This window comes from Amycolatopsis dongchuanensis (assembly GCF_039542405.1).
GTDB classification, from domain to species: domain Bacteria; phylum Actinomycetota; class Actinomycetes; order Mycobacteriales; family Pseudonocardiaceae; genus Amycolatopsis_E; species Amycolatopsis_E sacchari.
Genome location: NZ_BAABIB010000040.1, coordinates 1 through 52,404, shown reverse-complemented (window position 1 = coordinate 52,404; position 52,404 = coordinate 1). Strand labels below are relative to the sequence as shown.

The window sequence follows — 52,404 nt, the reverse complement described above, 5'->3', positions numbered from 1 at the left end:
CAACATGATCAACTACCGGACCGGCCAGCCGCCCACCGGGTTACGAGACATCCCTTAGGGACCCACACCGCCACCCCGCACCCGGCAACGCAACGGAAGCGGCCACACCGCCCCCACCCACCCCCGCCCCGATCCCCAGCCGCCGTGAACACTCAAGGATCGGGGCGGGGGTGGGGCCGCTTCAGCAGGGCGGTCACGCCCGGTAAACCCCGGTGCCTGGGCATTTAAGCGAGAAGATCAAAAGAATGCCTCGCCGGCGGGCAATACCGCTAAGTTAGTACGTTTTACCTGGTCAGGGCGTTACCGGAGGCTCTGTTCAGTCGTTCCCGCCGGTTAGGCGGTTCTCCACTTAAGACAGTCGCCGTTGCGGTTGAGGGGAATCTTCAATTGAGGCAACTGTTCTGTCGGGGTGTGACCGCTCTGTGGGCGACGCCTCCAAACGCCTCTGAGCTGCGGAAACTCGCCTAAACTTAGCGGTATTGGCCGGCGGGCAGGCTCCAGGATGATGGGGCCCAAAGGGATCTCACCTGGGGTGGGTGGTCGAGTTGAGTGATCATCCCGTCGCCTGCGGTTTGTGCATATCACTTTGCTCCAGGGCCGCAAGCTTTGGTCTTTCGGCCGCCGGTTCCGGCGCATGTTGCGGCCCTGGCTCAAAGTGATCGCCCGGTGTCAGGCGACGGGATGATCACCCAACTCTCGGGGGCTTTGTGCGGCTATCGCCGCGCCTTGGGAATCACCAGTGGGGTGCCCGTTTCCGGATCCGGCATCACGCGGCACGGGAGGTCGAAGATCTCCTCCACCCGTTCCGCCGTGACGACCTCCTCCGGGCTGCCCGTGGCGATGACCCTCCCACCGCGCATCGCGATGAGGTGGGTGCCGTACCGGGCGGCGTGGTTGAGATCGTGCAGCACCGCGACGAGCGTGCGGCCCTGTTCGGCGTGCAGTTGCGCGCACAGGTCCAGGATGTCCATCTGGTGCGAGATGTCCAGGAACGTCGTGGGCTCGTCCAGCAGCAGCAGTTCCGTTTCCTGCGCCAGCGCCATCGCCAGCCACACCCGCTGCCGCTGACCGCCGGACAGTTCGTCCACGAGGCGGTCGGCCAGTTCGGACACGCCCGTTGCGGACATAGAACGTTCTACGACTGCCGCATCCTCCTTCGACCACTGGCGCAGCAGCCGCTGATGCGGGTACCGGCCGCGGGCCACCAGATCCGCGACCGTGATGCCCTCGGGGGCGATCGAACTCTGCGGCAGCAACCCCAGGCGCCGCGCGACCTGCTTGGCGGGCATCGACGTGATGACCTCACCATCCAGGTACACCATCCCCTTGCGCGGCTTGAGCAACCGCGCCAGCGCCCGCAGCAGGGTGGTCTTCCCGCAAGCGTTCGGACCGACGATCACCGTGAAGGACTGGTCCGGGATGGTCACCCCGAGGTCTTCGGCGACCGTGCGCCCGTCGTAGGCGAGCGTCAGGCCCTCGCCGTGGAGCCGGGTGGCGGTCGTGGTTTCGGCGATCGCGGTCATGAAGTTAGGCTAACCTAGCCAGCCGATCCGGGGGTAGCGGCTGCAGGGGTGATCACTCCCGCGCTTCCTGTCCTACCACGACAACCGCGTCCCGCAACGCCGCGCGGAGACGTCCTACGTCCAGTGGTTCCAGTACCGCGGCCTCGCCGGGAGGTCCTACCAGCACGATGCGCCCGTTGCTGGTGAACACGGTCAGCGCCCGCTTCCGCCCTGCCAGATCGCGGCAGGTGACGGACCATTCGTCCTGAGCAGTCACGTCGTTCCCCTCGTTCGCTTCGCCCGGACCGCAGAAGGGACCGAAGCGGTGAGAGCTCGTGACGGTGGACGCGAAAAACTCACCCGGACGGTAGCGTGAGACAGGCCACCGGTGACAGGGAGAGAGCCATGGCGCAACCGCGACGCATCGTGATCCTCGGTGCGGGACTCGGTGGGGCGACAGCCGCGGCGACGCTGCGTGAACACGGGTACTCCGGCGAACTCGTTCTCCTGGGCGCCGAGGCCCACCGCCCGTACGAACTGCCCGCCCTGTCGAAAGGCGTGCTGCTGGGCGACGCCGAAGAACCGGACTGGGTGCGCGACGCCGGGTTCTACGAAGAGCACGACATCGACCTGCGCCGGCACACCATCGCGACGCGGATCGAACTCGGGGCGCGCCGGGTTGCCGACAACCAGGGCGGTGATCACCCCTACGACCGGCTGGTGCTCGCGACCGGTTCACAACCGCGCCTGCTGCCCGTCCCCGGCGCGGGGCTGCCCGGGGTGCGGACCCTGCGTACCCTCGACGACTCCCTCGCCCTGCGCGCGGCCTTCGCGGACGCCGAACGCGCCGTCGTGGTGGGCGCGGGCTGGATCGGCACTGAAGCGGCGGCCGCGGCCCGGCGGCACGGTGTCGACGTGACCGTCGTGGACCGCATCGCCGCGCCATTGCTACCCGTGCTGGGGCCGGAGGTAGCGGAGGTGTTCCGGAACATGCATGCCGAGCAGGGCGTGCACTGGCGTCTCGGCGCCGGGATCGCGGAGATCGCCGGGGACTCGGCCGGGGTGCGAGCCGTGCGGCTGGCCGACGGAACCGAACTGCCCGCGGACGTCGTCGTGGCGGCGGTCGGGGTGAGCCCGCGCGTGGAGTTGGCGCACGCCGCCGGCCTCGAACTCGCCGACGACGGCGGCGTCGCGGTGGACGCGAGCCTGCGCACGTCCGCGCCCGACGTGTTCGCGGTCGGGGACATCGCGTCGCACTTCCATCCGCGCTACGGCAGGCGCGTGCGTGTCGAGCACTGGGCCAACGCGAAGAACCAGGGCGCGCACGTGGCGGCGAACCTGCTCGGCGAGCACGAGCCCTACACCGCGGCCCCGTATTTCTTCACCGACCAGTACGACCTCGGCTGTGAGTACCGCGGCTTGGCGGATCCGGACACCGACCGGCTCGTGGTCCGCGGTGACCTCGGCACGCGGGAGTTCACCGCGTTCTGGCTCCGCGAGGGCCACGTAACCGCAGCGATGAACGTGAACGCCTGGGACGACGGCGACGCACTGCAGCGCCTGGTCGAAAACAGGCCCCCGGTGGACGAGAAAACCCTTACGGACGGCGATCTCTCGGCGATCGGCTGAGCCCCGGCTACGCCGTGCGCCGGGTCAGGGTCCGGAAGATCACCAGCGCCGCTACCGCGAAGCACGCCATCACCGTGCCCATCGGCACCGCGCTCGACGCGCCGCCGATGCTGACCAGCGGCGTCGCCAGTCCGCCGATCACGAACTGCAGCACGCCCAGCAACGCCGAGGCCGCGCCCGCCGAGTGCGGGTGCTCCGCCAGCGCCAGCGACGACGCGTTCGGCATCACCATGCCGATGCTCGACACCAGCAGCACCAACGGCACCAGCAAAGCCACCAGCGGCAACGAAAACACCGCCGCCGCGAGCACGCCCAGCCCGCCGACCGCCGACGCCGTCAGGCCCACCGCCAGCAGCGTGCGCTCCGCGAACCGCCCCACGAGCCGCCCGTTGAGCTGGCCCGCCAGCACGATCCCGATCCCGTTCCCGCCGAACACCAGGCTGAAGTCCTGCGGGCTCAGTCCGTACACCTCCTGCAGCACGAACGAGGACGCTGACACGTAGGCGAACAACCCCGCGAACATCAGCCCGCCCGCCAGCGCGTAGCCGAGGAACGACCGGTCCGCCAGCAACCTCCCGTACGTCCGCAGCGTCGCACCGAGCCGGTTCGGGCTGCGGCGTTCCGGCGGCAGCGGCTCCGGCAGCGCGAGCGCCGTCGCGAGCAGCAGCAGTGCGCCGAACACCGTCAGCACCACGAACACGCCGCGCCAGGACGTCAGACGTAGGACCTGTCCACCGAGCACCGGCGCCAGGATCGGCGCGAGGCCGCTCACCAGCATCAGCATCGAGAAGAACTTCGTCATCGCCGTGCCCGAGTACAGGTCGCGCACGATCGCCCTCGCGATCACGATCCCGGCCGCCGCGCCGAGCGCCTCCAGCATCCGCGCGGCGATGAGCAACTCCACCGAAGGGCTCACGGCGCACAGCACGGACGAAACCGCGTACACGGCCAGCCCGGCGAGCAACGGCTTGCGGCGCCCGACGGCGTCCGAGATGGGGCCCAGCACCAGCTGTCCCACGGCCAGTCCGACGATGAACGCCGTGAGTGTGAGCTGGAGGGTGGCGTCCGCGCTGTGCAGGTCGTCGGCCATCCTCGGCAGCGCGGGCAGGTACATGTCGATGGACAGTGGCGCGAAGGCCGAGAGGCCGCCGAGGATCAGCGCGTAACGCAGGGTTTTCGGTGCGGCGGGGGCAGTGGCAGTCGTCGAAGCAGTCGCGGTCAAAATCTCTCCCGTCTCCGAAAGACCGCGAACGACCGGGAACCCCCTGCTATTCCCCGACGTGGCGAGGACCACTCGGCGAACGGGCACGTAGGCTTCGCCCAGCGTCGACGAGGAGGTGCCTGTGGCCGAACGATTCGGTGGCTACCAGAACGAGATCTACCTGCAGGGCCTTGCCGGGAACAAGCCCCCGTTCACCACGGACCTCACCGCGCTGGAGGACGCCGCCGCGACCGTGCTCACCCCCGAGGCGCTGGGCTACGTCGCGGGCGGGGCGGGTTCGGGCGCCACCATGCGCGCGAACCGCGAGGCGTTCGACCGCTGGCGGATCGTGCCCCGCATGCTCACCGACGCGACCGACCGCGACCTGATGACGACGCTGTTCGGCACCGAGTTCCCCGCGCCGGTGCTGCTCGCACCCGTCGGCGTGCAGTCGATCGTGCACCCGGACGCCGAACTCGCCACCGCCCGCGCCGCCGCCGGGCTGGGGGTGCCGATGATCCTGTCCACCGCCGCGTCCCGGACGCTCGAGGAGGTCGCCGAGGCGAGCGGCGAGGGCCCGCGCTGGTTCCAGCTGTACTGGCCCAACCACCCCGACGTCTGCGCGAGCATCGTCGGGCGTGCCCGCGAGGCCGGCTACACCGCGCTCGTCGTCACGCTCGACACGTGGACGCTCGCGTGGCGCCCGCGGGACCTCGACCGCGCGTACCTGCCGTTCATCCGCAACGAGGGCACCGCCATCGCCATGTCTGACCCCGCTTTCCGCGCCCTGCTGGCGAAATCGCCCGAGGAGGACGAGCAGATGGCGCTCCTGCAGTGGGTGGGCATGTTCACCGGCACCGACAAGAGCTGGCAGCAGCTGGCGGTGCTGCGCGAGCTGTGGGACGGGCCGATCCTGCTCAAGGGCATCCAGCACGTCGACGACGCCCGCCGCGCCGCCGACGCCGGGATGGACGGCGTCGTCGTCTCCAACCACGGCGGCAGGCAGGTCGACGGCGCGCTCGGTGCGCTGGAGGCACTGCCGGGCATCGCCCAGGCGGTCGGCGACCGGCTGGAGGTGCTGTTCGACTCCGGGGTGCGCACCGGTGCGGACGTCCTCAAGGCCCTGGCGCTGGGCGCGAAGGCGGTGCTGCTCGGGCGGCCCTACGTGTACGGGCTGGGCCTCGGCGGCGAGGACGGCGTCCGGCACGTGCTCCGCAGTCTGCTCGCCGACCTGGACCTCACCCTCGGGCTGGCCGGTCACCGGTCTCCCGCGACGCTGAGCCCCGAGGTGCTCGTCCGCGCGTGATCGCGAGGAACACCGCGACGAGTGCCGCGCTGACCCAGGCCGGGCCGCGCCCGTCCACGCCCAGTGCCACCGCGGCCAGCGCGGGTCCCACGGCGGCGCCGACGTTCAGGGCCGCCGTGGCGTAGGAACCCGCCATCGTCGGCGCACCCGCGGCTTCGTGGAGCGCCGAGGCGATCAGCGTGCTGCCGACGCCGAACGAGAGCGCGCCCTGCGTGAACGCCAGCACGAACACCGCGCCGGGGAACGCGGCGAGCGCGAGCCAGCCGCCGAGCAGGAGCAGCCCGCCCACGCCGAGCACGACGCCCGGCCGGTCGTCGGACAGCCGCCCCGCGACGGTGACCCCCGCGAAAGACCCCAGCCCGAACAGCACCAGCACGACGGGAACGGCCGCTCCGGCCGCGAGTGCGGCGAGGAACGTGAAGCTGCCGAACGTGGCCGCGTTGACGAACGCGCCGAGCAGCAGCACCACGAGCAGGCGCGGCCGCCGCAGCTCGGCCAGTTCCCGGCGGAGGTCCACCCGCGCCGCCGCGCCCGCGGGCACGAGCAGGACCGCCACCAAGGCGGGCAGGCACAGCAGCGCGACCGCCCAGAACGTGGCCCGCCAGCCGAACGCCGCACCGAGCAGTGCGCCGCCCGGCACGCCGGCGACCGTCGCGAGCGTGGTCCCCGCGAGCAGGACGGCCACCGCGCGTCCCTTCCTGCCGGTGTCGGCCGCCGCCGCGAGCGCGACCGCGAGGAAACCGGCGTTGGCCAGTGCCGCGAGGACCCTGGTGGTGAACAACACGGCGAAGCTCCCGGTCACCGCGCCGGCCACGTGCGCGGCCAGGAACACGACGAGGAACCCGCCGAGGCTCGCCCGCCGCGGCCAGCGGCGGGCGAGTGCGGCCATGAGCGGTGCGCCGACGACCAGACCGATCGCGAACGCCGACGTGAGCAGCCCCGCCGTGCCCAGTGGCACGCCGAGATCCACGGCGAGGTCCGGCAGCAGGCCGGCGAGCATGAACTCCGACGTGCCCATGGCGAACACGGCGACAGCGAGCAGGTAGAGGGAAAACGGCATCGAGCGACTCCGGGGTGAGAGAGCGGTTGGTACGTCTCGTCACTCCCGGTCAGCCGGGGAATCTCAGGGGTTCAGGGGGCTGACGGGGTGACCGAAAGCCCCCGCCCAGTCCGCTTCCGGGCTCGACACGAGACCGGACTCTACTCGACGCCGCTCCCCGGGGTCTTCCCGAAACGGGCACGGGCTTCGTCACTGACCGGGGTGAAGAAGTTGACCAGGTTGCCGTCGGGATCGCGGAACAGCAGCGACCGGTTCCCCCACGGCATCGTGGTCGGCTTCTGCACGACCTCGGGCGCGGCGGCCAGGGCCGTCAGCCGTTCGTGCTCCCGGTCGACGTCCTCGACGAGGAACTCCAGGATCACGGTCCGGTTCGAGCGCGGCACGGCGGCGCCCGGGCTGAACAACGCCATGGTTTCGACGCTGCCGATGGCGAGGGTGCACGACGGGGTCACGAGTTCGGCGAACTGCTCGGCGAGCCAGCGCGCTTCGACGCCGGTGGCCTGTTCCCAGAACTCGACGAGGCGGCGGACGTCTTCGGTGATGACGCGGACGGAGGCGAACTGCACGGTGGTTCCTTCCTGGACTGGAGTGGACACCGGCCAAGCTAGGGGTGACTCCGGACAGAACCCGCCCGGATTGGCGAGGGATTTAACCGGCGGACACACCCCGCGACCGCCGGTTAAACTGGAATCCGTATGTCTACGCCATCCCCCCTTGCTGAGCTGCGGGCCAGGCTGCCCGAGTTGATGCTGCGCGACGAGCACCGGTTGCGGCGGCGGCTCGACGGTGCCCGCAAGGCGCGGGACCCGGAGCGCGTGGCGCGGCAGCTCGCGGCCGACGTCGACGCCGCGGAGCAGCGCGTGCGGCGGCGCCGGGCGAACCGGCCGAAGATCACCTACCCCGCCGAGCTGCCGGTCAGCAGGCGCAAGGACGACATCGCGGCCGCGATCAGGGACAACCAGGTCGTGATCGTCGCGGGGGAGACCGGGTCCGGCAAGACCACACAGCTGCCCAAGATCTGCCTGGAACTGGGGCTCGGCGTGCGCGGCCAGATCGGGCACACCCAGCCGCGGCGGCTCGCGGCCCGCACCGTCGCGGAGCGCATCGCGAGCGAGCTGGGCACGGAGCTCGGCGGCGCGGTCGGGTACCAGGTGCGGTTCACCGACACCAGCGGCGACGACACGATGGTCAAGCTGATGACCGACGGCATCCTGCTGGCCGAGATCCAGCACGACCGGATGCTGCGCCGCTACGACACGATCATCATCGACGAGGCGCACGAACGCAGCCTCAACATCGACTTCCTGCTCGGCTACCTCAAGCAGCTGCTGCCGCGCCGCCCCGACCTCAAGGTGATCATCACCTCGGCGACGATCGACCCCGAGCGCTTCGCCGAGCACTTCGGGGGCGCGCCGATCGTCGAGGTCTCCGGCCGGACTTACCCGGTCGAGGTCCGCTACCGGCCCATTGTGGACCCCGACCAGCCGGACGCCGAGGAGCGCGACCAGGTCCAGGCGATCTCCGACGCGGTCGACGAGCTGTGTGCCGAAGGGCCCGGCGACATCCTCGTGTTCCTGTCCGGGGAACGGGAGATCCGCGACACGGCGGACGCACTGTCCAAACAGGACCGTCCGAACACGGAGGTCCTGCCGCTGTACGCGCGGTTGTCGGCGGCGGACCAGCACCGCGTGTTCCAGCGGCACACCGGGCGGCGCATCGTGCTCGCGACGAACGTCGCCGAGACGTCGCTGACCGTGCCGGGCATCAAGTACGTGATCGACCCGGGCACCGCGCGCATCTCCCGCTACAGCCACCGCACGAAGGTGCAGCGGCTGCCGATCGAGCCGATTTCGCAGGCGTCCGCGAACCAGCGGAAGGGCCGCTGCGGCCGCACGTCGGACGGCATCTGCATCCGGCTGTACACCGAGGCGGACTTCGAGTCGCGCCCGGAGTTCACCGATCCGGAGATCCTGCGCACGAACCTCGCCTCGGTCATCCTGCAGATGACCGCGCTCGGGCTCGGCGACATCGCCGCGTTCCCGTTCGTCGAGGCGCCGGACCGCAGGCAGATCACCGACGGCAAGCAGCTGCTGCAGGAGCTCGGCGCGTTCGACGGGGACAAGCTCACCGAGGTCGGCAGGCAGCTCGCGCAGCTGCCGGTGGACCCGCGGCTGGGCCGGATGGTGCTGGAGGCCGCGAAGAACGGCTGCGTGCGCGAGGTGATGATCATCGCCGCGGCACTGTCCATCCAGGACCCGCGCGAGCGGCCGGCCGACAAGCAGGAGGCCGCGCAGCAGCAGCACGCCCGGTTCGCCGACAAGACCTCGGACTTCCTGGCGTACCTGAACCTGTGGGAGTACCTGCGGGAGCAGCAGAAAGCGCTTTCCAACAACCAGTTCCGCAGGCTGTGTCGCAACGAGTTCCTCAACTACCTGCGCGTGCGCGAGTGGCAGGACATCTACAGCCAGCTCCGCCAGCTCGCGAAACCGCTCGGCATCACGCTCAACAGCGAGCCCGCCGACCCGCAGAACGTGCACATCTCGCTGCTCGCCGGGCTGCTGTCGCACGTCGGGCTGAAGGACCCGGAGAAGGGCGACTACCTCGGTGCGCGGGGTGCGCGGTTCGCGGTGTTCCCCGGTTCGGCGTTGTTCAAGAAGCAGCCGCGCTGGCTGGTGTCGGCGGAACTGGTCGAGACCTCCCGGCTGTGGGCGCGGGTGAACGCCCGGATCGAACCCGAGTGGGTCGAGCCGCTCGCGGGGCACCTGGTGAAGCGCACGTACTCGGAGCCGCACTGGGAGCGCAAGCGCGCCGCGGTCGTGGCGAGTGAGCGCGTGACGCTCTACGGCGTACCGCTCGTGGTGGGGCGCAAGGTGAACTACGGGCGCATCGACCCGGAGCTGTCGCGCGAGCTGTTCATCCGGCACGCGCTGGTCGAGGGTGACTGGGACACGCGGCACGAGTTCTTCGCGGCCAACCGGGCGCTGCTCGACGAGGTCGAGGACCTGGAGAACCGCGCCCGCCGCCGTGACCTGCTGGTCGACGACCAGACGTTGTTCGAGTTCTACGACCAGCGCGTCGGCGAGGAAGTGGTGTCGGGGCGGCATTTCGATACCTGGTGGAAGAAGACACGGCGCACGCAGCCCGACCTGCTCAACTTCGAGAAGGCGATGCTGGTCACCGAGGCGGCGGACGCCGTGCGCGAGTCCGACTACCCGGACACGTGGACGCAGGGTTCGCAGCGGCTCGCGCTGACGTACCAGTTCGAGCCGGGCGCCGACGCCGACGGCGTGACCGTCCACATTCCACTCCCGGTGCTGAACCAGATCACGCCCGACGGGTTCGACTGGCAGGTGCCGGGGTTGCGCGAGGAGCTGGTGACGGCGCTGATCAAGTCGTTGCCCAAGCAGCTGAGGCGCAACTTCGTGCCCGCGCCGGACACGGCGAAGTACGTGCTGTCGCGGGTTTCCCCGGCGGACGGCCCGCTGCTCGACGTGCTGGCGGCGGAGCTGGAGGACCTGCGGGGCGTGCCGGTGCCGCCGGACGCCTGGCAGCTCGCGGCCGTGCCGGAGCACCTGCGGATGACGTTCCGCGTCGTCGACGAGCGGGGGCGCAAGCTCGCCGAGGGCAAGGACCTGCTCGCGCTGAAGCGGTCGTTGAGCGGCAAGGTCCGCGAGACGATTTCCAAGGCTGCCAACAGCATCGAGCGCGAGGGGCTGACGAAGCCGGCGTTCGGGGAGCTGCCCCGGGTGTTCGCGAGCACCCGCCGCGGGCACGAGGTGAAAGCGTTTCCCGCGCTCGTCGACGAGGGTTCGACGGTGGCCGTGCGGATGCTCGACACGCCGGTCGAGCAGCGGCAGCAGATGTGGCTGGGCACGCGGAAGCTGTTGCGGCTGAACCTGCCCTCGCCGATGAAGTTCATCAACCGCAACCTGTCGAACAACGCGAAACTGGTGCTGGGCCGCAACCCGCACGGCAGCGTCGCAGGGTTGCTGGAGGACTGCGTGAACTGCGCGGTCGACAAGCTGATGGCCGACAACGGCGGTCCGTCGTGGGACGAGGCCGGGTTCGCCGTGCTGCTGGAGAAGGTGCGTGGCAGCGTGAACCCGACCGTCCTGGTTGTACTGTCCGAAGTGGAGCAGATCCTGCGCGCCGCGAACGACGTGGAAACGCGCCTGGCGGACGCGCGCGGCCCTGCGGAGTCGCTCGCGGACATCCGCGCCCAGCTCGACGGGCTGGTGTTCCCGGGTTTCGTGACGGCGACGGGCTTCGACCGGCTGCCGAACCTGGTCCGCTACCTGCGGGCGATCGAGCGCCGGATCGACAAACTGGCGAACGCGGCGGCCAAGGATGTCGAGCTGCTGCGCGATGTGCAGTGGCTGCAGGAGGAGTACCAGCGGGCGGTGGCGGCGCTGCCCCCGGGCGTCCAGCCGGGCCCGGAGCTGGTCGAGGTGCGCTGGATGCTGGAGGAGCTGCGGGTGAGCTACTTCGCCCAGACGCTCGGCACGGCACACCCGGTATCCGCGAAGCGGATCCTGAAGGCCCTCGACGCCGCGGCGGCTTGAGGGTTGGGTGGTGGTGTCGCTGGACTGGCGCCGTGAAGGCGAGTTGACGGGCTAGTCGACTGAGTGCTGGCGGGAGGCTGGGGAGTGGTGGGGCGGGGCCTCGCGGTGGGGCGGTTGTCGCTGTTTCGTGGTGGTCTCTCTGGTCGGTGTTCACTCGGGGATCCGGCGAAGCGGATCCTGAAGGCCCTCGACGCCGCGGCGGCTTGAGGCCGGATCCCCCCGACCTCACTTCGCGTCGGCGTAGACGTCGACCACCGCGGTGTGCATGGGGAAGTGCACGGGGCACGACGGGCCGAACATGAGCGCCGACGCCTCGCTCATCGCGGCCTCGATCATCGCCGGGATGTCGCCCGCCACGTCGTCCGGGGCGTGGACTATCACCTCGTCGTGCTGGAAGAACACCAGGTGCGCCGGTGACGGCAGGCGCTGCCGCAGCGTCGCCAGCATCACCGCCGTGAAGTCCGCCGCGCTGGCCTGCACCACGAAGTTCCGCGTGAACCGGCCCCAGTTCCGCGACGCCTGCCGCGCCCTGCCGTCGTCCTCCGCCGCGCCCGTCAGCGCCCGCCACGCCTCCGACGGCGCCGGTGACGTCCGGCCCAGCCGCGACCGCACCCGCTCACCGCGCTCACCCGCCTGCGCCGCACGCTCCACATAGGACACCGCGTCCGGGAAACGCTGGCGCAGCAACGCGAGCAGCGACGCGGCCTCCCCGGCCGTGCCGCCGTACATCCCGGACAGCATGGCGATCTTCGCCCGGCCCCGCGACTTCTCGTCCAGCACCGGGAACATCGCCTCCGCCAGGCGGGCGTACAGATCCGTCGAAGCCGAGACCTCCGCCAGCCGCCGGTCACCCGACAACGCGGCGAGGATCCGCGGCTCCAGCTGCGCCGCGTCGGCCACCACGAGCTTCCAGCCCGGATCCGCCCGCACGCACACCCGCAGCGTCTTCGGGATCTGCAGCGCCCCACCGCCCTGGCTCGCCCAGCGCCCCGACACCACCCCGCCGACCACCCACGACGGCCGGAACCGCCCGTCGTGCACCCACTCCTCCAGCCACGCCCAGCCGTTCGCCGAGTACAACCGCGAAAGCTCGCGGTACTCCAGCAGCGGCGGCACCGCGGGGTGGTCGATCTTGCGGATCACGTGGGCCCGCGCCGACGGGATCGAGATGCCCTCCCGGCCGAACGCCCGCACGATCGTCGCCGGGCTGTCCGGGTTGACCGGTTTGCCGCCGAACGCCTCGCTGACCCGCACCGCCAGCTCGACCAGCTTCTTCGGCCGCTGCCCGGCGGGCACTCGCGGCCCCAGCAGCTCGGTCAGCAACGCGTCGTGCACGTCCGCGCGCCACGGCAGGCCGTCGGCGGACATCTCCGCCGCGGCCAGCGCGCTCGCCGACTCCGCCGCGACCAGCAACCGCATCCGCTCCGGCTGCTCGCACCTCCGGATCCGCCGCTCCTGCTCGGCCAGCACCACCTTCGCCGCGTCCACCACCGAGACCCCGTCCGGCAGCCCGGAACCCCGCGTCTCGAACAACGCGGGCTGCACGTCGGCGTGCGCCGGCTCGTCCGGCGGCGGTTCGAGCCCGTTCGCCCTGGCGAACGCCGCCGCCAGCCCCCGCGGCCCGCCCGTGCCCTCGTGCGCCAGCAGCAGCCCCTCGGCGAGCGACAGGTCGTGGCACCGGCTCACCCGCAGCCCACCCCGCACGAACTCCGGATAGCCCCGCTCCACCGACGGGAACACCCACCGCGGCCGGTGCTCACGCTCCAGTTCGGCGAGCCCGGCCAGGTCGAGCGTGCGCCGGCCGGACGGGGTGAGCACGTCGAAGCGCCCGCCCTCCTCCTGCCCGACGAAGATGTGCACCTGGAGATTCTGCGCCACACCACCGACAGTTTTCGTATCCGCGGGTTCAACCGGCGGGCCGCCGGATACGTGTGCACGGTGACCCATCGACGCACTACGAGGAGGACCCTTGGATCCAGCAGGCACGACGTTCGGCAGTGACACCAGCCACCACCAGGGCGATGTCGACTTCGCCGCCCTGTACCGCGACGGGCTCCGGTTCGCGATCCACAAGGCGGGCCAGGGCGACTGGGCCGACGACAAGTTCGCGGCCAACAGCGCCCGATCGCACGTGGCGGGCATGATCACGGCCGCGTACTGGTTCCTCGACAGCCGGTACCCCGTCGAGGCCCACCTCGACGCGGTCGAGCGCACGGTGCCGAAGACGATGGCGTTGCTCCCGGACGTGGAAAGCATCGAGGGCAGCAACGGCCAGGTCGTCTCCGCGCCCACGCTCGCGATGACCCGCCAGTTCGTGGACGGCGCGCGAGCTCGCGGCTACCGGGTGCCGCTGGTGTACCTGCCCCGCTGGTACTGGCAGAGCTGGGGTTCGCCGTCGCTGGCCGGGCTGCCGCCGCTGGCGCAGTCCTTGACGACCAGCGCGTTCTCCGGGTGCTCGCGGCCGCCGGGCACGAACCAGTACATGAAGTGCGGCCGGCCCGCCATCTCGATCGCGACCTCGATGTCGTTGCCTGCGGGGTATCTCATCGGGCGTCCTCCAAGACGACGAGCGGGGCCCTGTCCGCGGCCCCGAAGAGCGACGCGAGCTGCTGCGGTGTGCCGCGGAAGGCGTTGGCGTCGTAGGGGCTCAGCGACGGGGCGCTCGCGGAGCTGGTGAACTGCAGCAGGAGCACCGGTAACCCGCCGTAGCCGTCCCAGTACGAGGCCGGCACGTCCCGGTACTCGTCGAGGTAGCCGCCGGGGTCCAGGTCCGGGTAGCGGCTGGACCATACATCAGGCGCACCCCCGACGGCATCCCCGCCTCTGACTGGGAGAAGGGCCGCAGCTACGGCCCCGTGGGCACCGAGGGGTACCCGCTGCTCACCACGATCGACCCCGACCGGCCTGGCCCCATCGAGACCGCCGAGGACGTGGTCGTCGCCCGGTTCGTCGTGGACGCGCGGGTGCCGTTCCACGCCTTCGCGGTTTGAACACCGGTTCCGTCTCCTGCCTACCCTCCGGTAACGTCCGTACCGTCGGTACGGTCGGCCCCAACGGAGGTGCCATGCTCGGCGGCAAGGTGACGGAGACGGTCCGCAGCATCGAGGTCATGTGGAAGGCGGGCCTCATCCCGTTCCCGAGGATCGACGAAGGGCTGCAAGCCGTCGTCGCGATGCGCAGGATCGGCCCGTTCGCCGCCGCGGCCCAGATCGCCGCCCGGCGCAGCCCGCACGCCGTCGGCCTCGTGGACGAGCGGGGCCCGCTCACCTTCCGGCAGCTCGAACTGCGGTCGAACGCGCTCGCCCGCGCGTGGGCCGCGCGTGGGATCAAACCCGGGACCGTGATGGCCGCGCTCTGCCGCGACCACCGGGGGCTGGTGCTGACGATGTCCGCGGCGGGCAAGCTCGGCGCGCGGCTGCTGTTGATGAACACCGGTTTCGGGGGCAGGCAGCTCGCCGACGTGGTGCGGCGCGAGAAGGCGCGAGCCCTGGTGTACGACCAGGAGTTCACGGACCTGCTCGCCGGCATCCCCGCGGACGTCGACCGGTACCTGGCCTGGGTGGACTCCGACGACGCGCTCGACGGCATCCCGGTCCTCGACGAGCTGATCACCAGCACCGACGACCGGCCGATGCCCGCGCCCGCGCGGCGTGGTGGTTTCGTGCTGCTGACCAGCGGGACGACCGGCACACCGAAGGGAGCTCCGCGCGACCACACCTCCCTGTTCTCCACCGCGCAGTTCCTGGACCGGATTCCGTTGCGGGCAGGGGAGAGCACGTACCTCGGGGCGCCGATCTTCCACGGCACCGGGCTTTCGCAGTTCATCCTGTCGTACGCGCTGGGGTGCAAGGTCGTGATGCGCCGCCGGTTCGACCCCGAGGAGGCGCTGAAGGGCGTCGAGGAGCACCGGTGCACGGCACTGGTGCTGGTGCCGACGATGCTGCAGCGCATCGTCGACCTCGGCCCGGAGGCCCTCGCCCGGTACGACACGTCCTCGCTGCGGATCATCTTCGTCGCGGGCTCGGCGCTGTCGCCGGACCTGGGCAACCGGGCGACGAAGGCGTTCGGCGACGTGATCCACAACCTGTACGGCTCGACGGAGGTCGCGGTCGCGACGGTCGCGACGCCCGAGGACTGGCGCAAGGCGCCGGGCACGGTGGGGCGGTCGCCGGTCGGTTGCCGCGTCGCGCTGTACGACTCGGCGGGGCAGCGGATCACCGAGCCCGGCGTGACGGGCCGGGTGTTCGTCGGCAGCGGGCTGAGCTTCCACGGGTACACCGACGGCAGGCAGAAGGAGATGATCGACGGGCTGCTGTCCACCGGTGACGTCGGGCACTTCGACGAGAACGGGTTGCTGTTCATCGATGGTCGTGACGACGAGATGATCGTGTCCGGCGGGGAGAACGTGTTCCCGGTCGAGGTGGAGAACCTGCTGGTGGAGCGGCCGGACGTGCTCGAGGCCGCAGTGATCGGCGTGCCGGACGAGCAGTTCGGGCAGCGGCTGAAGGCGTTCGTCGTCCGTGCCCAGGGCAGCGACCTGGACGCGGACACCGTGCGGGAGTACGTGAAGTCGAACCTCGCCCGCTACAAGGTGCCCAGGGACGTGGAGTTCGTGGAGCAGTTGCCCCGCAACGCGACGGGCAAGGTGCTCCGGACGGAGCTGGCCTAGACCTCCTCGCCGGAAGCCAGGAACACCACGAGTGCGGCGATCTCCTCGGGTTCGGTGATGTGCCCGGTCGACAGGCCCAGTGTCGGGCTTTACGGGCTCGCGTCGCCGGAGGCTGGTGGGCTGGTGGCCAGTCTGAACGCGTTCGCGGGAAGGCGTGGGGGTTGAGAGGTCGGCGGCGGGATGGGCCGCTGCCGTCACCGATGGCCGAGTCTGGAAAGTCGGCGGCGGAATGGCCGATGTCGCCGAGTGGTGGCCGCATCTGAATGTGCTTGCGGCACCACCCGGGAGCCGAGCCAGTGGCGGCGGGATGCGCCATCGCCACCACCGGCTCCCGAGCTGTCAGCTGGTGCAGGCGGCCCCACCGAGGACCAGCATCGAATGCCCGCGGTCCTCGCGTCCGTTCGCCCCGATCACGTAGCTGTCGACGTCCACCCGCCAGCCCGCGGCCACCGGGCCGTCGGCGCCGACGAGTTCACCCGGGCCCGCGGTGCGCACGGAGATGTCGGCGAACTGCGGCAGGTTCTGGTCCGCCATGCTGACCTGGGGCAGCCGCAGCGGCACATCGCGGACCACGTAGGGCTCGTCCAAGGGCAGCGCGACCCGGGCCAGTACGCCGTCGGGCTGCCGAACCCACAACCCGCTCCCTCCCGTGCCACGCAGCCCCGGGCACTGCGCGATGCTCGTCGCGTCGTCCAGGTACAGCCACACGTGCTGGGGCCCGCCCTGCGCCTCCAGCATGTAGTCCGCCTGCACGTGGGCGTCCACGCTCCCGCTGTCGCTCAACGTCGCGGTGGACTCGTAGGACCTCGGCGCGGTCGCCCCCGCCGGCGGCACGGAGTCGTCGAACCAGCCGACCTTCCGGTTCACGTCGAGGAACCAGGAAGTGCCGGTGGACAGCGGGCCGACGGGCAGCGACTGCTCGTCGAACGTGCCCCCGGCGGTGCCCGGCGCCTCCGGCGACCGGAAGACGAGGGACGCGGTGTCGTTGTCGGTGCCCTCCAGCGCGGGCACGTCGTAGGCGGCGGTGACGGCGTAGGCCACCGGCGCGCCCGCGGCAGACGTCACCGGTGCGGACCCCACCCGCGCGGCGGATGCCGCCACCACCGGCGAGGCGGACGCCACTCCCGGCAGGCAGGCCACGACCAGTGCGGCGCAGGCGGCCGCGATGCTTCCCGATTTCACCCCAGGCTCCTTCGATTTCGGAAATGTCCACCTGCAGACGCGGCCTGCGCGGGCCGGGTTGCAGGGCAGGGCGAAACCGGCCTCCCGGTGCAGATTCCGGTGAGTCAGCGGGCGAATTCGAAGAGGTAGGACGTTCTACGTCCAGCCGATTCCGAACACGCCGGGCCCGAAGTCGAGCGCGACCGCGTGCACCCCGCCCGTCGTGTCGAGGTGGAGATCGCGCCGCTCCTCACCCTTCTCGGGATCGGTGCGGGTGTACTGCCAGCAGCGCTCGGGAGCCGTGTCGAAGCTGATCTCCAGCAGGTACTCGCGCACCGGGCGGCGGAATTCGCGGTAGTAGGTGTTCGAGCACGGGGGATAGGGCGGGCCACCGTTGGTCAGCGTGTACTCGATCAGCTGCGTCTCGCCCCGTTCGAGGGTGCGGTCGAACAGCAGCTCGGCGGCCGTCAGCCCGTGCTCCGTGTCGACCTCGACCCGGCCCGCGCGGCAGTTGCGGAGCGCGTGCAGCCGGGGCGGCCCGGTGTCGGTGCCGCCGTGGTCGTACACCAGCAGCCAGCGGTCCTGGCCGTCGGCCGTCGCCTGGAACACCGCGCGCGCCGTCGTGCTGCGCTGCCCGCCGTCCGCCGCGATCTCGCACCGGTCGTGCAGGCTCGCGAGCTTCAGCTTGTGCTGCTGCTCCAGCGCGTGCGGCGCGCCGACCCGCTCCAGCAGGGTCCGCAGCGCTTCGACGGGGAAGTTGACCGGCTCGGTGCGCGGCCGGTTCGTGCCGCGCGGACGCGGCGGCGGCAGCAGGCTCAGCAGCTCACCGGGGCGCAGCCCGAGCACGTCCTCGAGCACCCGCACGGCCGACAGCGAACTCTGCCGCTCCGGCTGCCGTTTGCCGGACTGCCAGTAGCTCAGCGCGGTGATGCTCACCGGGATACCGTTGGCGCGCAGCCGCGCCTGCAGCCGGTCGAGACTCAGCCCGCTACGGGCGATCGAAGTGCGCAGCGCCTTGGAGAACGCGGTGTCGGTATTGGCCACCTGATCCCGCCTCGCCGTCTTGCCTGCTTTCCCAACCTTAGCAGCGCTCACCCAAACGGGTTAGTAGTGGTAACTGTGAATTATTGCCGTGAGTGGCGATCACCGGTTTGCATGACCTTCTAATCACTAAATCGGGTGGGAGGAAGTCGCATGGTGAATGCTCGGAAGTTACTCGCGGCCGGGGTGGCTCTCGCGGTCGTCGCCGGCGGCACCGCGAGCGCGCAGGCCCAGGAGGGGCAGATCCGCGAGGCCGGCACCCCGGGCGCGGTGGCGGACAGCTACCTCGTCGTGCTCAAGAACGCCGACGCCGTCAGCAAGCTTTCGCAGACCCTCTCCGGTCGCTACGACACCAGCCTCGCCCGCACGTTCACCGCGGCGCTCCACGGCTTCTCGATCCACGCCACCGAACGCCAGGCCAAGCGGCTCGCCGCCGACAGCAACGTCGCGTACGTGGTGCAGAACCACGTCTTCCGCGTGTCCGACACGCAGCAGAACCCGCCTTCCTGGGGTCTCGACCGCATCGACCAGCGTGACCTCCCCCTCGACTCCTCGTACACGTACAGCACCACCGCGACCAACGTGACCGCGTACGTCATCGACACCGGCGTCCGCGCGACGCACGAGACCTTCGGCGGGCGCGTCTCCGGCGGCTACGACTTCATCGACAACGACGCCGACCCCACCGACGAGAACGGCCACGGCACGCACGTCGCGGGCACCATCGGCGGCAGCGAGTACGGCGTCGCGAAGGGCGTGAAGATCGTGCCGGTCCGGGTGCTCGACGCCGACGGCAGCGGCACCACCGAGCAGGTCGTCGCCGGGATCGACTGGGTCGCCGAGCACGCCTCCGGCCCGTCGGTGGCGAACATGAGCCTGGGCGGCACCTCCGACGACGCGCTCGACCAGGCAGTCGAGGGCGCGATCGCCAAGGGCGTCACGTTCGCCGTGGCCGCGGGCAACGACGGCGCGAACGCCAGCGGCTACTCCCCGGCGCACGTGGCGAGCGCGATCACCGTGGCCGCCAGCGACCGGACCGACAAGCAGGCGAGCTTCTCCAACTACGGGAGCATCGTCGACCTCTACGCCCCCGGCGTGGGCATCACGTCGTCGTGGGGCACGGGCGACACCGCGACCAACACGATCAGCGGCACGTCGATGGCGACCCCGCACGTCACCGGCGCTGCCGCCCTCTACCTCGCCACCCACCCGGCCGCGACGCCCGCGCAGGTGTCCGACGCGCTGACCGCCGCGGCGAGCACCGGCAAGATCAGCAACGCGACCGCGGGCACGCCGAACAGGCTGCTGAACACGGCCGGATAACCTGCGGCCGATGGGAGCGATCTACCTGATCCGGCACGGCCAGGCCTCCTTCGGTGCGGCGGACTACGACCGGCTGTCCGACCTCGGCGCCGAGCAGGGCGCCGTGGTCGGCGCGGAGTTGCTGCGCCGCGACATCCGCTTCACCGAAGCGCGGTCGGGGTCACTCGCCCGCCAGCGCGCCACCGCCGAGACGGTCCTCGACTGGCTCGGCGGCGGCGCGCCGGCCAAGGAGGACCCGAGGTGGAACGAGTACGACCACGTGGACATCGTGGCGCACCACGGGGGCGGCGTGCCGCAGAGCGCGACGGACTCGCGGGGTTACCAGGAAGTGCTGGACGGCGCGCTCGCCGAGTGGATCGGCGCCGGTGAGGACACGCCGTGCGCCGAGTCGTGGCCCGCGTTCCGCGAGCGGGTGCGGGGAGCGCTGGAGGACCTGGTCGCGGCGCTGGGCAAGGGCGAGAACGCGCTGGTCTTCACGTCCGGCGGGGTGATCGGGACGGTGGCGGGGATGCTGCTGGGCGAGCCCGCCACGGGGCTGCTGAAGCTCAACCGCGTCACGGTCAACTGCGGGATCACGAAGGTCGTCGCCGGGCGGAGCGGGCTCACGCTGTTGTCGTTCAACGAGCACTCGCACTTCGACGGACGGGGCGCGCGGCTGCTGACCTACCGGTGAGTTCCGCCGCGGATGAGGAATCCGGATCTTCCGGAACCGGAAGGCGGGGTCACGGCCTTTGCCCGGTTCGGGAGGGTTCTCACTCCGTCTTGAGCAGCGGGGGGAACACGTTTTCGAGCATCGTGACGAGCGTGTGGTAGAGCAGGGTGTGCACCTGGCCCCGGTCGAGTTCCTTGCGCAGCAGCCATTCGCGGCCCGCTGCCTTCACCATGCCGGCGAAGGAGCGCATCAGCGCGTTGAGCTGCGGCCGCGCCTCCGCGTCCGCGGGTACGCCGAACGCATCCAGGACCCGGTCGGCCGACCGGCGCTCCGCCTCGACGAGGATCTCCTCGACCTCCGCGTCCTGCCCGATCCCCTCCGACGTCGCGACGAGCCACATCTTCCCCTGGCTGAGCACCATGTCCAGGAACTTCTCGACCGTGACGTCGGCCCGGTCGGACAGCGGTCCGTCCAGCGGCGTGTGCCCGTCGAGCGCCGGCATCGTCACGGCGCGGCGGATGACCGCGAGGTACAGCTGGCGCTTGGTGCCGAAGTAGTGGTTGATCAGGCCCCGGGCCACGCCCGCCTCCGCCGCGATGTCCGAAGTGGACACCAGGGCGTACGGCCGCTCCCCGAACAGCCGGGCGGCACACGTGAAGATCTGCTCTCTGCGTTCGTCGGGCTCGAGTCTTCGCCATCGGGGTTCGGAAGTGGTTGTCATGGGGCTCATCGTGGCACGGCCCACCACATGATGAACTGCTTTGCTGCAACTTGCAGGCAGCATCAGTCGATCGGAGCGTGACCGGATACGGGAAGTGGGCTGCTCGGCCGAACGAGGGGTGGCCGCGCCGCCGCCGGCCAGCACGGGGCGGCGGCACGCTACCCACAGTAGATCACTCCACAGTGGACCTCAGCGGCGGCGACGGGTGCGGGCCGTGCTGTCGCGGAGCAACACCTCACCGGCCATTCGGCGGGTCCGGCTGCGCCCGCCGGGCGTGCCGCTCAACGCGAGTTCCATCGCCTGCTCGCCCAGGTCCTCCAGCGGCAGCGCGACGGTGGACAGCGCCGGGTTCAGATCGCGGGCCACCGGGATGTTCCCGAAACCCGCGACCGAGATGTCTCCTGGCACGTCACGCCCCGCCGCCCGGAACGCCGCCAGCGCACCGATCGCCATCTCGTCGCTCGCCGCGAACACGCACGTGGCGCGGTGCTTGCCGGACAGGAACTCCTCGGCGGCCGCGTACCCGCCGTCGCGGTCGAAGGAGGCCTCGAACACGTCTCGTTCGGACAGTTCGATCCCCGCTTCGGCGAGGCCCTCGCGGAAGCCGGTGAACCGGTCCACCACCGCCGTCATCGTCCGCGGCCCGCTGAGCACGGCGAAACGCCGGTGCCCCAGCCCGAGCAGGGCCCCCGCAAGCGCTTTCGCGCCCGACCGGTTCTCCGGCTGCACGCTGTCGACCTTGAGGTTGCGGTGCCTGCCGATGACCGCGACCTGCCCGCCGCCGCGCCGGTACGGCTCCAGTTCGGCGGCCAGCGCGCGTTCCCACGCCCTGTCCTCGAAGCCGGAGCCGGCGAGCACGATCGCCGACGCGCGCTGCCGGCGCAGCGTCGACACGTACGCGATCTCCTTCTCCGGGTCGCGAAAGGTGCTCGCGAGCATCACCAGCAGCCCGTTGCGGTCCGCCGCCCGCAGCACACCCCGTGCCACCGCGGCGAAGTACGGGTCGCTCACGTCGTGGCACACCACGCCGACGGTGGGGTGCGACGCCCCGGCGAGCGCCTGCGCGTGCACGTTGGGGGTGTACGCCAGGTCGGTCGCCGCGGCGAGGACCCTGTCCCTGAGGTCCTCGCGGACGTTGGTCGTGCCGTTGAGGACGCGGGAGGCTGTGGCCAACGACACGTTGGCCACCTCCGCGACGTCCTCGAGCGTCACGTGACTCCTGGCGATCATCCGTCCTCCCCTGGCGGCAAACGCTCTCAACGGCCGAATTCTAGGTGGGTTCCCGGATTTTGCCTGGTCAGATGCACTCGATCGGGTCGGATTACCCGAGGGGCCCCGGTTGTTGTCGGATTGAGGAGTGGTCTGAACCGACAACGAAAGGAACCCCCTGATGCTCTTCGGCGATGAGCACGTACGCCGCTACGAGGAGACCGACGGTGAGGTGGGTCACGACTGGCAGCCGGGAGTGCCGGCCCTGATCCTCACGACCAAGGGCCGCAAGACCGGTGAGGACCGCAAGTTCCCGCTCATCTACCAGGAGGTCGACGGGAACTACGTCATCGTGGCTTCCAAGGGTGGCGACCCGAAGCACCCGGGCTGGTACCTCAACCTGCAGGCGAACCCCGAGGTGAAGGTGCAGGTCAAGGGCGACAAGTTCACCGCACGCGCGCGCACCGCCGACGACGCGGAGCGCGAGAAGCTCTGGCCGGTGATGGCGAAGGTCTGGCCCGCGTACGACGAGTACCAGCAGAAGACCGACCGGAAGATCCCCGTCGTGATCCTCGAACGGGTCTGATTTCCGCGGGCCCGGCGCCGTACCACCGCGCGAACATCGGCCGCACTCCGGGCATAGGCTGGGTGCATGTCTGAACACTTCGACGTTGTGGTGCTGGGCGCCGGGCCTGGCGGGTATGTCGCGGCGATCCGGGCGGCACAGCTCGGACTGCGGACGGCCGTGGTGGAGGAGAAGTACTGGGGCGGCGTCTGCCTGAACGTGGGCTGCATCCCGTCGAAGGCGCTCCTGCGGAACGCGGAGCTGGCGCACCTGGTCACCAAGGAGGCGAAGACCTTCGGGATCTCCTCCGACGGCGACATCCGCTTCGACTACGGCGCGGCGTTCGACCGCAGCCGGTCGGTCGCGGACGGGCGCGTCAAGGGCGTCCACTTCCTGATGAAGAAGAACAAGATCACCGAGTACAACGGGCGCGGCAGGTTCACCGACGCGAACACGCTCGAGGTGAGCACCGCGAACGGCACCGAGACGGTGACCTTCGACAACTGCATCATCGCCGCCGGCGCGACGACCCGGCTGCTGCCCGGCACGAAGCTGAGCGAGCGCGTGGTGACGTACGAGGAGCAGATCCTCTCGCGTGAGCTGCCCGGCAGCATCATCATCGCGGGTGCCGGCGCGATCGGCGTCGAGTTCGCCTACGTGCTGCACAACTACGGCGTCGACGTGGCGATCGTCGAGTTCCTGGACCGGATGGTCCCGCTGGAGGACGCCGAGGTGTCCAAGGAGCTCGCGAAGCGGTACTCCAAGCTGGGCATCAAGGTCCTGACCTCGACGAAGGTCGAGTCGATCGACGACAGCGGCGCCAAGGTCAAGGTGACGGTGTCCTCGAACGGCTCGCAGCAGACGCTCGAGGCCGACAAGGTGCTGCAGGCCATCGGCTTCCAGCCGCGCGTCGAGGGCTACGGCCTGGAGAACACGGGTGTCGAGCTGACCGAGCGGCGGGCCATCGCGGTCGACGGGCACTGCCGCACGAACGTCCCGCACATCTACGCGATCGGGGACGTCACGGCGAAGCTGATGCTGGCGCACGCGGCCGAGTCGATGGGCATCGTGGCGGCGGAGGCCATCGCCGGCGCCGAGACGATGGAACTCGACTACGTGATGATCCCGCGGGCGACGTACTGCCAGCCGCAGGTGGCTTCGTTCGGCTACACCGAGGAGCAGGCCCGCGAGAAGGGCTTCGACGTCCAGGTCGCGAAGTTCCCGTTCACCGCGAACGGCAAGGCGCACGGCCTGGCCGACTCGGGCGGTTTCGTGAAGATCCTGTCGGACGCGAAGTACGGCGAGCTGCTGGGCGCGCACCTGATCGGGCCGGACGTCACGGAGCTGCTGCCGGAGCTGACGCTGGCGCAGCAGTGGGACCTGACCGTGCACGAGGTGGCGCGGAACGTGCACGCGCACCCCACGCTCGGTGAGGCGGTCAAGGAGGCCATCCACGGCCTCGCCGGCCACATGATCAACTTCTGACGCCATGCCGGTCGCGGTGGTGACGGGCGCCGGGTCCGGCCTCGGCCGGGTGATCGCGCGCGCCCTGCTCGACGCGGGGTACGAGGTGGCGCTGGCCGGGCGGCGCCCGGAGGCGCTGGCGGAGACGGCCGAGGGCCGCCCCGCGCTGGTCGTGCCCACCGACGTGGCCGACGAGCAGCAGGTCGAGGCCCTCTTCGACGCGGTGCGCCGCGAATGGGGTCGCCTCGACCTGCTGGTCAACAACGCCGGCACGTTCGGCCCATCGGGTGATGTGGGAGAGCTGGACGTGGCGGCCTGGCGGCAGACCGTCGACGTGAACCTGACCGGCGCGTTCCTGTGCGCCCGTCAGGCCGTGCGGGTGATGAAGGAGCAGCGGCCGCGGGGCGGGCGGATCATCAACAACGGGTCGATCTCGGCCCACGCACCCCGCCCCGGCAGCGCCGCGTACACGGCGACGAAGCACGCGATCACGGGCCTGACGAAGGCGATCTCCCTGGACGGGCGCCCCTTCGACATCGCGTGTGGTCAAATCGACATCGGCAACGCGGCGACGGACATGACGGCGGGCATCGCCACGGGAGCCCGCCAGGCGGACGGTTCGGTGCGCCCGGAACCGACCTTCGACCCGGTGCACGTCGCCGAGGCCGTGGTGTACATGGCGGGCCTCCCGCTCGAGGCGAACGTCCAGTTCATGACCATCACCGCGACGAAGATGCCCTACATCGGCAGGGGCTGAAACGATCAGCCGGTGTCCAGCGATACGAGGGGTGACGTTGACTAAACTGCAGGGGTGGTCGTGGCCTGCAGCGGCCGTCGGCGCAGGCCCTCGTAGCTCAGCTGGATAGAGCAAGAGCCTTCTAATCTCTAGGTCGCAGGTTCGAGTCCTGCCGGGGGCACAGCAGGTGAGCTGCGGGAACTCGTGGGGTCCCGGCTGCCGACCCGACGGCTCGGCGGCCGGGAGGATTCCCGGCCGCCGAGCTTCTTACCTTGGTCCCCCGATCAGGGCATCACGAGCCGCTGGGTGCGGTTTCGATGCGGAAGGCGGTGTCGCCGTCTTTGTTGCAGTAGATGACGCCTTGGCTGCCTGCGGGTTCTTCGGCTTTGGCGCAGTCCCAGTGGCCGAGGATGTCGAGGACGCGGCGTCCGGGGCCTTCGCCGTGGGGTGCTTTGGCGTAGTACTCGTCGATGACGTTGAAGGCTTCGGTGCAGCCGGGGATGGTGCCTTCGGTGGAGGCTTTGGCGATCAGGTCGACCTGCGGGCCACCCGGAGCGCCGACCTTGCCCCCGTTTTCACTGCAGTTGACGTCCGCGCCGGAAGTAGCGGCGCCCAGGTTCCCCGGCGCGGCCTGCACCGCCGCGGCCGTGATCTCGTTGCCTGGAGCAGGAGATCCGTGCCCCGCCGAGATGTTCCCGCCGCAGGCGGAAAGCAGTGCCGTCGCCGCGAGAGCACCGCCCGCCAGCGCCAACTTCATCGTGGTTGATCCCATTTCCGAACCCCTCGATCGAGCCTGTGGTGAATCTCTGACCAGAGGACGGTTCGGGTCGTACGACGTTGCGGCCGACCGTCGCCGACGGACGGAAATGCACCATCGGCCCGCACGGGCCTGACCATCCGGACAAGATTCCGCCGTCCACCGCAACCTGCTGAATCGGTCTTCTGCCGCAGGAATCCGGCCCCACGAGGGTGGTGGCGCGGATGGTCTGCACCTCTTCCGCCATGGCGGCCGGGAAGCGCCTGCGAGCGGAGATCGCCGAAGGTCAGCTCCGGCTGAGTTGGGTCTGGCCCGGGCTGAGGGTCGGCCCGCAGTTGTTCGGCCACCCCGGTGCCGTCAGGTTCACCATGTTGATGGCGCGGTCGACCACCGCCGTGTGGCTCCGGGCGTAGGCGCGGAGCTTGTCGAGCACGGCCTGGTTGGGGACGGCGTCCTTGCGGATCCAGTCGCCGCCCGGGAAACCGTCCGCGTCCGGGGAGTCGAAGATCTGGTCGTAGTCCCTGGCCAGTCGCGGATCGAGCGGGATGCGGTGCCAGCCGCTGCCGTGCGTGTGTGAGGTGATGAAGGTGGGTTTGACCTCGTCGAACACGTAGTCCCGCAGGCCTGCCGGGTCGTTGTCGTGGATGTAGTCGGCGACCCGGGAGTCGCCGAGCCCGCCCAGGTCGACCAGGTGCAGCCGGCTGGTCAGGGAGGAACCGCCGAGGTCGGCCAGCAGCAGGGAAGCCTCCCGCGCCCCGATCAGGTCGGCGTAGGCGTTGAAGGTCCTGCCGTAGCGGTCGGCGACGGCACAGGCCGGGAACGTCGGGGCGGCCCGGAACTGCTGGGACTGCCCCACGAACGACACCGCGGACGGGAGTATCCCGACGAGGAGCGCCGCGGCGAGCAGCGCGCGGACGCGAGGACGGGCCTGGCGCAGCACCTCCGTCGCGGCGAGGGCGGTGATCAGCGCACCCAGCGCCCAGACGGGCGTCGCGAAGCGGTAGGCCCCCATCCAGTCGGGCCGCAGCACGGCGTAGGCGGCCAGGGCGATCGCGAACGGCACGAGCAGCGCGACGAGCCCTCGCCGCCACCGGACCGTCCCGGCCAGCGCCAGCCCGACGACCGACGCGAGCACGAGCACGGCGAGCGCACCGGCGTAGCTCACCAGCTCCCCGATCCTGCCGAGGGTTTCGATGCCGGGCGCGTCTTGCCCCTTCGCCACCGTCGGGTTCGACACCAGACGGCCGAATTCCAGGTACCGCCAGCAGAAATAAGCGCCGGTGGGCACCGCGAACGCGGCGATCGACAGCCCGATGTGCCGCAGGCCCTGCCCGATGGTGCTCCTGCGCTGCCAGATCAGGACCACCACGGGATACGCGGCGCCGTAGCTGAGGCCCTCCGGCCGGGTGAGCGCCGCGAACGCCGCGAGCCCGCCCGCCACCAGCGCGACCCGGGTGGACGACAACCGGTGGTCCAGCACGGCGCGGAACAACCACACCGCCAGGCAGACGACGGCCAGCGCGTAGAGGGAGTTCTCCAGCCCGGAGAAGCACCAGATCACGAAGGACGGGATGGCCGCCAGCACGACCCCGAACACCGCTGTCACCACCCAGGCCCGGTCGGTCACCCGGCGTGCGGCCAGGTGACCGGCCACCAGGATGCCCACGCAGCACAGCAAAGCGAGGGCCTTCGGGAACAGGATGTAGTCGGGGACCCCGAAAATGGTCCCGTGGTCGAACAGCCCGAGCAACCGGCCGACGGTCAGCAGGGCCAGCCACGCCGGATCGGAATAGGCCTCCACCGGGGGCGCGCCCGGCTGCACCACCGGACCCAGCCCTTCGGACAGGTTCCGGGCGTAGGCGAAGGTGATGGCGGCGTCGTCGACCAGCCAACCGCCGTACCGCGAGGCGTGCAGGGCGATCAGTGCCGTCCCGCCGGCGACGGAAAGCCAGGCGGGCAAGCGGGTGCGCCACTTCCGCCGGGCCGGCGCTTCGAGCGCGGCTTTCGCGGGTGCCGTGACCGTCATGGAGTGCCCTTCGGATCACGTAGCACCAGCTCGCCGTGGTCCCCGGCCTGGAAGTCGAACAGGCAGCGGTGGGTGGCGAAAAGGGCACACGTGATGAGCAGGCCCAGCGCGCGAGTGGTCGGCACGATCACGGCCGGGTGCCTGGTCTGTACCTGTTTCGCGTGGCGGAAGGCCGGTGCGGAGTCGGTCACCGCAGCTCCCGCCCCTGGTGCTGTCATACCGGGGTTGTTCCCGGCCATCCGCGTACCGTTGCGTTGGTGATCCACTTCACCGGGCGGGGAGGAGAACGCAACGCCGCGGGGTCGAGCGGGAACGAACAGGATGTGACGATGGCTGGAGAGCGGGTGCTGCGACCGGAGACGCCTGCCGGCGGCGGTGATCCGGATTTCGTGGTCCCGCAGCCGAACGACGACCGGGTGTTGTGGGAGCAGGCGGTCCGCGGGGACCGCGCGGCGTTCGGCGAGCTGTACCAGCGGCACGCCGAGGCCGTGTGGAACTACGCCTACCGGCTGACCGGCTCGTGGGCGACGGCCGAGGACCTCACGTCCGCGACGTTCCTCACCGCCTGGCAGAAGTTGTCGAGCCTGATGCTGGTCAACGCCAGCGCGCGGCCGTGGCTGTTCACCGTGACCAGCAACCTGACGCGTCACGAATACCGCAGCCAGGGGCGGTTCTCCCGCATGCTGACGCGGATCCCGCGCAACGACACGACGCGTGACCACGCGGACGACGTGGCCGCCGCGGCCGACGCGGACCGCCGGCTGCGGGTGGTGCTGGACGCCGTCGACAAGTTGCCCAAGGGGGAACGGAGAGCGGTCGAACTGTGCCTGCTCGGTGAGCTGTCCACGGCCGAGGCCGCGGAGGTGCTGAGGATCGCGGAGGTCAGCGTCCGGGCGCGGATCTCCCGTGCCCGAAGTAGGCTACGGCGTCTCCTGGAGGACACTGGCATCGATTCCACGGGCTTCGAGGAGGGGCGATGAACGAGACCCCCGAACTGCCGGAGCGGCGGCCGATGCCCGAGGGCCTGCGGAACCGGTTGTGGGCCGAGATCGAGCCGCAGCTGGAGGAGCGCGGTCCCGGTGACCGGTTCAGGGCGATGCGCGCCCCGCTGGCCGCGGCCGCCGCGGTGGTCGTGCTCGCCGTCGGGCTCGCGGTCGCGCTGCCGAGGCTCGGCGATCACGGTGACACGGTGCCCGCCACCTCCCCGGAGGACGCGCGGCTGGTCGACGAGTGCGTCCAAGCCGCCCACGGCGTGCTCCCGCCGGGCAGGTGGCGGGCGGGAGCCCGGATCGATGTCGATGCCGAGAACGGCTTCCTGGCCATCCGCGACGACCAGTACGCGGCGGTTTGCGTCCTGAAGAACGACAAGGGCGTGCGCCTGACGCCGAACGAAGTCAGCACGCGCCGGGTGTACGGAAACCTCACCGCGGCGCGTCCGTTCGACTACCTCGACTCCGAGAACTTCGATTACCCCATCACCGAATCCATCCACTTCGGAATCGCGACCAGCGATGTGACGGCTGTTTCCCTGGTGGGGCCTGACAATTCGGTGACCCCGGGGATCGTGCGTGACGGCACCTTCGCCGTGCGGACCAAGTTCCCGGAGAGCAGCGGCGAGCCCACCACCAACCATGTCCGGGCCACGCTCAAGAACGGGCAGGTCGTCGTCGGTTCTTTCCGTTGAGGCCCGGCTTCCGGCGGGGGTGGCCGTCCGGAAGCCGGGGTGCCAGCGGGGTGTGGTCGTCCCGGGTGTGCTGGCTGTTCCAGTGTGGGCCCCTTGTGGGAGGGGGTGTTTTCGGGGCGCTCCATGGCGCGCCTGGGTGGGGCGCGCGTCGTCGAGGGGTGCGAAGCTGGAACGGAACGGCATACTCCTCCCGGTGCGGGAGGACGAGCTGACGTCGTGGTGCCGACGCCACGTGGGCAGCGAACCGGCGGAGGTGCTGTTCCGGCTGCGGAGCATCTCGACCGTGTTCGGGGATGGGCGGGACGTCGTCGTCAAGGCGCGCCCCGCCGAGGGCAGGGCCGCGGCGTGCGTCGCGGCCCAGGAGTGGTTGGCGGGCCGCGGGTTTCCCTGCGCGCGGCCGATCACGCCGGTCGTCGCGGTCGGGGCGCTCGACGTGCACGCCGAGGAGTTCCGGCCCGGCGGTGAGATGCTGCGCGGGGATTCACCGGAGGTGGCTGTCCGGTACGCGGAGGTGTTCGCCTGGCTGATGTCCGAGCTGGCCGGCCTGGTCGTCCCGCGACCGTTGCCGAACCCGCGGTGGGTGCGGTGGGACCACGGCGATCCCGGGCTGTGGCCGGTGATCCCGTTCCTCGATGAGCGGGACCAGACCGTGGTCCCGGACCACGTCGTCGAAACGGCGGTGCGTGCTCGGCGGCGGTTGCTGGCCGCGGACCTGCCGTGCGTGCTGGGACACGGCGACTTCGAGGCGCAGAACCTGCGATGGCGCGGTGGCGGGATCTGGGCGGTGCACGACTGGGACAGCCTCACGTGGCAGCCCGAGGCAGCGCTGGCCGGAGCGGCGAGCGGCACGTTCGCGAGCGCGGGGCCGCCGACGCTGCCGCCGATCCAGAGCTCCGAGGCGTTCCTGGACGCCTACCAGCGCATCCGGCAGCGCCCGTTCACGGTGGAGGAGCGGGAAGTCGCGTGGGCGGCCAGTTTGTGGCCCGCCGCGCACAACGCCCGGTGGGAAGCGCTGCACGGCGACCCGCCGGTGTGTGGTGCTGCCCTGCGGGCTCAGGCGGCGGAGCGCCTCCGTCGAGCGGGTGCGTAGCGCTGTGTAACGCTGTTCAACGATGCGCCGACCACCTGGTGTGAAGCAACCGGCACGGGAAGGACGGGCAGTGCGCAGAACGATAGGGGTCGCCGTCGTGGCCCTCGCCCTCGGCGGATGTGCCGGGGGCACCGAACCCTCGCCCACCGTGGGTACCGAACCGGCATCCACCAGCAGCGCCACGCCCGCGCCCACCTCCGGCGGTGAGCCGCCCGTGACCTCCGCACCGGAACTCATCACCGTTCCTGACGTCAGTGGTATGAACCACCAGGACGCCCAGGACACCATGCAGGCCGCCGGCCTCTACAACCTCCGCGAGGTGGACGGCACCGGGCGCGGCCGCATGCTCATCCTCGACCGCGACTGGGTCCAGACCGGCCAGACCCCCGCCGCGGGCACCAAGGTCACGCCCGACACCGTCATCACCCTCACGGCCATCAAGTACAGCGACCGCTGAGCGCGTCGCTCAGAGGCCCCACGTGCTGGTCATCCTCGCGGCGGTGCACAGGTTCACGTCCAGCAGGTACGCGCCAGACCGTCCACACTGGACGTCCGGGTCGATGGGCTGGCCGTGTCCCATGCCGGTGATGCTGTACGTCTCCACCGCCGTGCGGCCCGACGCGTCGCGGTAGGTGGCGTGGGGGTAGCCGGACACGGTGTCCGTAGTGGACGGTGTTGTCGAGGTACCGTGCACCGCCGTCCACTGGTCCACCAGCTCACGCTGGTTCGCCGGCGCCACCGTGTAATCCGCCGTGCCCTGCCAGATGCTGACCGTTGGCCAAGGGCCCTGGTACGTCGAAGCAGCACGGACCTTCGCGGCCCACTGCGATGGCGTCAGGTCCTTGCCGGGGTACATGCAGCTGTAGGCGTCGATCACGCTCGTGGCGCACCCGTACGGCAGACCCGCCACCACGGCGCCACCCGCGAACAGGTCCGGGTACGTCGCGAGCAGCGCGGCCGTCATCCCGCCGCCCGCGGACAGGCCCGTGACGTACACGCGACGGCTGTCCGCGCCGGAATCGGCGACCGCCCAGCGCACCATCTGCGCGATCGACTCCACCTCGCCCTGCCCGCGCGTCACGTCCGCGGACTGGAACCAGTTGAAGCACCGGCTGATGTTGTTGACCTGCTGCTGTTGTGGCAACACGAGCGTGAACCCGGCGCGCTGGGCCAGCTCGACCCAGCCGGAGCCCTGGCCGTAACCCGTGGCGTTCTGGGTGCACCCGTGCAGCGCCACCACCACGGGGCGCCCGGCCGCGAGGCCGTCGGGCTTGTACTCGTACATCTGCAACGCACCCGGGTTGCTGCCGAACCCGGTGACCTGGCGGATGCTCGCCGCCGACGCGGGCACGGTGCCCGCCGCGACCAGTCCTGCCAGGAGGACGAACAGGAACAAGAACCGGCGCAAAGCCGATCACCTCCTTGTGACCCAGCGTGCACCGAGGGTAGAACCCGTTCCACGACCGGTTCGACGGTGCGGACAGCCACATCGCGGCGCCCGTTTGTGTGGGCGGGAAACATGGTCTGCGTGCGGCTCGCCGCCCTAGTTTTCCCCAATGGCGACAAGGAAGATCTTCACGGTGGCGCTCGCGGGCCTGCTCGCCGCGGTGGTGTTGCCGGGGACGGCGGCCGCCCGTGGAGCCTGCGACGCGCGCGTGCCCGGCGCGCAGTACCAGGAATCGGCGTGCCTGTCCGACCTGACCACGACCGGTACGACCGCCTCGGGGCACACCGTCGCGGCGGACTGGGCCGGGCTGACCTCCGCTGGGCTGCCCGTGCCGGAGCCGGTGCCGGGCGTTCAGGTCGACGGGTACTTCCCCGACGACTCGACCACGAACACCAACCACGGCTGGAACCACGACGCCCAGTTCGTGCTGCGGTTGCCGCGGCACTGGAACGGCGGCCTCGTCGTCGGCGGCTCGCCCGGCAACCGCAGGCAGTACGCCAACGACCGCGCGATCGCCGACCAGGTGCTGGCGCGGGGCTACGCGTTCGCCGCCACCGACAAGGGGAACACCGGCACGAGCTTCTCCCTCGACGGCAAGCGGGCCGGCGACGCGATCGCCGAGTGGAACTTCCGCGTCACCCAGCTGACCGTCGCCGCGAAGGCCGCCGCGACGCGGTTCTACGGCCGCCCCGTCACCCGCACGCTCGCCGCGGGGCTGTCCAACGGCGGGTACCTGGTGCGGTGGCAGCTGGAAAACCGGCCCGCGCTCTACGACGGGGGTGTGGACTGGGAAGGTACACTGTGGACACAGCGGGACAACCTGTTGGTATTCCTACCATCTGCGTTGCGAGGCTCGGCCGTGGAAGCCGGTTTCGCGGCCCAGTCGGAGTTCCTGTGGCCGTACCACCGCGACGTCTACTGGGAGCTGACGCAGCGGATCTACCGCGAAGAGCTGGACCCGGGTTACCGGGGGAACGACGCGGACTACGACTACGCGTCCCGCCCGGAGTCGGTGCACCGGGCCGTCGACCGCATCGCGCTGACCGGGCGGATCGGCAAACCGGTCATCACCCTGCACGGCACACTCGACTCGCTGCTGCCGATCAGCCGGGACTCCGACGTCTACGACCGGATGATCACGAATGCGGGGCGCGGGAGCCTGCACCGCTACTACCGCATCGAGGGCGGTAACCACGTGGACGCGTTGTACGACACCTACCCGGACCGGCTCCGCCCGATGGGCCCCTGTTTCCGCAGCGCCTTCACCGCACTGGAGGGCTGGCTCGACGGCGTGCGCCCGCCCGGCTCGACCACGGTTTCCCGTCCTGCCAACGGAAACCTGGCCGCGGAGTGCTCCCTCGTGGGGGCTGGGGGCGCCTAGGAAGTGTCTGATAAAAGATTGCCCTGGTTGCTGGGATGCTGCCGGTCTCGCGGCGGCTGGAGCACTACAGTGCCTCGCGCGCGATCCGCGGACATCCGCGGCACCACCGCTGTGATTCCCGAGCCGGGCGATCACCGGCCTTCGACGCGGTGGACTCCCCCCGTTGGTGGTGCGGGCGTTTTCACGGAACTCGTGCTTCTTTGCACGATCCTCTTGCCGCGCGGCGGTGTGCGCGGATTCCGTGCTGCACTCGTGACATGGCACTGGACGAGTTCCGCGATCTGCTGGAGCGGCATGGACGGCCCGACCTGGACACCGCCATCGGCGGGGTCCGGATCTGCAAGGCCGACCACACCGTCTCGGCCGGTTCGTCGATGTCCGGGACGGTGTTCGCGCTCGTAGCGCAGGGGACCAAGCGCCTGGCGCTGGGTGGCCGCGTCTACGAGTACGGTGCCGGTCAGTACCTGGTCACCTCGGTCGACCTGCCGGTGACGGGCTATTTCGCCGACGCGGCTCCCGGCCGTCCGGCGCTCGGTTTCGGGATGACGCTGGAACCCGCGGTCATCGCGGAGTTGCTGCTGCAGGCAGGCCCAGGAGACCTGCCGCGGTCACCCGGCGCGGCGCGGCTGGGGATCGCGGTCAGTGACGCGTCGGACGAGCTGGTGGACGCTGTCGTGCGGTTGTTGCGGCTGCTCGACCGGCCGCGGGACCGGCGGGCCCTGGTCCCGCTGGTCAAGCGCGAGATCCTGTGGCGGTTGATGACCGGCGAGCAGGGTGAGGTGGTCCGCCAGCTCGGTCTCGCCGACAGCAGCCTGAGCCACATCACGCGTGCCGTGCGCTGGATCCGCGAGAACTACCCGAGGCCGTTCCGGGTGGAGGAGCTCGCACAGCTATCCGGGCTGAGCGTCTCCGCTTTCCACAAGAACTTCCAGACGGTGACGGGGCTGACCCCCATCCAGTTCCAGAAGCACATCCGGCTGCAGGCCGCGCGGCTGTTGCTGGCGAACCAGCCGACCGACATCGCCGGTGTCGGCCGTCGCGTCGGCTACGACAGCCTCTCCCAGTTCAGCCGGGAGTACCGGCGCTTGTTCGGCGAGCCACCCAGCCGCGACGCGGCCCGTCTGCGCGGCGGAAACAGTCCCGCCGCTGCCCTTCCCTGAAAGTCAGGAGATCACCATGCACCACCTCATCGACAAGGTCTACCTCGACGGCGAGTTCGTCACCCCGCACGGTACGGAGCTGTTCGACCTGCACAACCCCGCGACGGGGAAAGTGATCGGACAGGTGCGGCTCGCCGACGAAGTGGACGTGGAAGCCGCCGTCGCCGCCGCGAAGCGCGCGCTTCCGGCCTGGTCCGCGACGTCCAAGGCGGAGCGGATCGACGCGTTGCGCCGGCTCCAGACCGCGGTCGCCGCGCACCGGGACGACCTCCTGGAAGCGGTCACCGTGGAGTACGGCGCGCCGCGACGCAACGCCTTCCTGGTCGACACGCCCGCCGGCGCCTTCGCCGACATGATCAAGACGCTGGAGGAGTTCGAGTTCACCCGTACGATCGGGCGGGCCACCGTGGAAATGACGCCGGTCGGTGTCGCCGGACTGATCACACCGTGGAACGCCGACGCGTTCTTCATCAGCGACAAGGTCGCCACCGCACTGGCCGCGGGCTGCACCGTCGTCTGCAAGCCCAGTGAGCTGAGCGCGACGCAGACGCAGGTGCTCACCGAGGCGCTGCACGAAGCCGGTCTGCCCCAGGGGGTGCTCAACATCATCACCGGGCGCGGCGACGTCGTCGGCTCCGCCCTCACACGGCACCCCGACGTCGCCAAGATCTCGTTCACCGGATCCACCGCGACCGGCAAGGTCATCGCGCGCGAGGCCGTCGGCACCTTGAAGCGCCTCACGCTGGAGCTGGGAGGCAAGTCCCCGTCGATCATCCTCGACGACGCCGACCCGGAGGAAGCGGTCACCGGGGCGCTCATGGCCGGGTTCGTCAACAGCGGCCAGGCCTGCGTCGCGGGCACGCGCATCCTCGTTCCCGAGAGCCGGCAGGACGAGCTGCTGTCCCTCATCGAGAAGAAGGTGGAGGAGGATTTCCGCACCGGCGACCCGCGGGACCCGGCCACCGCCATCGGCCCGATGGTCAGCGAGGGGCAGTGGGAACGCGTGCAGCGCTACCTGCACCGCGGGATCGAGGAGGGCGCCCGGGTGGTCGTCGGGGGTCCCGGCAGGCCGGACGGTCTCGAGGAGGGGTACTTCGTGCGCCCGACCGTGTTCGCCGACGTGACCAACGACATGACGATCGCCCGCGAGGAGATCTTCGGACCGGTGTTGTCGGTCATCGCCTACCGCGACGAGGACCACGCCGTCGAGATCGCCAACGACACCACCTACGGCCTGCACGCGTACGTGTTCTCGGCTGACCTCGAGCGAGCGCGGAACATAGCGTCACGACTCGAAGTCGGCCGGGTGGCGATCAACGGCGGTTACGAGCCGCTGTCGCCGTTCGGCGGGTTCAAGCAGTCCGGCATCGGGCGGGAATACGGTGTCTTCGGCCTTGAGGGCTTCCTCGAACCGAGGTCCGTGATGGTCTGACCGGCTCTCACCGAGCGGACCGTCGCAGGAGGTGTACGCGCAGTGCCAGCTGGACCTCCAGCGCCCGCGCCGGGGACTGCCAGTCCTCGCCGAGGAGCGAGGCCACGCGTTCGAGGCGTTGCACGACCGTGTTCACGTGGACGTGCAACGCCTCCTTCGCGCGCGTGAGGTTCCCGCCCGCCGCGAAGTACTCCTCCAGCGTCCGCACGAGTTCCGTGCCGCGGCGGGTGTCGTAGTCCAGCACCGGCCCGAGGGTCCGCCGCACGAAACCGTCCAGATCGCCCCGGTCGCCGAGCAGCACGCCGAGGAAACCCAGCTCCGCGGCCGACGCGCCCTCGCCGGTGCGGCCGAGCGCGAGCAGCGCCCGCAGGCACCGCAGTGCCTCCGCGTGCGCCTCGGCGATCGCGGCGGGGCCGCTCGCCGGGCCCCCGGCCCCCACGGTCACCGGACTGTCCACAACGGACCCCAGCTGCGTGGCGAGCCGCGGCGCGAGCGACGGGTCCTCGGCGCGCACCAGCAACACCACCTCGTCCGCGTGGCTCCCCGCGAGCGCGGCGTGCCGTGCGGCGGCCATCGCGAGCCGGGTGCGGGACACGGATTCCGCGTGGGCGACCAGCACGACGTGTGGTTCCGTCAGGTCCACGCCGAGGCGTGCCGCGCGGGCGACGAGCGCCGCCGGGTTGCGGCCCGGGGCGGTCAGCAGGTCGCTCAGCAGCTCGCCGCGCACCTCGTCCTCGGCCTTCGCGACCGAGCGGCGCAGCATGAGCAGCAACGCCGTCACGACCGCGGCCCGTTCGAACAACCGTCGGTCGGCGCCGACCAGCTCCGGGCGCCCGGCGAGCACGATGCTGCCCAGCGGTTCCGGCCCGGCCTGGACCGCGCACACCCACACCCCGTTACCCGTCACCGACCGCCCGGTCGCGCGTGACGCAGCGACCGCCTCGGCGGACGGCGGGACGACGGGCGCGCCCGCGGAGGCCAGCGGAACCCCGTCGGCGTCGAACAACCCGATCGCCCCGTGCAGCACGTCCGCCACGGCGGCCGCGACGTCGGGCACGTCCCCGCCGCGCAGCACGAGGTCCATCAGCCGGTCGTGGGCCTCCTCGGCGCGCTGGACGGCCGCGCTGTGCGAGCTGATCTCGTCGAGCAGGCGGGCGTTGTCCAGCGCGATCGCGGCGTGGTCGGCCAGCGACTGCAGCAGCGCGACCTCGTCCGGGGTGAACTCGCGCGGGGTGCGGTCGGACGCGTACAGCACCCCGATCACCTCGGCGCCCAGCGACAGCGGCACCCCGAGGATGGCGGCCAGCCCTTCGTCGCGCACGGCGTCGTCGATGGGACCGGTGTGCTGGAACCGGCTGTCGCGGAAGTAGTCCGGGCTGGCGTAGGGCCGGGCGGTCTGCGCGACGAGGCCGCCGATGCCCTCGCCCATGCCGAGCACGACCTCCTTGAACAGCTGCGAAACGCAGCCGTCGGTCACGCGCATGTACGTCCGGCCCGCGGCCTCGTCGTTGAGGCTCAGGTACGACACGTCGGCGCCGAGCAGCGTCCGGGCGCGGCGCACGATGGACCGCAGCACCGCGTCCGGGTCGTGCAGCCGCGCCAGGTCGCTCGCCGTGTCGAACAGGGCGGTCAGCTCGGCCTCGCGGCGGCGGTGGGCGCTCAGCGTCGCGGAGATCCGCAGCGCCAGCTCGGTCGCCTTGGCGAGTTCCGGGTTGCCCGCGCCGACCTCGGCGAGCTGCTCGCTGCCCGCCCCGCCGGCGAGCAGGTCGAGCAGTCGCAGCACGTCATCCACAGGTGCATCGTCTCACTTGTGCGCTCTCGTCTGCGCCTACTCGCTGAACATGGTGAACGAGCGCATCCGGTCGAAGCGCTTGGCGGCGAGATCATCGCGACTGATCAGGAAGCACCCGTAGTGGACGTCGCTCTGCGTGTAGAACTGGACGAGCGGTACCCATTCCCGGATCAACCGGTCCTCCTCCGCGTCACGCAAGCGGAATCGCTCCGACCTTGGAAGGTCCGGGTTGGCTTCGAGCCGGTCCCTGAGGTTGGCCTTCGCCATCACCGTCCAAGGAGAGTCCGAGCCGCCGATCTCCTCGCAGTACCCGCCGAAGCGGAACGTGACGCCCTCGCGCGGCGGCCAGAGCTCGTCGACCAGTTCGCACAGCTCGTCGACGTGCTTCAGCTCGTCGAACAGCTGCTTCACGGAATCCGGCTCGAATTGGACGTCGCGCTCTTCCAGCCACTCCGGCAGTTCCGGCGCGACCCATGCGGAAAGCGGGTATTCGGGGGTGAGGAACGGAATGTTCGGGTCGTGGGAAAAAACGGTGTCGTGGCCGGGCGGTGGAGGCGCCACCACCGTCTCCGTGCCTGCCGGAACGTACAGGACCTGTGCGGCCCCCGCCGTGCCCGAGGTGCAAATCGCGTCGAAGTCGTCATCCTGGTTCAGGAAGAAGAGCAGCGAGCCGTCCGCGGGCAGGGGAAGCCCCCTGCCCGGGGAAGGGCCGCGCAGTCCACGGAGGCGATGAACGGCAACGGGTTTTCGATCTCGCTGCCCGGCCAGGCAATGTCCGCCGGTAACCGGGAAGTCCTCCAGCCTGCCCGACAACCTCCTCGCCCTCGTCGCTCGTACTCGCCCAGACCGCGAATCTGAGCTGATCGGAGAATTTGTCGATCTCATCGGGCGGAATACCCCGTTCTGTCGCCGCGCGGCGGAATTGCTCGTAACGATCCATGGCGCAGCATGGTGGCAGATCGGTGGAGGGGCAGTTCAGGATGAGCCGGCGTGCCGACACGCGTTCAGGAAACACCACTCAGCGTGCCCTCGGCCGCCTCGTCGTGGAGGGAGGTGCGTGCCGTTTCGCGGGCGGTGAGCAGGGCGAGCACCGTGAGCACGCACATCGCGACCACGTACAGCGACACCGCCGTCGTGCCGCCGGAGCTCTTGAACAACGCCACCGCGACGATCGGGGCGAGCGCGCCGGCCGCGATGGACGACAGCTGCCCGCCGACCGACAGGCCCGTGTACCGCACGCGGGTGGCGAACTGCTCGGCGAAGAACGCGGCCTGCGGGCCGTACATCGCGCCGTGCAGGACCAGGCCGATCGTCGCGGAGAGGGCGATCAGCGCCGGCGATCGCGTGTCGAGCAACGCGAAGAACCCGAACGCCCAGCCCGCCATCGCGACCGCGCCGAACAGGTACACCGGCTTGCGGCCGATCCGGTCCGACAGGGCGCCCCACAACGGGATCGTGACGAAGTGCACCGCCGACCCGATCAGCACCGCGTTGAGCCCGGCCGACTTGCTCAGGCCCAGCCCGGTGGTGACGTAGACGAGGATGAACGCGGTGAGCACGTAGTACGACACGTTCTCCGCCATCCGCGCGCCGATCGTGATCAGCACCTGGCGCCAGCTGTCGCGGAAAACCTCGACGACCGGGACGTGCGCCCGCTTCTCCGCCTTGCGCTGCGCCGCGAGGAACACCGGCGACTCCGTGACCGAAAGCCGGATCCACAGGCCGATCACGACGAGCACACCCGACAGCAGGAACGGGATCCGCCAGCCCCACGACGCGAACGCCGCGTCCGGCTGCACCGCCGCGAGCACCGCGAGCACGGCCGTCGCCAGCAGGTTCCCGCCGGGCGCGCCGCACTGCGGCCACGATGCCCAGAACCCGCGCCGCCGGTCGTCCCCGTGCTCGGACACGATCAGCACCGCGCCGCCCCACTCGCCGCCGAGCGCGAAGCCCTGGACCAGCCGCAGCAGGGTGAGCAGCACGGGCGCGGCCGCGCCGACGGCGGCGTAGGTCGGCAGCACGCCCATCGCCGCCGTCGAACCGCCCATCAGCAGCAGGCTGAACACCAGCAGTTTCTTGCGGCCCACCTTGTCACCGAAGTGCCCGAACACCAGCCCGCCGAGCGGCCGGGCGAGGAACCCGATGGCGTAGGTGGCGAACGACAGCAGCGTGCCGGTGAGCGGGTCGGAGCCCGGGAAGAACAGCTTGTTGAAGATGAGGGCGGCGGCCGAGCCGTACAGGAAGAAGTCGTACCACTCGATGGTCGTCCCGATGAGGCTCGCGGCGACGACCTTCGCGATGCGTGGTCTGGGCAAGGTCAACACTCCTTTGTGTCGCAGGGTTTTTCAGGCAGCGGTCCAGCCGCCGTCGAGGGACAGGGAGATCCCGGTGACGTGCCGCGCGTGCTCACCGCACAGCCACCGCACGGCCTCGGCGACCTCACCGGGGTCGAGCAGCTCCTTGATCGCCGCCCGGTGCAAGAGGACTTCACCGACCACTTCGGACTCCGCGATCCCGTGGGTGGCGGCCTGGTCGCGGATCTGGTCGCGCACGAGCGGGGTGTCGACGTAGCCGGGGTTGACGCAGTTGCTCGTCACCCCGTGCGGTGCGCCTTCCAGTGCGGCCACTTTGGACAGTCCTTCGAGCGCGTGCTTCGCCGCGACGTAGGCGGCCTTGAACGGGCTGGCACGCAGGCCGTGCACGCTGGAAATGTTCACGATCCGGCCGTAGCCGCGCTCGTACATGTGCGGCAGGACCTGGCGCATCAGCAGGAACGGTGCCGTGACCATGACCTGTTGCACCCGGGTGAACACCTCGGGCGGGAACTCGGTCAGCGGCGCGACGTGCTGGAAACCGGCGTTGTTGACGAGGATGTCGACCTCGCGGGGCAACGCGTCGACGGCGGCGGGGTCCGCGAGGTCGGCGGTGTGGGCCCACCCCCCGGTCTCGGCGGCGACGCGTTCGGCGGCGGCGCCGTCGATGTCCACGACGTGCACCTTCGCGCCCGCGTCTGCCAGCGCGTGCACGCACGCGCGCCCGATCCCGCTGCCCGCGCCCGTGACCAGGGCGGTCCGGCCGTCCAGTTCGTTCATAGCGACCGACGGTAAGCGGACGGGAGCCGAGGGGGTATGTGGTTGGGCTACACAGTGTTGCGTGGGGAGGTGGTGAGGGGCGCTATGGTGGGGTGTGGGGTTGTCTCGCTGGTGGGTCGAGCGACTGGGGGCGGGGTGTTCGTGGGCTTGGGGGTGGCTGGCTCGCGGTCGATGCCCAGGCGGATGGGACGGACGCTATGGCGGCGGGGGGTGCCGGGTTTGCCGGTATCCCGCTGGAAGGTGGGGTGCCCGGGTTTGCCGGTACCCCGCCGAGGGGGTGAAGGCATTGGGGCACGTGGGGAGCGTGCTCGGCTGAGGTGGCTGACTCCCGGCTGGCGCGGGGGCGGGGCGGAGGAACGTCACCACGGCGGGGTGCCGGGCTAGCCGGTATCCCGCCGGAAGGTCGAGCGACTGGGGCAGGTAGGGGGAGCGTGCTTGTCGGCTTCGGGGAGCGTGCTTGCCGGTTTCGGGGTGGCTGGCTCGCAGTCGGTGTGGAGGCGGGTTGGAGGAACGTCACCACGATGTGGTGCTGGGGTTTGCCGCGACCCCGTGGAGGGGGTGAAGTCACTGGGGGCACGTGGGGAGTGTGCTTGTCGGTTTCGGGGTGGCTGGCTCGCAGTCGGGGCTGAGGCGGGTTCGGGCGGACGCCACAGTGGCTGGGTGCGCGGGTTTGCCGGTACCCCGCCGAGGGGGTGAAGCCACGGGGCATGTGGGGAGCGTGCTCGGCTGAGGTGGCTGACTCCCGGCTGGCGCCGGGGCGGGGCGGGGCGGGGCGGAGGAACGTCACCACGGCGGGGTGCCGGGCTCGCCGGTACCCCGCCGCGGGGATCAAGCCACCGGCGGCACGTAGGGGAACGTGCTCGTCGGCTTCGAGGTGACCGACTCCCGGCCGATGCCTAGGCGGATGGGGGTGTTGGCGGCGGTGGAGAACATGACGTCGGGGGCGTTGTCGGTGAGGGTGCGGCCGTTCCACTCCGCGAAGCCGAACGACGCGGGGGTGCCCACGGTGTACGGCAGGACGTTGGGAAAGAACTTGTGTGCCAGCTTCTCCCCGTACGCCTGCGGGTCCTCGGCCGTTCCGTATGCGGCGACGACGCCCGCGATCTCCTTGCTCACCAGATCGCCGTAGGTCGCGTAGTCGTCCGACGGGACGCCGGCGTTGAGGCGGTCGCCGAGGTCCTCGTTGAACTGCGTGAACAGCGGGTGGATCATCGGCAGGCCCACGCGGTTGATCGAGCGCCAGCCACCCGCGTCCGTGGCGAGCGTGGCCACCGCCCAGACCCCGATGCGGCCCGAGCCCAGCTCCGCGTCCGGCACCTCCAGCACGATGGAGTACACCGTGTGCCCGGCGAAGAGGTTGGTCGCCTGCGCCTCGGTCCACTCGCCGAGGTCGACCTTCGTGCCGTCCTGGAACGCGTGGCCCACCGCGTGCAGCACGTCGGGCTCGATCCAGAACGGGTCGCCCGCCTTGCCGGTCCACACACGCAGTCCGGACGCCCCCGTGACGGCGTCCCCCGTGACTCCCTCGGCGACGACCTCACCCTGCGCGAAGGCGTCCGTCGCCTCGGCGCCGGTCAGGCGCCGCACCACGTAGGTCTGGTTGCCCCGCTCGTCGCGTTCCCCGAAGACGAACCGGTAGGTCAGGTTCTCCACGGCGTCACCGTCGGTGTCCACTTTGAACTCGTACATGCCCTCGGGGTGGTAACCGGGCACGGGGATGTCCCCGGCCAGCGAGTGGCACACGTTGATGACGAACACCGTGCCGGTCTCGCCGCGGAACACGTACAGGTCGGTGATGTCGAGGCGGACGTCCTGACGCGCGATGGGCGAGTCGAGGTGGTGTGACATGGTTTTCTCCTTGTGATAGCGAAATTCCCGGTCAGGATCAGGAAGGGCGACCGGGCGACCAGCGCCGCTCGATCCGCCCGAAGCGCCAGACGAGCGCGGCCACCAGCCAGGTCACGGCGAACAGGCCGGCCACCGCGAACCCGAGCGTGTTGAGGTCGAGGCCCGCGTTCCACGACCAGAACGCGCCGGACCAGCCGAACTCACCGGACAACACGGACAGCAGCTCGGCCGCACCGACCAGCACGGCGACCGCGACGGACAGCCCGGTGACGGTGAGGTTGTAGTAGATCTTGCGCACGGGGTTGGCGAAGGCCCAGCCGTAGGCGAAGTTCATGAACGACCCGTCGACCGTGTCGAACAACGTCATCCCCGCCGCGAACAACACCGGCAGGCACAGCACGGCGTACCACGGCAGCCCCGCGATGGTCGCCGACCCGGCGAGGACGAGCAGCGCGACCTCCGTCGCGGTGTCGAACCCCAGCCCGAACAACAGCCCCAGCGGGTACATGTGCCACGGCTTGCCGATCGCCTTCGTGAACCGGCCCAGCAAGCGGTTCAGCAGCCCGCGGTTCGCCAGCTCGTGCTCCAGCGCGGCCTCGTCGTAGGACCCGGAACGCAGGCCCCGCAACACCTTCAGGATGCCGGCGAGGATGCCCACGTTGACGGCGGCGATCAGCAGCAGGAACGCGCCCGACACCGACGTGCCGATGAGGGACGTGTAGTGGTGCAGCGCCGAATTGCCGTCCCGCAGCGGGCCGATCACCGCCCGCACGCCCAGCGACAGCAGCAGCGCGAGCCCGAACACGACGCTGGAATGGCCCAGCGCGAAGAAGAACCCGACCGACAGCGGGCGCTGCCCCTGGTGGATGAGCTTGCGCGTCGTGTTGTCGATCGCGGAGATGTGGTCGGCGTCGAACGCGTGCCGCATACCGAGCGTGTAGGCGGTGAACCCGACGCCCAGCCCGAGCGCCCGCGTCCCGGACAGGAGCACGAGCGCGCCCCAGCCCACCACGTGCAGTCCCACGATCACGGCGGCCATCCCGCCCAGCCGGCCGCGTTCCCGCGTCGACAGCGGCCGTCTGGTCGGCATCGTCGTCATGGTCGTCTCTCCCGGGGGAATCCGAAGTGGACTTGCTGACGTCCAGCCTGCCCGCGCCGTCGTCCCGCCACCATGAAGTGCACCCCAGACTTTTACTGGGGTTTTCCACAGGTCCCGGAATCCGTTATATGCTCCGGAAGTGGGTGCGGAGATCAGAGTCGTCGTCGGTGAGGACCAGGCGCTGGTGCGGGAGGGCATCGTGCGGATGCTCGAACGCGCGGGCTGCACGGTGGTGGCCGCGGTCGGCACGGCGACCGAACTCGTGCACGAGGCGCGGCAGCACAAACCGGACGTCGTGATCACCGACATCCGGATGCCGCCGCGGTTCGACGAGGCGGGGCTGCGGGCCGCCATCGAGATCCGGTCCACCGAACCGGGGATCGGCGTGATCGTGTTGTCCCAGTACCTCGACGACGCGTACGCGATGGATCTGGTGGGGGACCGCGCGGAGGGCGTCGGCTACCTGCTGAAGGAGAAGGTGGCGAGCCCGGACCTGCTCATCGACGCGGTCCGCCGGGTCGCGGACGGCGGTTCGGCGCTCGACCCCGACGTGATCGCCCGGCTCGTCGGGCGCAAGCGGGCGAGCGGCCCGCTCGACACGCTCACGCAGCGGGAGCGGGAGGTGCTCGCCCTGATGGCGGAGGGCCATTCGAACTCGGGCATCGCGGCCAAACTCGTCGTCACCGTACCCGCCATCGAGCGGCACGTGACGGGGATCTTCGGCAAGCTGGGCCTGACGGACGCGGCGACCGGGCACCGGCGGGTGCTGGCCGTGCTCAAGTACCTCGGGCGGTGAACAGCCCGGCGAGGTCGGCCCCGACGAGCTGGTCCTTCGGGACGAACGCGCGGACACCGGCCTCGGCCAGCGTGCGCTGGGGGTAGCCGGGGGAGTCCGTGGACGTCAGCACGACGCTCGGGGCGGCCGGTTCGCGGCTGATCCGCTCCGCGAGCGTGAGCCCGTCGGTGTCGGGCAGGTTCAGGTCCAGCAGCACGCCGTCGGGACGGCGGGCGCGGATCTCGGTCAGTGCCTGGTCGCCGTCGGCCGCGTCGCCGACCACCTCGAACCCGCGGACGGCGAGCAGCCGGCCCGCCACCCGCCGGAACCCCGGGTCGTCGTCGACCACCAGCACCGTGAAACCCATGTCCCCAGCTTCTCCCGCCGGAACGGTGTCCGCAATGGGGCAAACCCCACGCTCAGGCGAGGGGCACCGCGGCACGCAGGGTGGTGCCCCCGCCCGGTGGCGAGGACAGGGAGAAGTGGCCGTCGAGCGCGGTGATCCGGTCGGCGATGCCGATCAGGCCCGTGCCGGGGCCGTCGAGCCCGGCGCCACCGGCCCCGTCGTCGCGGACTTCGAGCTTCAGCGTGGTGTCGTCCGCGCTGAGGTCGATGCGGATCTCGCCGGCGCGGGCGTGCTTGACGGCGTTGGTGATCGCCTCCGACACCACGAAGTACGCGTTGACCTCGACGGTCTGCGGGAGCCGCCGGGACAGGCTGCCGGTGATCACCACGGGCAGCGGTGTGCGTGCGGCCAGCGCCTCGACCGCGGGCACGAGCCCGCGTGAGGTGAGGATCGCCGGGTGGATCCCGGCGACGAGGTCCCGCAGGTCGTCGATCGCGGCCTGCGCCTGCTTGATCGCGTCGTCGACCAGCTCGGCTTCGCCGGGCGGGAACTCCTCGCGGGCCAGCTGGAGGCCGATCAGCAGCGCGACGAGCCGTTGCTGCACGCCGTCGTGGAGGTCGCGGGCCATCTGGCGGCGGACCTCCGCGGTGTTCTCCACGATGCGCCGCTGCGCCGCGCGGGACTCCACCGCCCGCACCTCGGCCGCGTCGCGTTCGCGGATCATCCGCTCGGCCGCCCGCCGTTCGGTCAGGTCGGTGAAGGAGTAGACCAGAGCGGGGCTGCCGTCGAGGTCGAGCGGCGCGGACCACCAGGCGATCGGGAACAGCGAGCCGTCCCGCCGCACGAACCAGTCGTCGTCGCCGTGCGCCGGCTCGCCCGTCAGCCGCGGCCGGAGCATGGGGCACTCCGCCGCGGGGTACGGCTCTCCCGTGACCCGCTTGTAGTGCACGGTTTCGTGGCTGGGCAGGCCGCGCAGCTGCGACAGGTCGTCATAGCCCAGTGCGCTCACCGCGGCCTGGTTCGCGAACAGGATGAGGCCCTCGGCGTCCACCACCCACACCGGCTGCGGCACGCTGTCGAGCACCAGCGGCAGCAGCGCCTCAACCGACTTCATGACCGGCCCGCAGCGATCCCAGCAGTGCCAGGCGTTCCTCGGTCGCGCTGCCCGGCGGCGCCTGGAAGATCTTGAGCTGCTGCCCCGGCGCGCTGTTCACCGTGAACGAGTGGTACGTCAGGTCAAGCTCGCCCACCTGCGGGTGCCGGATCCGCATCGGCTCGTGCTTCTTGTCGCGGACCTCGTGCCGGGACCACAGGCGGACGAACTCGGCGCTCTTCACCGTCAGCTCGCCGATCAGGTCGGTCAGCCGCGGGTCGTCCGGGTCCTCGCCCGCGGCCACGCGCAGCGCCGCGACTCCCTTGCGCGCCACCGCTTCCCAGTCGCTGTAGAACTCCGGCGCGCACGGGTCGAGGAAGCAGAACCGCGCGAGGTTGGGCTCCGGCCCGGCGGGCGCGTACAGCGCCTGCGCGAGCGGGTTCGCGGCAAGAACGTCGAGCAGCGGCCCGACGACCATCGCCGGGGTGTGCGTCCAGGTGTCCATGAGCCGCCGCAGGTCCTCCTCCACCCGGGTGACCCGGCGCCTGCGCGGACGCGGCCGGGCGAGGCGGTACAGGTGCTCCACCGCTTCGGCGTCCAGGCCGAGGACCTCGGCGAGGGACCGCAGGACCTGGTCGGACGGGTTGCGCTCCCGGCCCTGCTCCAGCCGCGCGAGGTAGTCCGTGCTGATCCCCGCCGTCGTCGCCACGTCCTCGCGCCGCAGGCCGGTGCCCCGCCTGCGGCCCGAGTCGGCGAAGCCCAGGTGCGCGGGATCGGCGACGGTGCGCCGCGCCCTGATGAACTCGCCCAGCCGGTTGTCCTCCTCCACAGTGCGAGCGTAAGCAGTCCGGGGGCCACGACGGTAGGAGTGGCACTCCCAGTCAACACGTTCGGTACTGTCCGCGACTCGTGCTGAACAAGGCCCGTGCCGTGGTGTCCCGGCTGCTCGAAATCGCGCTGCTCGCCGTCGGCGTGTGCGTGTTCCTGTTCGACAGCCCCGTTTTCATCGCCTGCTGGGACCTGCTGGCGGTGGGTTACCTCGCCTCCCGCATCGGGCGGCTGGTGCGGAGACCGGGCGGGCCGCGGTGGCGGGAGCACCTCCTCGGCGGCCGGGGAGGACTGTTCTTCACAGTGTTCACCAGCATGGTCGGCATCACGTCGGGGCTGACGATCGTGCTGGGCACCGGTGACGCGAGCAGCGATCTGGTCGCGCGCGTTTTCGGTGTGCCGGCGGTGCTCCTGGCGTGGGCGATCCTCCACTTCGGATACGCCGAGCGGTACGCGCACGCGTACTACCGGTCACTGCCGGAGCGCCAGTTCGCCTTCCCCGGCACGGAGACCCCGGTGTTCGCCGACTTCGCCTACTTCGCGTTCACCGTGGGCACCACGTTCGCGGTCTCCGACGTGGAAACCCTCACGACAGCGGCGCGCACGCGCGTACTCTCACACGGGGTGCTGAGTTTCCTCTACAACACCGCGACGCTCGGCGTCGCCATCGGCGTGCTCACCGGAGGATGACGTGTTCGGCGCACTGGCTTTCGACCTGGACTCGGTCGCGCGGCTCCGGTTGTGCAGCTGGCGGGACAACGGCTGGCGGTCGCTGCTCGTCCGCTCGTACGCGAACTCCCCGGTCGCGGAGGAGGTCCTGCTGCCCGCGACCGCGGAGCAGACCCTCGTGCTCATCACCGAGGGCACCAAGACCATCGAGTCGAAGAACGGCGCTCGTTGGCACAGCGCCGAATACGGACCCGGCCGGATCGGGATGACCGCGCCCCACCACGATTCGCACCTGCGCTGGCGGGGGCCGGGCCCCACCGAAAGCATCCACGTGTACCTGCCCGCGGGGTTGCTGGAGCGGACTGCGGCGGAGCTGTACGGCCGCGACGCCTCCCGGGTCAGCCGTCCCGACGCCCTCGTCGCGGACGATCCGGTGCTCGCGGCCGTCGTCGCCGGGCTCGGTGACGCCGCGCTCGCCGGGGCCGACGAGCTGTACGCGGAGACGGCGGCGGCGTTCCTGGCGGCGCACCTGCTGACCCGGCACGCGTCCGCGCCCGCCCCGGCGCCCGTGCGGAGCGAGGACCTCCGGGTGCGGCAGGCGATCGCGTTCATGCGCGACAACCAGCACCTGCCGCTGACGCTCGCCGAGATCGCCGCGGCCGTCGAGCTGAGCCCGTTCCACTTCCTCCGCGTGTTCAAGACCGCCACCGGGCAGACGCCCTACCGGTTCCTCAACGGGATCCGGCTCGGCCAGGCCCGCCGCTACCTGACGCGCACCGACCTGCCCGTGACGGAGATCGCTCATCTGTGCGGGTTCGCCACGCCTTCGCGCCTGGCCACGGCTTTCCGGCGGGAAACCGGGGTCACGCCCACGGTCTACCGCAGCCGGCAGCAATAAACGGGGGCACCCGCAGCAAGCAGGGGAAAGCGCGGTGCGGCAGGCGGACCTACTGTCGCGGCATGACCGACGACGCCACCGCGGAGCTGTCCTGCACCGTCAACGGGCAGGAGGTCCGCCTGCGGGTGGATCCCCGCGAATCACTGCTCGACGTGCTGCGTGAGCGGCTCGTCCTGACCGGCACGAAGAAGGGCTGCGACCAGGGCCACTGCGGTGCGTGCACGGTGCACGTGGACGGCAGGCGGGTCGTGTCGTGCCTGACCCCGGCGGTCCAGGCCGCCGGGCGCGAGGTGACGACGATCGAGGGCGTCGCCGGGCCGGACGGCGGGCTGCACCCGCTGCAGCGGGCGTTCATCGACCACGACGCGCTCCAGTGCGGGTACTGCACCCCGGGGCAGATCATGTCGGGGCTGGCCTGCATCGCCGAGGGGCACACCACAGACGACGACCAGATCCGCGAGTACCTCAGCGGCAACATCTGCCGGTGCGGTGCCTACGTCGCGATCGTCGCCGCGGTGCGGGAAGCCGCCGACGCGGCGCGGAACGGGGCGTGACGCCATGCGGTCCTTCGCTTACGTGGTCCCGGAAACCGTGGACGCGGCCGTCGACGCGCTGCGCTCGGCGGTGCCGGGCACGAAGATCCTCGCCGGTGGCACGACGTTGTACGACCTGATGAAGCTGGGCATCGAGGCGCCGCCCGCCGTCATCGACGTGCACCGCCTGCCCGGCCTGGACGGGATCGAGACCGGTGCGGACGAGCTGATCTTCGGCGCGGGCGCCCGGATGGCCGACGTCGCCGACCACCCCGTCGTCCGCGCCGACTACCCGGCGCTGTCGGAGTCGTTGTGGCGCGCGGCTTCCCAGCAGTTGCGCAACATGGCGACGGTGGGCGGCAACCTGTTGCAGCGCACGCGCTGCGCCTACTTCCGCGGGGGCCCGGAGTTCCCGTGCAACAAGCGGAACCCGGGCAGCGGCTGCGCCGCGATCGGCGGCCACGACCGGGCGCACGCGCTGCTCGGCGGCTCCGACGCGTGCATCGCGACCTACCCCGGTGACTGGGCGATCGCGTTGCTGGCGGTCGACGCCGTGGTCGACGTGGTCGGCCCGGAGGGTGCGCGCACCGTGCCGCTGGCCGAACTGCACGTCGAGCCGGGCGAGGACCCGGCGCGCGAGCACACGCTGGCCGCGGACGAGCTGATCGTGCGCATCCGCGTGCCCGCGACCGCCGTGGGCCGGGGCTCGACCTACCACAAGATCCGCGACCGGGAGTCGTACGCGTTCGCGCTGGCTTCGACCGCCGTCGCGCTGACCCTCGACGAGCAGGGCGTCGTCGGGGAGTGCCGGATCGCGCTGGGCGGCGTCGCCACCCGGCCGTGGCGGGCCACCGCCGCCGAGGAGTACCTGTCGGGCCGCGCGATGACGCCGGAAAACGCCAGGAGAGCCGGGGAGATCGCGTTCGAGGGCGCGCGTCCCGGCAACTACAACGGGTTCCGAGTCGAACTGGGCATCCGCACGGTCGCTGACGCGGTGCGCATTGCCGGAGAGCGAGCCAGCAGATGACCGCCATCGACAACCGCCGCGTCGACGCCTACGACAAGGTGACCGGCAGGACCGCCTACGGTGCGGACCGGGTGCCCGAAGGCGTCGCCCACGCGATGTTCGCGATCGCGCGCGTCGGCAAGGGCCGGATCGTGTCGATCGACACGACGGCCGCCGAGGCCGTGCCCGGTGTGCGCCTCGTGGTGACCCGGTTCGAGCCCGGTGAGCTGGCCGAGGGCAGCTTCATCATGGGCGGCGGGTACGGGTTCCAGAGCTTCCAGCCGCTGCTGGGGGACCGGGTCGCCTACCGGGGCCAGCCCATCGCGCTCGTCGTCGCCGACACGCTCGTCGCCGCGACGGAGGCCGCGGACCTCGTGACCGCGGAGTACGAGCCGGAGCCGTTCGCGGTCGGGCTCGACGCCGAGGGCGCGGAAACCGTGGTGCAGGAGGAGGCGATCCCGCTGCCGTTCCTGGCCGACATCAAGGTCGGGGACGCGGACGCGGCGTTCGAGTCGAGCCCGGTGCGCATCGAGGGCACCTACGAACACGCGCCGCAGCACCAGGTGCCGATGGAGCTGATCAGCAGCGTCGTCGAATGGCGTGGCGACACCGTGGTGGTGCACGAGGGCACGCAGAACGCGGGTGCGCTGCGGGGCGGGCTGGCCCGGCAGCTGGGCATCGACCCGGCCAACGTCGAGATCCGCTCGCCGTACGTCGGCGGCGGGTTCGGGCAGAAGAACTCGCTGCAACCGCACCTCGGGCCGCTGGCCGTCGTCTCGCGGCGGCTCGGCCGACCGGTGAAACTGGTGCTGCCGCGGCTGCAGACGTTCCACGCGGCCAGTTTCCGGCCGACCACCCGGCACACCGTGCGGCTCGGCGCCGACACGTCCGGGCGGCTGCTGGCGGCCGTGCACGAGGTGGACCAGCAGACGTCCCGGCACGATCTTTTCCCCTGCACCGCAACGGAGATCACGTCCCGGCTGTACGCCGTGCCGGCGTTCCGCGGCCGCCAGCGGCTGGTGCGGACCGACGTGCAGACGCCGGGGTACATGCGGGCGCCCTTCGAAAGCCCGGCGGCGTTCGCCTTCGAGTCTGCGATCGACGAACTCGCGTACGCCACGGGGCAGGACCCGGTGGCGCTGCGGCTGGCCAACGACACGGCGCTGGATCCGGTGACGGGCAACCCGTTCTCGAGCCGCCACCTCGCCGAGTGCCTGCGCCGGGGTGCCGAGCGCTTCGGCTGGGCGGAGCGGAACCCCGAGCCCGGGTCGATGGTGGCCCCGGACGGGGCGACGATCGGGTGGGGCGTCGCGGCGGGGGCGTACCCGTGCAACGTCGCGCCCGCGGTCGCGCACCTGTCGGCCGCGGCGGACGGCAAGGTGACGGTGAGCGTCGACGGGCACGAGATGGGGCAGGGCATCCGCTCGGCCATCGCGTTGACCGTGGCGAGGGACCTCGGCATCCCGGTCGCGGACGTCGTCGTGGTGGTCGGTGACACACGCGTGGCGCCGCAGCACCTGACGGCGGGCTCGTGGGGCACGGCGACGGCGCTGCCCGCTGTCCAATCAGGACTCGTCGAGCTGCGGAAACACCTGAACGCGGCGGCTTCCGGGGACGTGGACGTGGCGGCGTGCGTCGCCGCGGCGGGCGGGCCCGTGGAGGTCGAGGTGAACTCGCTGCCGGAGATGCTGGAACGCTCGCGTGCCGGGCTGGTGTCGATCGCCGGACCGGAGTTCGGGGAGTTCAGCTCGTTCAGCTGGATCGCGCACTTCGTCGAGGTCCGGATCGAAGCGGGCACGCGGCGGATCCGCGTGCCGAGGGTGGTCAGCGTCGCCGACTGCGGCCGCGTGGCGAGCCCGGTGACGGCGGCCAGCCAGGTGCGCGGTGCGGTGGTGTGGGGCATCGGGGCGGCGTTGCGTGAGGAGAGCGAGGTCGACGAGCGGTTCGGCGGCTTCCTCAACACGACGCTGGAGGAGTACCCGGTCCCGGTCAACGCGGACGTGCACAGCATCGACGTCGGTTTCATCGACGAGCCGGACCCGTTGTTCAACGCGGCGGGCGTGAAGGGGCTCGGCGAGGTCGCGATGGTCGGCGTCGCCGCGGCGATCGCCAACGCGGTGCACCACGCGACCGGACGGCGGCCGCGCAGGCTGCCGATCCGCCTCGAGCACGTGCTGTGACCCGCCCGGCGGTCAGCGCCCCGGACGCACTGTCGCCGGAGGCGCTCGCCGACGCGAGGCGGTCCCAGCCGTGGCGGGGGCTGCGGGGCCTGGTGTTCGTCCTGCCCGTCGCCGCGGCACTCGTCGTGGGGGCGGGCGGGCCGGCGCACTCGGCCGCCGTGCTCGCCCCGGCGGTCACGTTCGCGCTGCCGCTCGTGGCGATGATCGCGTTCTGGTGGGAGGACTGGCCGGGCAGCCTCGCGCGGCCCGGCTGGTCCGGCCTGTACGACACGCTCCTCGTCATCGCGGGCGGTGCCGTGCTGACGTGGCTCGGGAAGTCCATTGTGGCCAGTCCGCTTCCGTTGGCCGGTGGCATCTTCACGATCATGCTGCAGCTGACCCTCGTCTGCGAACGGTGGCCGCTCGCCGGGCTAAGAGATCAGTTCAGAATGAGCTTGCGTAGGCAGATGATTGAGCAGGCCACGCTG

General features: G+C 70.9%; 47 protein-coding genes, 1 tRNA gene and 1 pseudogene. 26 read left to right on the top strand and 23 right to left on the bottom strand.

Annotation, left to right across the window (positions count from 1 at the left end; genetic code table 11):
• Positions 1-713: 713 nt before the first annotated feature.
• Together ABFX51_RS07605 and ABFX51_RS07600 are read right to left on the bottom strand one after the other, a co-directional pair.
• Positions 714-1,523, bottom strand: a complete 810-nt coding sequence (locus ABFX51_RS07605; protein WP_091504515.1) for an ABC transporter ATP-binding protein — start codon at positions 1,521-1,523, stop codon at positions 714-716.
• 52 nt (positions 1,524-1,575) lie between these two features.
• Positions 1,576-1,779, bottom strand: a complete 204-nt coding sequence (locus tag ABFX51_RS07600; RefSeq protein WP_091504514.1) for a hypothetical protein — start codon at positions 1,777-1,779, stop codon at positions 1,576-1,578.
• A gap of 128 nt (positions 1,780-1,907) precedes the next feature.
• Between ABFX51_RS07600 and ABFX51_RS07595 the strand changes: the two genes are divergently transcribed.
• Positions 1,908-3,131: an NAD(P)/FAD-dependent oxidoreductase gene (locus ABFX51_RS07595; RefSeq protein ID WP_091504513.1), complete on the top strand. Its 1,224-nt coding sequence runs from the start codon at positions 1,908-1,910 to the stop codon at positions 3,129-3,131.
• Positions 3,132-3,138: 7 nt separating this feature from the next.
• On the opposite strand, the gene ABFX51_RS07590 is transcribed toward ABFX51_RS07595, so the two are convergent.
• On the bottom strand, positions 3,139-4,353 hold the full coding sequence (locus ABFX51_RS07590; RefSeq protein ID WP_346053059.1) for a Bcr/CflA family multidrug efflux MFS transporter: 1,215 nt from the start codon (positions 4,351-4,353) through the stop codon (positions 3,139-3,141).
• Positions 4,354-4,474: 121 nt separating this feature from the next.
• Here ABFX51_RS07590 and ABFX51_RS07585 point away from each other — a divergent pair, with 121 nt between their 5' ends.
• Positions 4,475-5,638, top strand: coding sequence for a lactate 2-monooxygenase (locus ABFX51_RS07585; RefSeq protein WP_346053057.1), 1,164 nt, complete (start codon positions 4,475-4,477; stop codon positions 5,636-5,638).
• On the opposite strand, the gene ABFX51_RS07580 is transcribed toward ABFX51_RS07585, so the two are convergent.
• On the bottom strand, positions 5,571-6,698 hold the full coding sequence (locus ABFX51_RS07580; protein WP_346053055.1) for a Cmx/CmrA family chloramphenicol efflux MFS transporter: 1,128 nt from the start codon (positions 6,696-6,698) through the stop codon (positions 5,571-5,573). The genes ABFX51_RS07585 and ABFX51_RS07580 overlap by 68 nt on opposite strands.
• A 140-nt stretch (positions 6,699-6,838) precedes the next feature.
• Positions 6,839-7,264: a VOC family protein gene (locus tag ABFX51_RS07575; RefSeq protein ID WP_346053053.1), complete on the bottom strand. Its 426-nt coding sequence runs from the start codon at positions 7,262-7,264 to the stop codon at positions 6,839-6,841.
• A gap of 129 nt (positions 7,265-7,393) precedes the next feature.
• Here ABFX51_RS07575 and hrpA point away from each other — a divergent pair, with 129 nt between their 5' ends.
• Positions 7,394-11,260, top strand: coding sequence for an ATP-dependent RNA helicase HrpA (gene hrpA, locus ABFX51_RS07570; RefSeq protein ID WP_346053051.1), 3,867 nt, complete (start codon positions 7,394-7,396; stop codon positions 11,258-11,260).
• Positions 11,261-11,485: 225 nt separating this feature from the next.
• Here the strand turns inward: hrpA and ABFX51_RS07565 are convergent, their stop codons facing one another.
• Positions 11,486-13,120, bottom strand: coding sequence for a bifunctional 3'-5' exonuclease/DNA polymerase (locus ABFX51_RS07565; RefSeq protein ID WP_428832452.1), 1,635 nt, complete (start codon positions 13,118-13,120; stop codon positions 11,486-11,488).
• Between the two features lie 109 nt (positions 13,121-13,229).
• Between ABFX51_RS07565 and ABFX51_RS07560 the strand changes: the two genes are divergently transcribed.
• The 3 genes from ABFX51_RS07560 (at position 13,230) to ABFX51_RS07550 (ending at position 15,929) form a co-directional block, all read left to right on the top strand.
• Entirely contained in the window at positions 13,230-13,937 is a 708-nt protein-coding gene (locus ABFX51_RS07560) for a GH25 family lysozyme (protein WP_346053049.1), read from the top strand.
• 178 nt (positions 13,938-14,115) lie between these two features.
• Positions 14,116-14,250, top strand: a complete 135-nt coding sequence (locus tag ABFX51_RS07555) for a hypothetical protein (protein ID WP_346053047.1) — start codon at positions 14,116-14,118, stop codon at positions 14,248-14,250.
• A gap of 74 nt (positions 14,251-14,324) precedes the next feature.
• Positions 14,325-15,929: an acyl-CoA synthetase gene (locus ABFX51_RS07550; RefSeq protein ID WP_346053045.1), complete on the top strand. Its 1,605-nt coding sequence runs from the start codon at positions 14,325-14,327 to the stop codon at positions 15,927-15,929.
• Positions 15,930-16,268: 339 nt separating this feature from the next.
• Here ABFX51_RS07550 and ABFX51_RS07545 read toward each other — a convergent pair whose 3' ends face one another.
• Together ABFX51_RS07545 and ABFX51_RS07540 are read right to left on the bottom strand one after the other, a co-directional pair.
• Complete coding sequence (locus ABFX51_RS07545) at positions 16,269-17,111, bottom strand: hypothetical protein (RefSeq protein WP_346053043.1); 843 nt, start codon at positions 17,109-17,111, stop codon at positions 16,269-16,271.
• A 135-nt stretch (positions 17,112-17,246) separates the two neighbouring features.
• Positions 17,247-18,134, bottom strand: coding sequence for a hypothetical protein (locus ABFX51_RS07540; protein ID WP_346053041.1), 888 nt, complete (start codon positions 18,132-18,134; stop codon positions 17,247-17,249).
• Positions 18,135-18,284: 150 nt separating this feature from the next.
• Between ABFX51_RS07540 and ABFX51_RS07535 the strand changes: the two genes are divergently transcribed.
• Both ABFX51_RS07535 and ABFX51_RS07530 read left to right on the top strand, forming a co-directional pair.
• Positions 18,285-19,454, top strand: a complete 1,170-nt coding sequence (locus tag ABFX51_RS07535) for a S8 family peptidase (RefSeq protein ID WP_346053039.1) — start codon at positions 18,285-18,287, stop codon at positions 19,452-19,454.
• A gap of 10 nt (positions 19,455-19,464) precedes the next feature.
• A complete protein-coding gene (locus ABFX51_RS07530) occupies positions 19,465-20,127 on the top strand; it encodes a histidine phosphatase family protein (protein ID WP_346053037.1) in 663 nt (220 codons plus the stop codon).
• A 79-nt stretch (positions 20,128-20,206) separates the two neighbouring features.
• On the opposite strand, the gene ABFX51_RS07525 is transcribed toward ABFX51_RS07530, so the two are convergent.
• Positions 20,207-20,827, bottom strand: a complete 621-nt coding sequence (locus tag ABFX51_RS07525; RefSeq protein ID WP_346053035.1) for a TetR/AcrR family transcriptional regulator — start codon at positions 20,825-20,827, stop codon at positions 20,207-20,209.
• Positions 20,828-21,016: 189 nt separating this feature from the next.
• A complete protein-coding gene (locus ABFX51_RS07520) occupies positions 21,017-22,057 on the bottom strand; it encodes a LacI family DNA-binding transcriptional regulator (RefSeq protein ID WP_346053033.1) in 1,041 nt (346 codons plus the stop codon).
• A 160-nt stretch (positions 22,058-22,217) separates the two neighbouring features.
• On the opposite strand from ABFX51_RS07520, the gene ABFX51_RS07515 reads away from it, so the two are divergent.
• The 4 genes from ABFX51_RS07515 (at position 22,218) to ABFX51_RS07500 (ending at position 24,982) form a co-directional block, all read left to right on the top strand.
• The gene (locus ABFX51_RS07515) at positions 22,218-22,622 is read left to right on the top strand and encodes a nitroreductase family deazaflavin-dependent oxidoreductase (RefSeq protein WP_346053031.1); all 405 of its coding nucleotides are present in this window, start codon (positions 22,218-22,220) and stop codon (positions 22,620-22,622) included.
• Between the two features lie 66 nt (positions 22,623-22,688).
• Positions 22,689-24,086: a dihydrolipoyl dehydrogenase gene (gene lpdA / locus ABFX51_RS07510; RefSeq protein ID WP_346053029.1), complete on the top strand. Its 1,398-nt coding sequence runs from the start codon at positions 22,689-22,691 to the stop codon at positions 24,084-24,086.
• A gap of 4 nt (positions 24,087-24,090) precedes the next feature.
• Positions 24,091-24,822: an SDR family oxidoreductase gene (locus ABFX51_RS07505; RefSeq protein WP_346053027.1), complete on the top strand. Its 732-nt coding sequence runs from the start codon at positions 24,091-24,093 to the stop codon at positions 24,820-24,822.
• 86 nt (positions 24,823-24,908) lie between these two features.
• Positions 24,909-24,982, top strand: a tRNA-Arg gene (locus tag ABFX51_RS07500).
• Between the two features lie 111 nt (positions 24,983-25,093).
• Here ABFX51_RS07500 and ABFX51_RS07495 read toward each other — a convergent pair.
• The 3 genes from ABFX51_RS07495 to ABFX51_RS07485 all read right to left on the bottom strand — a co-directional run bounded on the left by ABFX51_RS07495 (position 25,094) and on the right by ABFX51_RS07485 (position 27,775).
• The gene (locus ABFX51_RS07495) at positions 25,094-25,558 is read right to left on the bottom strand and encodes a hypothetical protein (protein ID WP_346053025.1); all 465 of its coding nucleotides are present in this window, start codon (positions 25,556-25,558) and stop codon (positions 25,094-25,096) included.
• A gap of 286 nt (positions 25,559-25,844) precedes the next feature.
• Positions 25,845-27,584: a hypothetical protein gene (locus ABFX51_RS07490; protein WP_346053023.1), complete on the bottom strand. Its 1,740-nt coding sequence runs from the start codon at positions 27,582-27,584 to the stop codon at positions 25,845-25,847.
• On the bottom strand, positions 27,581-27,775 hold the full coding sequence (locus ABFX51_RS07485) for a hypothetical protein (protein WP_346053021.1): 195 nt from the start codon (positions 27,773-27,775) through the stop codon (positions 27,581-27,583). The genes ABFX51_RS07490 and ABFX51_RS07485 overlap by 4 nt, the downstream gene beginning before the upstream one ends.
• A gap of 138 nt (positions 27,776-27,913) precedes the next feature.
• Here ABFX51_RS07485 and ABFX51_RS07480 point away from each other — a divergent pair, with 138 nt between their 5' ends.
• The 4 genes from ABFX51_RS07480 (at position 27,914) to ABFX51_RS39610 (ending at position 30,815) form a co-directional block, all read left to right on the top strand.
• Positions 27,914-28,564 (top strand): RNA polymerase sigma factor, encoded by a 651-nt coding sequence (locus tag ABFX51_RS07480; RefSeq protein ID WP_346053020.1) that lies wholly within the window; start codon positions 27,914-27,916, stop codon positions 28,562-28,564.
• Positions 28,561-29,268 carry a hypothetical protein gene (locus ABFX51_RS07475; RefSeq protein ID WP_346053018.1) on the top strand — a complete coding sequence of 236 codons (708 nt, stop codon included), beginning with the start codon at positions 28,561-28,563 and terminating at the stop codon, positions 29,266-29,268. The genes ABFX51_RS07480 and ABFX51_RS07475 overlap by 4 nt, the downstream gene beginning before the upstream one ends.
• 193 nt (positions 29,269-29,461) lie before the next feature.
• A complete protein-coding gene (locus ABFX51_RS07470; RefSeq protein ID WP_346053016.1) occupies positions 29,462-30,358 on the top strand; it encodes an aminoglycoside phosphotransferase/kinase family protein in 897 nt (298 codons plus the stop codon).
• Between the two features lie 22 nt (positions 30,359-30,380).
• Complete coding sequence (locus ABFX51_RS39610) at positions 30,381-30,815, top strand: PASTA domain-containing protein (RefSeq protein ID WP_428832450.1); 435 nt, start codon at positions 30,381-30,383, stop codon at positions 30,813-30,815.
• A gap of 9 nt (positions 30,816-30,824) precedes the next feature.
• On the opposite strand, the gene ABFX51_RS07460 is transcribed toward ABFX51_RS39610, so the two are convergent.
• Positions 30,825-31,766 (bottom strand): extracellular catalytic domain type 1 short-chain-length polyhydroxyalkanoate depolymerase, encoded by a 942-nt coding sequence (locus tag ABFX51_RS07460; protein ID WP_346053013.1) that lies wholly within the window; start codon positions 31,764-31,766, stop codon positions 30,825-30,827.
• Between the two features lie 148 nt (positions 31,767-31,914).
• Here ABFX51_RS07460 and ABFX51_RS07455 point away from each other — a divergent pair, with 148 nt between their 5' ends.
• The 3 genes from ABFX51_RS07455 (at position 31,915) to ABFX51_RS07445 (ending at position 35,778) form a co-directional block, all read left to right on the top strand.
• Positions 31,915-33,186 (top strand): alpha/beta hydrolase family protein, encoded by a 1,272-nt coding sequence (locus tag ABFX51_RS07455; RefSeq protein ID WP_346053012.1) that lies wholly within the window; start codon positions 31,915-31,917, stop codon positions 33,184-33,186.
• Between the two features lie 257 nt (positions 33,187-33,443).
• On the top strand, positions 33,444-34,346 hold the full coding sequence (locus tag ABFX51_RS07450) for an AraC family transcriptional regulator (protein ID WP_346053009.1): 903 nt from the start codon (positions 33,444-33,446) through the stop codon (positions 34,344-34,346).
• A 16-nt stretch (positions 34,347-34,362) separates the two neighbouring features.
• Positions 34,363-35,778 (top strand): aldehyde dehydrogenase family protein, encoded by a 1,416-nt coding sequence (locus tag ABFX51_RS07445; protein WP_346053007.1) that lies wholly within the window; start codon positions 34,363-34,365, stop codon positions 35,776-35,778.
• Positions 35,779-35,785: 7 nt separating this feature from the next.
• Here the strand turns inward: ABFX51_RS07445 and ABFX51_RS07440 are convergent, their stop codons facing one another.
• The 6 genes from ABFX51_RS07440 to nicT all read right to left on the bottom strand — a co-directional run bounded on the left by ABFX51_RS07440 (position 35,786) and on the right by nicT (position 43,600).
• Positions 35,786-37,570 (bottom strand): helix-turn-helix domain-containing protein, encoded by a 1,785-nt coding sequence (locus ABFX51_RS07440; protein ID WP_346053005.1) that lies wholly within the window; start codon positions 37,568-37,570, stop codon positions 35,786-35,788.
• A gap of 36 nt (positions 37,571-37,606) precedes the next feature.
• The gene (locus ABFX51_RS07435; protein WP_346053003.1) at positions 37,607-38,383 is read right to left on the bottom strand and encodes a DUF1963 domain-containing protein; all 777 of its coding nucleotides are present in this window, start codon (positions 38,381-38,383) and stop codon (positions 37,607-37,609) included.
• Between the two features lie 191 nt (positions 38,384-38,574).
• On the bottom strand, positions 38,575-39,891 hold the full coding sequence (locus ABFX51_RS07430; protein WP_346053001.1) for an MFS transporter: 1,317 nt from the start codon (positions 39,889-39,891) through the stop codon (positions 38,575-38,577).
• A gap of 24 nt (positions 39,892-39,915) precedes the next feature.
• Positions 39,916-40,662: a 3-hydroxybutyrate dehydrogenase gene (locus ABFX51_RS07425; protein ID WP_346052999.1), complete on the bottom strand. Its 747-nt coding sequence runs from the start codon at positions 40,660-40,662 to the stop codon at positions 39,916-39,918.
• An 828-nt stretch (positions 40,663-41,490) separates the two neighbouring features.
• A complete protein-coding gene (locus ABFX51_RS07420) occupies positions 41,491-42,510 on the bottom strand; it encodes a DUF4331 family protein (RefSeq protein WP_346052997.1) in 1,020 nt (339 codons plus the stop codon).
• A gap of 37 nt (positions 42,511-42,547) precedes the next feature.
• Positions 42,548-43,600, bottom strand: coding sequence for a Nickel transporter NicT (gene nicT / locus ABFX51_RS07415; RefSeq protein WP_428832449.1), 1,053 nt, complete (start codon positions 43,598-43,600; stop codon positions 42,548-42,550).
• Between the two features lie 160 nt (positions 43,601-43,760).
• Between nicT and ABFX51_RS07410 the strand changes: the two genes are divergently transcribed.
• Complete coding sequence (locus tag ABFX51_RS07410; protein ID WP_428832451.1) at positions 43,761-44,405, top strand: response regulator transcription factor; 645 nt, start codon at positions 43,761-43,763, stop codon at positions 44,403-44,405.
• On the opposite strand, the gene ABFX51_RS07405 is transcribed toward ABFX51_RS07410, so the two are convergent.
• From ABFX51_RS07405 to ABFX51_RS07395, 3 genes are read right to left on the bottom strand one after another with little or no spacing between them, the layout of a single operon-like run.
• Positions 44,386-44,751 (bottom strand): response regulator transcription factor, encoded by a 366-nt coding sequence (locus tag ABFX51_RS07405; protein WP_346052991.1) that lies wholly within the window; start codon positions 44,749-44,751, stop codon positions 44,386-44,388. The two genes, ABFX51_RS07410 and ABFX51_RS07405, sit on opposite strands and share 20 nt — an antisense overlap.
• A gap of 52 nt (positions 44,752-44,803) precedes the next feature.
• Entirely contained in the window at positions 44,804-45,844 is a 1,041-nt protein-coding gene (locus tag ABFX51_RS07400; RefSeq protein WP_346052989.1) for a sensor histidine kinase, read from the bottom strand.
• Positions 45,831-46,652, bottom strand: a complete 822-nt coding sequence (locus tag ABFX51_RS07395; protein WP_346052987.1) for a helix-turn-helix domain-containing protein — start codon at positions 46,650-46,652, stop codon at positions 45,831-45,833. Before ABFX51_RS07395 ends, ABFX51_RS07400 begins: the two co-directional genes overlap by 14 nt.
• 80 nt (positions 46,653-46,732) lie before the next feature.
• On the opposite strand from ABFX51_RS07395, the gene ABFX51_RS07390 reads away from it, so the two are divergent.
• From ABFX51_RS07390 to ABFX51_RS07365, 6 genes and pseudogenes are all read left to right on the top strand, one after another.
• Entirely contained in the window at positions 46,733-47,341 is a 609-nt protein-coding gene (locus tag ABFX51_RS07390) for a DUF1345 domain-containing protein (protein ID WP_346052985.1), read from the top strand.
• A 1-nt stretch (position 47,342) separates the two neighbouring features.
• The gene (locus tag ABFX51_RS07385) at positions 47,343-48,218 is read left to right on the top strand and encodes a helix-turn-helix domain-containing protein (RefSeq protein WP_346052984.1); all 876 of its coding nucleotides are present in this window, start codon (positions 47,343-47,345) and stop codon (positions 48,216-48,218) included.
• Positions 48,219-48,280: 62 nt separating this feature from the next.
• A complete protein-coding gene (locus ABFX51_RS07380) occupies positions 48,281-48,772 on the top strand; it encodes a (2Fe-2S)-binding protein (RefSeq protein ID WP_346052982.1) in 492 nt (163 codons plus the stop codon).
• Positions 48,773-48,776: 4 nt separating this feature from the next.
• Positions 48,777-49,778 carry an FAD binding domain-containing protein gene (locus tag ABFX51_RS07375; protein ID WP_346052980.1) on the top strand — a complete coding sequence of 334 codons (1,002 nt, stop codon included), beginning with the start codon at positions 48,777-48,779 and terminating at the stop codon, positions 49,776-49,778.
• Positions 49,775-51,937: a xanthine dehydrogenase family protein molybdopterin-binding subunit gene (locus ABFX51_RS07370; protein WP_346052978.1), complete on the top strand. Its 2,163-nt coding sequence runs from the start codon at positions 49,775-49,777 to the stop codon at positions 51,935-51,937. Before ABFX51_RS07375 ends, ABFX51_RS07370 begins: the two co-directional genes overlap by 4 nt.
• Positions 51,934-52,404: pseudogene (locus ABFX51_RS07365) on the top strand (hypothetical protein); the annotation flags it as partial. The gene ABFX51_RS07370 and the pseudogene ABFX51_RS07365, both read left to right, overlap by 4 nt.

Coding starts and splice junctions, on each gene's coding strand:
- ABFX51_RS07455 (WP_346053012.1), top strand. CDS start 31,915: ATGGCGACAAGGAAGATCTTCACGGTGGCGCTCGCGGGCCTGCTCGCC.
- ABFX51_RS07425 (WP_346052999.1), bottom strand. CDS start 40,662: ATGAACGAACTGGACGGCCGGACCGCCCTGGTCACGGGCGCGGGCAGC.
- ABFX51_RS07380 (WP_346052982.1), top strand. CDS start 48,281: ATGACCGACGACGCCACCGCGGAGCTGTCCTGCACCGTCAACGGGCAG.
- ABFX51_RS07405 (WP_346052991.1), bottom strand. CDS start 44,751: ATGGGTTTCACGGTGCTGGTGGTCGACGACGACCCGGGGTTCCGGCGG.
- ABFX51_RS07520 (WP_346053033.1), bottom strand. CDS start 22,057: ATGATCGCCAGGAGTCACGTGACGCTCGAGGACGTCGCGGAGGTGGCC.
- ABFX51_RS07605 (WP_091504515.1), bottom strand. CDS start 1,523: ATGACCGCGATCGCCGAAACCACGACCGCCACCCGGCTCCACGGCGAG.
- ABFX51_RS07450 (WP_346053009.1), top strand. CDS start 33,444: ATGGCACTGGACGAGTTCCGCGATCTGCTGGAGCGGCATGGACGGCCC.
- ABFX51_RS39610 (WP_428832450.1), top strand. CDS start 30,381: ATGCGCCGACCACCTGGTGTGAAGCAACCGGCACGGGAAGGACGGGCA.
- lpdA (WP_346053029.1), top strand. CDS start 22,689: ATGTCTGAACACTTCGACGTTGTGGTGCTGGGCGCCGGGCCTGGCGGG.
- ABFX51_RS07370 (WP_346052978.1), top strand. CDS start 49,775: ATGACCGCCATCGACAACCGCCGCGTCGACGCCTACGACAAGGTGACC.
- ABFX51_RS07595 (WP_091504513.1), top strand. CDS start 1,908: ATGGCGCAACCGCGACGCATCGTGATCCTCGGTGCGGGACTCGGTGGG.
- ABFX51_RS07495 (WP_346053025.1), bottom strand. CDS start 25,558: ATGAAGTTGGCGCTGGCGGGCGGTGCTCTCGCGGCGACGGCACTGCTT.
- ABFX51_RS07475 (WP_346053018.1), top strand. CDS start 28,561: ATGAACGAGACCCCCGAACTGCCGGAGCGGCGGCCGATGCCCGAGGGC.
- ABFX51_RS07400 (WP_346052989.1), bottom strand. CDS start 45,844: ATGAAGTCGGTTGAGGCGCTGCTGCCGCTGGTGCTCGACAGCGTGCCG.
- ABFX51_RS07580 (WP_346053055.1), bottom strand. CDS start 6,698: ATGCCGTTTTCCCTCTACCTGCTCGCTGTCGCCGTGTTCGCCATGGGC.
- ABFX51_RS07535 (WP_346053039.1), top strand. CDS start 18,285: ATGGTGAATGCTCGGAAGTTACTCGCGGCCGGGGTGGCTCTCGCGGTC.
- ABFX51_RS07505 (WP_346053027.1), top strand. CDS start 24,091: ATGCCGGTCGCGGTGGTGACGGGCGCCGGGTCCGGCCTCGGCCGGGTG.
- ABFX51_RS07480 (WP_346053020.1), top strand. CDS start 27,914: ATGGCTGGAGAGCGGGTGCTGCGACCGGAGACGCCTGCCGGCGGCGGT.
- ABFX51_RS07530 (WP_346053037.1), top strand. CDS start 19,465: ATGGGAGCGATCTACCTGATCCGGCACGGCCAGGCCTCCTTCGGTGCG.
- ABFX51_RS07525 (WP_346053035.1), bottom strand. CDS start 20,827: ATGACAACCACTTCCGAACCCCGATGGCGAAGACTCGAGCCCGACGAA.
- ABFX51_RS07550 (WP_346053045.1), top strand. CDS start 14,325: ATGCTCGGCGGCAAGGTGACGGAGACGGTCCGCAGCATCGAGGTCATG.
- ABFX51_RS07445 (WP_346053007.1), top strand. CDS start 34,363: ATGCACCACCTCATCGACAAGGTCTACCTCGACGGCGAGTTCGTCACC.
- ABFX51_RS07515 (WP_346053031.1), top strand. CDS start 22,218: ATGCTCTTCGGCGATGAGCACGTACGCCGCTACGAGGAGACCGACGGT.
- ABFX51_RS07420 (WP_346052997.1), bottom strand. CDS start 42,510: ATGTCACACCACCTCGACTCGCCCATCGCGCGTCAGGACGTCCGCCTC.
- ABFX51_RS07375 (WP_346052980.1), top strand. CDS start 48,777: ATGCGGTCCTTCGCTTACGTGGTCCCGGAAACCGTGGACGCGGCCGTC.
- hrpA (WP_346053051.1), top strand. CDS start 7,394: ATGTCTACGCCATCCCCCCTTGCTGAGCTGCGGGCCAGGCTGCCCGAG.
- nicT (WP_428832449.1), bottom strand. CDS start 43,600: ATGCCGACCAGACGGCCGCTGTCGACGCGGGAACGCGGCCGGCTGGGC.
- ABFX51_RS07490 (WP_346053023.1), bottom strand. CDS start 27,584: ATGACGGTCACGGCACCCGCGAAAGCCGCGCTCGAAGCGCCGGCCCGG.